This is a genomic window from Streptomyces sp. NPDC006365 (assembly GCF_042870755.1).
Classification (GTDB): domain Bacteria; phylum Actinomycetota; class Actinomycetes; order Streptomycetales; family Streptomycetaceae; genus Streptomyces; species Streptomyces xiangluensis.
The window spans coordinates 1-43,699 of the sequence record NZ_JBIAHS010000035.1 but is presented as its reverse complement, the minus strand read 5'-3'; the positions used below and the strand labels follow the sequence as shown (position 1 = coordinate 43,699).

The following is a 43,699-nucleotide window of genomic DNA, read 5'->3' as shown; positions in this document are numbered from 1 at the left end:
GGCGTATCTTCCGCAGGTCCCGGTGCAGCCCGAATCGAATGACGTCAATCGCCGCAGCCGTCCTCACCCTGGAGCGGCAACGCTGAAAGAGCTCATTGACTGAATTCCCCAAGTCTGCTTATCCGGGACGTTTTCTCTGCCCGTACAGCGATCCGTACGACCCTTGACGGTGCGGGAGCGCGGGGCGCGCCTACGGCAGCGGGGTTTGCATGTGCCGTAGCGGCATGTGGTCCAGTAGGCGGCGAGCACGACATTGAGAGGTTCCCGCGCATGCCCCTTCCTGCGATTCCCCGCCGGGTCAAGATCGGCGATGCCGCCGCGTTCGCCGGGACCACACCCCGCGCCATCCGCCACTACCACGCCATCGGGCTCCTCGCCGAACCGGAACGCGGCAGCGACGACCGCCGCCGCTACGTATACGACGACATGATCCGCTTGCTGTGGATCCGCAAGATGGCTGATGCGGGTATCTCCCTGGACGACATCCGGGCCGGCTTTGAGGGCGCCACCGGCATCGAGCAGTCCCTGGCCCGGCTGGAGGAGTCCCTCGTCTCCAAGGCGGCCGCCATCGAAGCCCAGCGGGCCGCCGTGCACCGCCTCCGCGAGGTGGGCAGCCCCCTGGGCCTGCTCTCACCGCTGGTCAGTGGCCGCCTGCATGATCTGCCGCCCGGGTCCCTGCGCCCGGCCGATCTCGATACCCTTCTGGTCACGGAGCGTATCTTCGGCTCCCTGGGCGCCGCCGTCCAGGCCAACCGGTTCATCGTCCTGGCCACCCACCCCGAGCTGCGGGCCGAAGAAGGCCGCCTGGCCGAGGCCGAGGCGGCCTTGGACGACACCATGTCCCCCGACGACCCCCGCATCGAAGACCTGGCTGCCCAGCGGTGCGCTCATGAGACCGCCTTGGGAGCCACCATCGACAGATCCGGCCTGGACGAGGCCCTCGACGGCCTCCTGGACCAGGAGGACGAGCACGCCGGCGAGGAGGAAGGCGAGGCGAGGACGAGCCCGATGGAGGCCATCGGCAAGATGCCGTACGACTTCTCCCCGGCCCGCCTCCGGTACGAGGAACGTGTCATCGAACTGCTTCACGCCGCCGATCAAGGCGGCGACACCCCACGGACCTGCTGACTGGAATCGGCGCTCGGGGCGAGCCCGACAAGAGCAGCCCGGAATAGTGCAACACGAACGTAACCACGGTGCCTCCGGCGGCCGTTGGGCACTGTATGAAGAGCGGCCATCGCCACGTGCATCGTTGCCGGCGGAGTTGCGCCTGATGCCTGTCTGATCAGGTCAGTGATTGAGTGCTTCTGATCGACTGTGGCTCACTGCCCAGACTGCTTTGATAGGTCAGGACTCGCAACGCGTCGGCAGAGGTCGAGTCGTTCGGGGTGTAGATCTCGAGCCGGTGGTCGGGGCTGTCGGGTTGGAGCCACACCTGGTAGTCCACGTTCACGGCACCGACGGTGGGGTGCTGCAGGTCCATGGCCCCGACGGTGCAGTCGGAGACATCACCGGTCGCCCACATCGTGGCGAAGTCATCGCTGCGCATGGCGAGTTCGCCGATCAGTCCCGCCAGGCGGGCGTCGGTGGGGTACCGGCCCGCGGTGAGTCGCAGGTAGGCGACGTGGACGCGAGCGAGTTCGTGCCAGTTGCGGTACATGTCGCGGGTGAGGGCATCGAGGAAGAACATCCGTGGGATCGACGGACGCCGCGCCGGGTCTTGCGGCGCGTCGAAGGCGATGTGCTCGGCAACGAGTGCGTGTCCGGTGCAGTTCCAGGCGAGCACGTCTCCGCGCCTGCCGAGAACAATCGCGGGTGTGGCCTCACCGAGTGACTCCAGGAGTGTGAGGACTCGCAGGTGAGGCTCCTCGGGATGCGGTTCGAAGAGGCCGGGTTTCGCGGATTGTCGAGCGAGATTGTGCAGGTGGACGGTTTCTACCTGGTCGAGCCGGAGCACACGAGCGAGCGCGTCGAGAACCTGCTCGGAAGCGGTCTCAGCCTGGCCTTGCTCCAAGCGCGTGTAGTACCCCGCACTCACTCCAGCGAGCTGGGCGAGCTCTTCCCGCCGGAGGCCGGGGACTCGGCGAGAGGTGCCGTAGGTGCGCAGGCCGATCTCAGCCGGAGTGACCCGATCACGGCGACTCTTCAGGAACGTTCCGAGGGTCTCCATGAGTCGAGCCTAAGTTGCCGGTCACGCCTGTGGGTGTACCTGTCGGGTATACCCACGGCAGGGGGATGGTTGTCGACCGCGTTGCGTCGAACCGTCGACGGCATGACTGAAGAGCGTGTGCACAACTCACCCGGTCTGCGGGCGTGGCTCGGACTGGTGGTGATCCTCGGACCGGTCCTCCTCGTCTCCATGGACGGATCGATCCTGTTCCTGGCGATGCCGCGGGTCAGCCAAGCCCTCTCACCGACCGCCGACCAGGCGTTGTGGATCTTGGACATCTACGGCTTCGCCGTCGGCTCCCTGCTGGTCGCCTTTGGCAGTATCGGCGACCGCTACGGACGGCTGAAGCTGCTGATGATCGGCGCGACGGTGTTCGGGATCGGGTCCGTCGGGGCAGCATTCGCGCCGAGCCCTGAGCTTCTCATCGCCTTCCGAGCACTCATGGGGGTGGCCGGCGCGACCCTCCTGCCCTCGGCGCTGGCTGTGCTGAGCGAGCTGCTCCCCGACTCCCGGCGCCGCGCCCAGGCCATCGGTATCTTCGCAGCCGCGTTCGCAGCCGGGTTCGCCGTCGGCCCGATCGTCGGCGGCACCCTGCTGGAGCGGTTCTGGTGGGGCTCAGTGTTCCTGGTCAATCTCCCCGTCATCGTCATGTTTCTGCTGTTCGCGCCAGTCCTTCTCCGCGAGGTCCGCGCGACTCGACCAGGTCGCATCGACACGCTCAGTGTCGCGATCTCCGCCGGAGGCCTCCTGCTCACGATGTACGGCCTCAAGCACATGGCCGCAGACGGAGTGTCAGTCCTGCCAGCCCTGACAACCCTCCTCGGCGTCGTGCTGCTGACGTTTTTCGCTCTCCGCCAGCGACACCTCGAGCACCCGTTGATCGACTTCTCCCTGTTCCGCGACCGCGTCTTCACCATCGCGATCATCACCGGCCTGCTGCCGCTGGCAGCGTGGTCGGCGGCGGCGTACCTGGCAGGCATCTACCTCCAGTCCGTCCTGAGCCTGAGCGTCCTGCACGCGGCACTCCTGGCGCTCCCCGGTGCGGTCGTCCTCACGGTCTCCTGCATCGTCACGCCGGCTGTCGTCGATCGCATCGGCAAGAGGACCGCGCTCATCATCTGCCACTTCTCCATCGCAGCCGGTCTGGGGCTCTTGCTCCTCACCACGACTACAGGCGGGATCGGTTGGTACATCGCTTCGACGGCGATCGCCGGCGTGGGGTACGGCATCTCCTTCAGCCTCGTCGCCGACACCGCAGTCGGGGCAGTGCCTACGGAACGAGCAGGGTCGGCCGGCGCGATCGCCGAGACCAGCAACGAGATCGGCAATGCCCTCGGTATCGCGATCCTCGGCTCGCTCGCCGCGCTTATCTTCCGGCTCCAGGGGCCGGCTCTCGCCCCCACCCTCGACGAGACCCTCCAGCTGCCCGACCTCGCACCCGCAGCACTCCAGGAGGCGAAGGCGGCCTTCGTCACCGGCCTGCACGCTGCTGCCGCGGTGGCCGGCCTGTTGCACGCCGCACTCGGGACCGTCGCGCTGCGCTGGCTCCCCAAGTCGGTGCCCGGCGAGCCTGGCCCCGACATGCCCGGCGAGCCCACGACGGACCGAGTGGAAAGCAAGGCCTGATGACTCACGCCAACACATCCCTGTCGGCCGAAGACCGACGACGATTGCTGGAGCGTGGCCAGAGCCGCCCGATCGCTCAAGTTGCCGCCGAGATGGATGCGCGCGGTGCAGACCAGCAGCAAGGGCGTCTATCGCAAGCGCGGCGGAAGCAACGCGGTCGGCTATGCGGCCGCAGCGGCGGTTGACCCCTTTGACCGAGCTGCTTCTTTCCTCACTTGTCTCATCGATTCCCTCTCCCGTCCCGAAGCTCTGCTCCTGCCCCATGAACGGGTGGAGGAAGACGCAGAGAACGGGGCAAGGGAGCTGGCCCGTCTCCTCCTCCAGGGCCACTTCGACCTGAGCGCCCGCCGGGAGGAAGCCGAACTGGCCGCCCTCGACACCGGCGGGCGGGCCCAACTCGCCGCGGGCCGGACCCGGCTGGAGAAGAAGCACCGGCGCCAACTGGCGACCGTGGTCGGGCCGGTGACCGTCACCCGGTGCGCGCTGCGCGGACCGGGCCTGCCCAACTGCTATCCGGCCGAGCAGGTGCTGGGGGTGCCGCGCGAGCACCACAGCCTGGGACTTCGGCGTCTGGTCGTGCGAAGCGGTCCGCGGCTCCTACGTCCACGCCCTGGAAGCGATCGAACGCCGCTGCGGGAATCCGGCGGTCGGCAAACGCCAGGCCGAACAGCTCGTGCGGGCAGCCGCGGTGGACATCGCCGCCTTCTATGCCGCCCGCACCCCTGCCCCGGCAGCGAGCACGACGCTGCTGGTGCTCAGCGTCGACGGCAAGGGATCGCGTTACCGTCAACGGAATTGGCCCGCTGCGGTTGGGCATGAGTCGCAGTGAGGCCGAGCACGCGATCGGAGCGCGCATCCCCGAAGGTCCGGGCGGCCCAGACTGCAAGGACCTGTCCATCGAAGGCGGTCCGGACGGACTACTGCTGCGTTTTAGCAACGACGACCGACTCGTCGCGGTCTATGTCCTCTCACCCGCGTCAATCTCGACCGCATCGGGAATCCATCGGGGCAGCACACAAGCCGAGGTACTGGCGACATACGCCGGTGAAGTCGAGGAGCCATCCACGGACGAACTCGTCTTCACCCCGAGCGGAGCACAGTTCCAAGGAAAGGTCATCACCTTCGCCATGGACGACAACGGTGACGTAGACCGCTTCATAGCCGGGGAAGAGGAGTTCGCTGTTCCCCTGCCCTGTGGCGGCGATTGAGACCGCTGTGTCAGCGCCTCCCCGAGTGTCCTGGCCCCGGGCCGCCCGCGTGCGTTTGACCAGAGAGAGTCACAGAAGCGTTGTCAGCCTCAGGCGGCGGCCCTCCAGGGCGCATACAGATCGCCGTTCGGGCTCGACATGCTGTCTCGCGCAATCGGCTGTCGCGTTTCCCTCGGTGTGTGAGGTCTCTTGACCACTGTCTGTGGTCGCGCTGGCGTTGGCGGACATGGGAGCGAGAGGCCGTCACCAGGGCGTAGCCGCTCCTGGAAGTTGGCCGTCACCAGGGCGTAGCCGCTCCTGGAAGTTGGCCGTCCCCAGGGCGTAGCCGCTCCTGGAAGTTGGCCGTCCCCAGGGCGGGACAGAACGCCGGGTGTGGCATCGGAGAAAGTCGCCGATTCTACAACCCTTTTTCACAGCTTCCAGTTATGGAACGTGCTGCTCAGTAATTATGAAGCTGTCGTTGTGCTGAGATGCAATTGGCAAGGCTGAAGAGCATCGTGGATAGAAAGACAGGTCTCTTCTGGAGGGCTCGATCATGCGACGTCAACTTACCGTTGCGGCCATAGTTGTCCCCCTCGCCCTTGCTGGCAGCGCGGCCGTCTCCGCATCATCAGGCAGTCTGCTGGCGACCACGGACACGCTCGCCATGGCACGGATCGAAGGCTCGTCGGCTATCCCCCACCAGCCACGACAGCAGGCAACGACGCTCGACGAACTCCTCGACCGCAGCGCCCTGCAGCGGGAGAGGGTCGCTACTGCCACTGGGCAGATCGACCGATGCGAGAGCCTTGCTGGAGCCCGCCAGAACCTCCTGGATGTAGCGGCCGACCGGGAGGACCTCGTAGACGAACTCAATCAAACAGATCTATCCGACCTGCCGAACAATGAAACTTTGAGGGTTGACCTGGAAGACGCATGGGACGCGTCAGCAAATTCCGACCGCAATTACGCGGACTGGGCACGAGAAGCACAGGACGAGGGGTGTCCGCGTGGCGGGCCAGCACCGCGTACCGAAGCTCACCGAGCCGCACAGTCCACTGACGAGTTGGCCACCGAGAGCAAGGAAGCATTTGTAGAGTTGTGGAACCCAATTGCTTCCAGCTACGGCCTTGCGGAACGTAGCGATCGGGAAATTTGAGGACGTCTACACGGCCGTCCATCCCGGACCACCTACGGGCGAAGCCCAACCTCCAACCTGCCAACCCTTTCGGGCCGGTCTATGGCGCCGTACGTCCACGCGGACGCGCAGTTCCTGGCGCTGGCTGTCCGCGAGGACTGACAATTCGGTCAGCGACGGGCCGCTCCCCGAGCCGGACGGGGCAGCCGCGTATGCCGCCGACCTGGCGGGTGCCCAGTTCCTCCAGCCGGTAGCCGTTCGGGCAGCCCTTGATCTCCAAGTCTGCCGCGCGTAGTGCGGGGCGCGCCGGGGCGGCATCAGACGGACGGCGCGTACACGCAGCCGTACCGCGCGGCGGACAGGAGTGCCCCGACCACGGAGTAGCTGACGCGGGCCAAGGATCAGTCCGCCCGGAGGGGCCTCCAGGCACTTGCACATCACGCCATGGCCCACGCGGCTGCTTTCCTCCCCTGAGATCACCCCATACAGGTCTTGGGCAGACGTGCCGACGCCATCACAACTAGCGAATCTCCACAGGTCACAGGGGATGCAGAACGACCAGCCCTTGGTTGCTACTTCGGCCCAGTGTGCTACTTCGGCCCAGGACTCGAACCTGCGGCCAAAGCGACGGTCTAACGATTCAGCCGGGCGACCGCCTGGATCACCAGCCGCCCGCCCCCGACCAGTGGCTTTCCCTGTCCCTATGTCCTGAGCGAGCACACTGCCGGGGGCACTCACCGGGCAGCCAGCGTGAATGAGCCGCTGACCAGGGCGAATGCCGATATGAGAGGGCGCGAGCCAGTCTCACTGGCTCCCGCCCTCTCTCGTTGTCTCTCGTTGTCTCTCGTTGTCTCTCACTGATCGCCACACACCTCCGACACATCCTCGGCTGTGTCCGTAGAAGCGAGGTTGGCGCGATCAAGGCAACCGACAGCAGGAGCGGGTGGCCTACGCAAGTCCGGAGGGACGTGTCCGTTTCGGTGAACTGCCAGTACTCCAGCCGCAGATCGTGATCTCGATGGTGAGGGGCGCCGAGGAGACAGATGGCCAGCGTCGATCGTCTGGACGAGATCGGCCACGCCATCGGGGGCGTCCGTTCCTTCTCGGCCTACGCGAGTCCGCCGAGACGGAGGGCGTCCCTCATCTCGCTGAGCTTCGCGGTCGTCGCCGGGGTCCACTCCTTCTCCTGTTCACCGAGTCGGAGGGCATCCTCGATCTCGCTGAGCTTCGCGGAGGACAGGGCGCCCGCCCGCTCGATCAGGTCGTCTCGGGACACGGTGGTCAGCCACGTGCAAGGGGTGAAGCCTGGACGCGGGAACGCGAACCGCAGCACGCCTTCAAAGGGCAGTCCTTCCATGGCGCCTACTACCACTTCGACGCCCAGACCGCTGATGTCGACGCCCGCCGGAGCGACGACCTGCATCGCCCGGATCCCGGACGCGTCGTCTCCCGACAGCAGTACGACCAGCCGCCGCTCGTCGAACTCGACCCACCAGACTTCGCCACGTTGCACATGTCCTCCTGACACGGGACGGCAGGCGGACGCTGCGCGACCCTGACGCGCTGTGGAGACGGTGCGGCCACCGTTGATCATCGGTGTGTGAAGACTGAAGATCATGCGGTGGCCGCAGGTCACAGCGTAGACCCTGCCCGCTGGCAGGAGGCGTTCGAGGGCCTGATGAGCCGGATAGCGGGGCGGTTTGCGCGGGTCGAACCCGGCGTCGAGCGAGGCAGTTGGTGCTCGGGCTGCTGTCGGACCTGCCGCGCAAGAACTGCTGGGTGCGCCACGAGGCGCCATGTGACCGAGTGGAGGTGGAAGACCTCTACCGCCGGGCCGTCGCAGCGGCCGGGTAGAAGCTGAGGGCAGTCCGAGCCGGGGAACGCCGGTGAGGACGGAAAGCAGCCCTGACAACGCCGGGACGGCGCGGTACTGCCAGACGTGTCGGGTTCGGCAAGCAAGGCCAGAAGGCGTACGAAGAGGAATCCGCGTAAAGCCCCGTAAGTCTTGCACCGGGCTCAAATCTGGCGGATATGGGCCCGGGGTGCAGTGCGTGACCGCTCGTTTCAAGGGGATGGTCAACTCCGAAGCCGGTCTCCAACTGCCGGTGGGGAGGTCACGCTGAAGGTCTGCGGCGTAGGCGTGGTGATGCTGCCGGGGTAGTAGCGGGACGCCGACCTGGCCGATCGGCACATGGTGAACGTGGGAACCGCCTGCGGTCGCCCCGCTTTCCGGGCATCCGGTCCGGAGATCGAGGGCAGGCCCGTTGCCGGCCGAGGTCCGCAGGTGGGGCGGAGGCCCCGTAGTAGTCCGAGCGGAGGAAAGCTCCGTGCATGGCGAAGGGGGCCGGCAAGTCGGCAGGGAGGATGCTGCAATGCCGGGAGGCCGCTGGTGAATACCGACGCGCTGGAGTTCGCGCTGCTCAAGGCCGAGCGCCGGGTACTGGAGATGCAGACCAAGCTGCACTGTTGGGCGACCGACGATCGTGATCGCCGGTTCGATGACCTGTTCAATCTCGTTGCCGATCCCGCGTTCTTGCTGGTCGCGTGGGTTCGGGCGGTTCCTGGACGCCGGCATCAGGCCGCATGGGTCGCGGGCGACGAGGTCTACGGCGGCAACCCCAAAGCTGCGAGACGCGCTGGAGAAACGCGGCACCGGCTACATCCTCGCGGTTGCCTGCTCGCACGAAGTCACCACCGGCGCGGGGAAGTTCCGTGCGAACACGCTGGCCAAGAAGGTGCCCAAACGGGCCTGGCAGAAGCTCTCCGCCGGGGCCGGAGCCAAGGGCCACCGCTCCTACGACTGGGCCGTCATCGACCTCGCCGACCAAAGGCCCGGCAGTCGCCAACTGCTGATCCGCCGCAACCGCAGCACCGGCGAACTCGCCTACTACCGCTGCTACTCGCCCACACCGGTGCCGCTGACCACGCTGGTGCGAGTCGCTGGATCAAGATGGCGAGTAGAGGAGTTCTTCCAATCCGGAAAGGGCCTGGCCGCCCTGGCCGAGCATCAGGTCCGCCGCTACGCGTCCTGGTCCCGCTGGGTCACCCTGGGCATGCTCGCGCACGCCTTCCTCGCCATCGTCCGAGCAGACGAGCACGCCCGCCGTCCTGCACGAGACGCCCTCATACCGCTCACCTGCAACGAGATCCAACGCCTTTTCATCGCCCTGGTCGTCCAACCCGTCCACGACGTTGCCCACCGGCTGGGCTGGTCCGCCTGGCGACGCCGCCACCAAGCCCGATCCCAGGCCAGCCACTACCAGCGACAAGCCGCCCAGGCATGAAGATCACGATCTACGGCTGGAGTACTAGGCGAGGTGATGGGTCATCTCGATCCAGGGCCTGCAAATTTCAGCTCAATCGCAGCTTCGATCCCGGCTTCCGCTACAAAGGCCAGCCCACCCTTAGCCGATATCCCCAGCCTCACGGTTATTTCACTTACCGCCCACCCACTTTGACGGGGCTCCTGTGTCCTCACCAGCGAGGCCACATGCTGCTCGATCCGCGCATAGGCCGCTTGGAGGTCTACAAGATCCACGTACTCTACTTTTGTGTTGCGCCTGGGCCACAATCGAGCCTGTTCCTCGTACCTGGACCCTCCGGCCCCAGCAGCATCGCCGTTATCCCACACCAGGATGGGAATGGCCTCTTGTTCTCCCGGCGAGTGTGCCCACCGACGTGGGAGAGGATCGGACAGCAGCGGTTCGGAGAGCGAGTACGCCCACTCAGTCAGTCCCATGGCGGCCAAAACTACGGCCGGACGGTGGGCGTCGGGAGAGCGCGCACGGTTCGCCCCTTGCCGTGCACCGTGGCGAGCAGGCCGTTTCCCTCCATCTGGGCAAGGACACGACGCACAGCGGTACGGGAGGCGCCGAACCGCTCGCAGAGTTTCGCCTCAGACGGGTACGTGTCTCCCACTGAGAGCGAGTCCTGTGCGATCACGTCGGTCATCCGTTCCGCGAGAGACCGGCGGTCGCCACCCCGAGCAACGCGCCATCCGATCCCGGGAGCAGACTCAACAACCCGTCGGCTTCGAGAGCCTTGAGGGCGCGACGGATGGTGTTGCGGGAGACCCTGTGCGAGCGCATCAGGTCGGCCTCTGAAGGCAGGGTATCCGTGCCCTCACTCTCTTCGATCTCGTTTTCGCAGCGCCTCCGCAATGATCAGATAGGTTCCGCGCGGACTGGCCTCCGGCACTTCAGCCACTCTCGCGTCTCCATCACTCGATGCCAAGGGTCCCACGACTGGACGGCGCGTGACCGACCTCATCTCCACACGCCTTCCTACACCAAGATGCGCCATTCGAGACCCTGTGCTGAGCTGGAAGCAAGTCCGTGAGACCACGTGGCATTGCGTTCCTTCAGCGGTCCATCCGAGCAGCCGTCTAATACAGGCAGTGGCGGAAGTGACGCCACGAGTCCTCCTGAAGGGCCTTCGAGCAACTCATTTCCATTCATAAGACGGCATGCGATCGCAAGTACGCCTGAAAGCCCGCCCATACCAGCACAAGGGGCGAAGAAAATGGAAACGGCTCTATGTTTCCCATTCATGAGGGCACCTCAGACACCATGGTTCACGCAGGTTCTCTTGTACTGGGATAAGGCAGCCACAAGTGTGCCCGCGAGCCTCCGTGAACGCGACGAAATATTTGACCCCTACATGTCCGACCTATCTCAGCACGCACTGTCCGAGCAGGTCAGCGCCACGCGCTTCCCTGGTCCGCTAGCTTCGCCAGGAGCTCCACGTCAACAAGTGATCGCCTTTGCCTCCTTGTGAACTACCCAAATGGCGGTCGCTGAGGACTGCTGCGCTGGTCAACGGTGGCCAGCAGGCCGGACGACGGTGGCTGTTGACCGGCGGCCAATGTGGTTGCCGGGTCGGGGAACGGTGAAGTCATGGTGCGAAGGCGTGAGCATCGCCGGGGCGCGACGGCAGTCGTCGGAGGCTTGGTGGGGGCGGCGCGGTCCATCACCAAGGAGCCCAGGGCGGCCAGGAAAGCAGTCGACTTCTACCGTGGCCTTGCCGAGACCGAGCCCGACCGCTACCGCCCCGCCCTCGCGGAGTCTCTGGGCACCCTCGGCGACCTGCTGGTGGAGCGGAACCTGCCGGCCAAGGCGCTGCCCCCCGCTCAGGAAGCCGTACACCTCTACCGTGGCCTCGTCGAGGCCGACCCCGGCGGCTACCGTCCTGCCCTTGCCGATGCCCTTGACACGCTCACCCACGTCCTCGGGATGCTGGACCGGCCGGCCGAGGCGCTGCCGCCCGCTCAGGAAGCCGTCGCCATCCACCGTGACCTGGCCGAGGGCAAGCTCGACACTCATCGCTTCGGCCTTTCCACCTCCCTGGGCATCCTCGGCGGCCTGCTGGCGAAGCTGGAGCGCCCAACCGAAGCACAGGCTGCACGGGACGAAGCCACAGCCCTGGAAGGGGAGCCCGGGGACGTCGTCGCCTACTACCGTGGCCAGGCCGAGGCCGACCCACGTGACCGCCCCGCGCTCGCCGCCTCCCTGCAGCTCCTCTGCTCCCGGCTGACGCAGCAGGACCGGCCGGCCGAGGCGCTGGGGCCCGCTCAGGAAGCCGTCGCCATCCGGCGTAACCTGGCCGAGGCCGACCCCCGCTACCGCCGCACTCTCGCCCAGTCCCTGAACACTCTCGGCCGCGTGCTGGCGAAGCTCGACCGGCCTGCCGAGGCGCTGGGGCCCGCTCAGGAAGTCGTCGCCATCTGCCGTGGCCTGGCCGAGGACAACGCTGCCTCCCACCGAGTCAACCTTGCCAAGTCCCTGTACACCCTCGGCGACCTGCTGGCGAAGCTGGACCGGCCGGCCGAGGCGCTGGGGCCCGCTCAGGAAGCCGTCCCCCTCTGGCGGGGCCTCGCGGAGGCCGATCCCGACGCGAATCCCCTTTACAGCGTCGGCCTCGCTGTCTCCCTGCACACCCTCAGCCACCTGCTGGCGAAGCTGGACCGGCCGGCAGAGGCTCTGCCGGCCGCTCAGGAGGCCGTCGACCTCTACCGTGAACTAGCCGGACCGGTCTACAGCGGCGTCTTCGCCACCTCTCTGGACACCCTCGGCGACCTGCTGGCGAAGCTAGACCGCCCGTCCGACGCACAAGCCGCACGGGACGAGGCAGCCGCCGTTAGAGGGGGGCAGCCTGAGACCTGATGGTTGGGGGTGCGACGAACCCTCGGTTCCCTCAACATGCCTTTGCAGCTATTGACGCGCACTTCGATGCAAGCATGCACGGCTGGCGCGCCTACGCCACCCCCGCCACATACACCATCGACTGGACCGAGGTATCCCGACCAGTTGGACTTCGATTGTCCGGTAAGCCCGGAGAGGCACGCCGCGAATACGAACGCAGCCGCTCGTTCCGACGGATGCGCAACTGGAGAGTTGGTATCGAGGCCCGCATCAGTCACCTCAAACGCACCTTCGGACTCCGCCGCACCCGCCTGCGCCGCCTGACGGGTGCGCAGACCTGGAGCGCACTCGGGATCTTCGTCTACAACCTGCAGCAGATGGCCGTCGTCAGCCGATGACACGGCCCCCTCCCACAGGAGACGCCACCACGATCCGACCCTGATACCACCTCTGGGCTGGGCAAACCCTTTTTCAGGAGCAAGTAGCTACCAAGATTGCTTCGGGACGAAGAGGTCGCCCGGCCGCGTATGAGCCGTCAAAGGAGACCCACTGCGGCCAGCTGCGTAATGATCTTGAGGCGCCTCCCCGCACGTCACGGGCCCATTTGCCACAGTCCTGGAAGCCCTGACGCAGTACGGAGTTGACCAAGCCGCATCGGTGTCGGGGCGCCGCATGGTGTTCTGTCCTCATGGATAGTGCCGTACCGGTTCTCATCGCAGTGCTGGGCACGCTGCTCGGTTCAGCAGCGACTTACCTCTTCCAACGCAAGTCATCCGAGCAAGCAGAGAATCTTGCTCATCAGCGGCAACTCCGATCGGAGCGCATGGCGATCTACAGCGAGTTCGCCGAAGCGGTGACGCAGCTGCGGCGATGCCAGTACAACCGCTGGCACAGCGATCAAGAGAACCCCGGCAACGACGCCACAGAAGCCGCCGTGGAGGCTCGTCGACTCAGGGGTGTCGCCCAGCATGCGGTATTCCGAGTCCAGCTCATAGCCAGCAACCCTGCACTGATCGAATCGGCCCGCAGCGCATTTGTCGCGGCTGCCGACATGCACCACGCCTCCAGCTCCCAACAACTACGTGCCAACGGCAACGACGCGGGAGACTCCTTGGAGCACTTCATCACTCTGGCCTCTGGAGACGTGCAGTGAAGCCGCCTCGCCTCGATTGCTCCGAAACACGGCAGAGCCCCGGATCTCTCCGGGGCTCGCGTCCATCGGTCCTGCGGACGTGTCACTCCTCGGTCTCGTCCTCCTCCGCCAAGCCCTTCAGGATTCGGTCGTTCATCTCCTGCTCCTGGACGTCGACGCACTTCGCGTAGATCTTCAGCAGCACGTCCACCGAGTGGCCTGCGCGAGCCGACCGGTGGACGGCGCACCACTGGGTTGACTTGGCCGTTGAGACTCCGCCGACCTCCGGTTCTCAGCTGTCGATCAATCGTGGGAAGCCAGAAACGATCACCCTCAATGCGATCCGTCGAGCAACAGCGCGGATGACGGCACAAGCGAGGATGACCACCGGCGCAAGCCAGACTGTTCGCCCCTCGAATCACTGACCGAGTGCCCATGCACGGCCCGCCCCCGCCTGACGCAAACGGGGTGCGTGGCCGCCAAGGGCCACCCGCCGACTGCCGCTAATCCGCGGATCGCCGCCCGAACAGGCCTTGTCTGCCTCTATGTTCACAGCGCACGTCGTCCCACGCCCACCCGACCTTGGAGGCCCTGCCCATGCGCACCTCGCTCCGCACCTCGATCGCCGGCGCGGTCGCCGCCGTCACCATCCTCGCCGGGGGAACCGCCCATGCGACCCCGCCCGGACCCGGAGTCACGGCCACACTGATCGCACAGAAGACGGTCGGCGACACCGACTACGTCCTCAGGGAGATCACCGTGCCGCCCGGCCAGTCCACCGGCTGGCACTACCACGACGGCCCGCTCTATGCCTACGTGAAGCAGGGCACGCTCAGCCACTTCGACTCCACGTGCGCTTCGGACGGCGTGTATCCGCAGGGCAGCGCCGTGCAGGAGCCGGCCGGGCCCGGCAACGTCCACATCGGCCGCAACCTAGGCGACGCGCCGCTCGTGCTCACCGTGCTCTACGTGCTGCCGCACGGCGCGCCGTTCTCCGAGGACGCCCCGAACCCCGGCTGCCCGTTCGAGTGACCACTGCGGCGGCAGCACCTGTTCCACTGCTCTGAATCGCCGGGCGCAGAGGGCCCAGCGCCAGCGTGCGCTCCCGCCACTGCGCCCCTTCCGCCCCCCACTCCACTACCGAATCATGGCAGTTGTGGTGCGCACGGGCCGCGACCATCCAGGATGTGACCGACGGGGATTCCGACGAACGCGGAGGTGGTCAGAGCAGTCGAGAAGACACCGAGCCTGAAGAACCCACCGGGCCACGTGGAACCAGCCGGGCACGGCTGAACCGAGCAACGGGAGATGTCCGATGACTGAGAACCCTTCCGATTTCTTCGCCTCTGTCAGCGCGCCCTTGCTCACCGAGCCCGGGGTCGCGACCGGCACGATGATGGGTTTCCCGTGTCTGCGCGTGGCGGGTGCGTTCTTCGCCTCCTGCGACCCTCGTACCGGCGACCTCGTCGTCAAACTCCCCCGCGAGCGTGTCGCGGAACTTATCTCCGCGGGCCGTGGCAAACCCTTCGCCCCCGCCGGGCGGACGTTCCGCGAATGGGTTCTGGTGGACGACCGCGACGAGGCCCATTGGACCGAGCTGATCGACGAGGCCCTGCGTTTCGTCTCCGGACGGCCGGCCACGGCGTGAGGCCGTCCGGCGCCGTTCAGCGCGTGGACCGGCCGCCGCGGCGCAGAAAGTCGCGTTCCCCGGCCGTCGGTGCCAGGGCGGCTGCCCGCTCGTAGGCGGCCGCGGCCTCCTTGTCCCTGCCCAGCCGGTGCAGCAGATCGGCCCGGGTGGCGTGGTAGGCGTAGTAGCCGTCCAGGTCCAGTTCGTCGATCAGCGCCAGGGCGGCGGCCGGACCCCGCACCTCCCCCACGGCGACGGCCCGGTTGAGGGCCACGACGGGCGTGGGTGCGAAGGCGAGCAACTGGTCGTACAGCGCCAGGATCTGTGGCCAGTCGGTCTGCTCGGGCGTGGCCGCGTCCGCGTGTACGGCGTTGATGGCGGCCTGGATCTGATAGGTGCCGGGCCGATCGCGGCGCAGGCATCGGCGGACGATTGCCTGTCCCTCCCCGATGAGGGCCCGGTCCCAGCAGTTGCGGTCCTGCTCGGCGAGCAGCACCAGGGAGCCGTCGGGCCGCGTCCGCGCGGTGCGCCGGGATTCGGTGAGGAGCAGCAGGGCCAGCAGGCCAGCCGCCTCCGGCTCGTCCGGCATGAGAGCGGCCAGGATGCGGGCCAGCCGGATCGCCTCCGCGCACAGGCCCCGTTCGGCCGTGTCGGCCGTGCCGGCGTTGTAGATCAGGTAGAGGACGGCCAGCACCGGGCGCAGCCGGTCGGGCAGCTGGTGTTCCTCCGGCACACGGTAGGGAATGCGGGCGGCCTTGATCTTGCGTTTGGCCCGCACCAGGCGCTGCGCCATCGTGGGCTCCGCCACCAGGAAGGCGTGGGCGATCTCGGCGGTCGACAGACCGCCGAGCAGTTTCAGGGTGAGCGCGACCTGGGCTTCGGTGGACAGGGCCGGATGGCAGCAGGTGAAGATCAGGCGCAGTCGGTCGTCCGGCACGGGTTCCCTCTCCTCCGGCAGGTCGGGATCGTCGTACTCGGGCCAGAGTGCCGCGACCTCGCCGAGGAGCTCTCGTTCGCGTGACGCGCGGCGCAGTCGGTCGATGGCGGCGTTGCGGGCGGTCGTCGTGATCCACCCGCCCGGGTTGGGCGGCCATCCGTCGAGGGGCCACTTGTGCAGAGCGACGGCGAAGGCGTCCTGCACCGCGTCCTCGGCGGCGTCGATGTCGCCGAGGACGCGGATCAGGGTGGCCAGGACCCGGCCGGACTCCTCGCGGAAGATCCGCCCGACGTCCGCCCGGTCGACGACCGGCAAGGTCAGGCCCCGAGCCCGGGGTCGGGCTCGTCCGCGAACGCCGCGAACGGGCGGACCTCGATCGGCGTGTGGATGGCGGCGGTGACCTTCGCCGCCCAGGCCAGCGCGGCGTCGAGGTCGTCGGCCTCGATGATGTAGAAGCCGCCCAGATGCTCCTTCGACTCCGCGAAGGGGCCGTCCGTGGTCAGCACCTCGCCGCCGGAGACCCGCACCACGGTGGCGGTGTCGGCGTCGTGCAGGCGACCGGAGAACACCCAGGCGCCGGACGAGGCCATGTTGCTCTCGATCGCCCTGAGCTGCCGGTGGGACTCCTGCATCTCCTCCTGGGTCATCGGCGCACGCCCCTCACCGGCGCCGCTGTGGACGGACAACAGGTATCGCGTCATGGTGGCACTCCTGGTCATCGGCGGTACTTCCCGCCTCTCACCCTTGCTACGAACGGCGTTCCCGCAAATCGACACGCTGCCCTGAACTCTGCACCGGATCATGCTCCCCCCGAGTCCGACGGCTCGCTCCTCACGGCGTGCGAAGCACTTGAGCGGGCTTGCTGGCGTTCCGTCGCCCCTCCGCAGGTCTGGCTACGCGCGCTCGATGAGCTTGCAGACGGTGACAGGTTGGTCTTCTGCCCGCGCGTCGGCTCGCTGACGAGTGTGGGTGAGGGTTTTGCGCGGCGCGAGGAGGTCGGCGACGGTGGCGTCGATCTCGGCGATCCGCGCGTCGAGCAGGGCGCGGACGGTGGCGCACGGCGGGGTGCCGCCGTCGCGGATGGCGAGGACGTCACGGATGCCGTCCAGGTGCAGGCCCAGGGCGCGGGCCCGCCGGATGAAGATCAGCCGTTCGACATCGCGGCCGGTGTAGAGCCGGTAGCCGGCCGTGGTTCGTTCGGTGGCGGGCAGCAATGCCCTGGCTTCGTACACGCGCACCGCCTTGCGTGTGACCCCGGCGGCTCGGGCGGCCTGCCCGATCGTCAGTCCCGAGCGTGCCATGGCCGCAACCTCCTTCTGCTTCCCATGACTGACCTTGCCCTTGGGGCCGGGTTCTGGCGTCGCGCGTACAGGGGAACGCGACGAGTGAGGTGATCGCCATGCCGTTCCGCGAGGGTGAGGTCTACCGCTGCCCGGATGCGGCCTGCGGGTGCGAGCTGACCTTGACCCAGGCGCCCCGCCGACCTGCAGGAGACAACAGAGCCCGACGTGCTGCTGCGGGAAGACCATGGTCAGGACGACCGAGTAGGTGTTCAACGAGGCAGCGCGCCCCTTACGATGCCGGGTAGCCCGCCCCGGTGGTTTCCCCCGTGCCACCGGGGCGCGGCTGTGTCTGGCCCGGTGGCACGCCGTGGTCGGGAGGCTTTCCTCCGCGCCATGGGGCTGTCCGGCCGCGTCGGGCAGGAGGCCGGTTCCATGATCGTGATGCGGCCGCGGGGCAGGCGCAGCACCAGGCGCTGGAGCGCGAGCCCAGCGCGCTGCCGCCCGACCAAGCAGTCCGGGCACAGCCCGGCGCCTCCGTGGCCGCCCCGACGCTCGCGGGATGACACACCCTGACTGACCGCGATTGAGTGGTGCCAACGGCACAAGGCGATCAGCGCAGCGTGACGGGAGGAGACCATGTCCGGCGACGGCGCCCAGGATCTGCGGGTCCTGGTCTTCGACGTAAATGAGACGCTCAGCGATCTCACCCCGCTGCGGGTCCGCTTCGAGGATGTCGGAGCGCCGGCGGATCTGATGCCCACCTGGTTCGCCGGGGTACTGCGGGACGGGTTCGCGCTGACGGCCGCCGGGGCGTACGCGGACTTCGCGTCCGTCGCCCTGGACGGGCTGCGGTCCCTGCTGCCGGGCGTCAAGGGGTGGGCCGGGGACGTCGAGGCTGCGGCCCGGCACGTCCTGGACGGCTTCGCCGAGCTGGTGGTGCACCCCGATGTCCCGGAGGGCGTACGGAAGTTGAGCGATGCCGGGTTCCGGCTGGTGACCATGACCAATGGCAGTGACACGCTGACCGAGCGGCTGCTCGCCAAGGCAGGGCTGGTGGACTTGTTCGAGGAACTGCTGGATGTGCGCGGGCCACGGTGCTGGAAGCCCGCAAGGGCCGCGTACCGGTACGCCGTTGATCAAGTAGAGGTGCGGCCGGAGCAGACCCTGCTGGTCGCGGTGCACCCCTGGGACGTCGACGGCGCGCTGCGGGCGGGTCTGCGCGGCGCGTGGCTACGGCGTGGCGCGACCGCCTATCCACAGTCGATGTCCCCGCCGACGCACAGCGCGCAGGACCTGCGGGAACTCGCCGACACCCTGATCGCCGACAGGACGTGAACTCCGTATCGGATCCGTGTCGGGCGGGTGCGGCGCCTGGTCGGCGGTCTCTGCGGACGCACGGCGGTGCCGACGCCGACCGTATGGCGCGTCGTCGCTACTGCCCCTTCCCGGGGATGCGGGGGGGGGCGGCAGTCCAGGGCGGCGACGTTGTCCACGGCCAGCGCACGGGCGAGGACGACCAGGTCCGCTACCCGAGGGTCGCCGACGGAGTAACGCAACTTCCTGCCGTCCCGGCGTGCTGTGACATAGCCGCAGTCGACGAGACAGGACAGGTGCACGGAGACCCGCGGCTGGGAGATGCCGGCGCGCTCCACACACTCGGCCGAGGTGCGCTCACCTCGCAGGATGAACTCCGGCAGCATCAGCCGTGTGGGGTCCGACAGGGCACGGAAGAACCGGGCCACGGTGTCGGTGTGCGAGCACTCGGCCCGCGCCGCATCCGCTCCTGCCATGGGGGTGGAGGTCGGTCTCATGAGCGATCCCACACGCGGATTCGCGCGATCGGGGATCACCCGGTCGAAGGTGGCTTGGTAGGGCTCCTGGGCCACTCGGCACCCTGGTTGACGACCGGCAGGATGGCGGCCCGCGCTCTGACGGTGAGCGCGCTCACCGATCACCGGGGTCGGCCGGCCGTATCGTCGGCCCTGAATGGCACAGGGCCGACGCGTGGAGAAGGAGTGGGACATGGCGTGGCCGACGAAACTGGCGGTGGTGGCGGCGGTGGGAGGCGGAGCCGCGGCCGGCTATCTGGGACTGGTCAGCGGGGCGCTGCCGTTGGACGTGGGCGTGGGCCGGCGCAGTCGCCCGCTGGGGCCGCAGACCATCGACATCGAGGCTTCTCGCGAGGTGGTCTTCGATGTGATCGCCCAGCCGTATCTGGGGCGGTCCACGCGGGCGATGCGGGAGAAGGTGCTGGTGCTGGAACGCGGCAGTGACATGGTGCTCGCGGCGCACCACACCCCGGTGGCGGGCGGGCGGCTGACGGCGACGACGGTGGAGACGGTGCGGTTCACGCGTCCGGAGCGGGTCGACTTCCGCCTGGTACGCGGCCCCGTCCCGGCCGTCGCGGAGTCCTTCGAGCTCAGCGAGCAGGGGCCGGGGACCCGGCTGACGTACGCCGGTGAGCTGGGCACGGACCTGTGGCGGGTCGGCCAGTGGTGGGGCGGCCTGGTAGCCCCCCGCTGGGAGGCGACCGTCGCGTCCTCCCTCGCGGCGGTCAAGGCGGAGGCGGAACGGCGCGCGGCCCTCACCTGACGAGGTCGGCGACCAACTCAGCCTGTTGTGTACGGCTCACCTGTCGCGTGCGACGGACGGCCGGTCAGCCTGCCGCGCGAGCCGGGCCGCACCCCACACCAGCGTGCCGAGCAGCATCACCAGCGTGAGCGGGTGGAAGACCGGCCGCAGGGGCATGTTCATTGCCGCACCTGGGTGTTGGGGTGGAACGCGTACCAGGCGAACCACATGGAGTCGAGGAAATCGGCGGCCTCCCACCGGTCGCCGGCGCGCTGCAGGACCCGGGCGGTGTCGAGTCTGTCGTCCCAGCGGGCTTCGAGCTGTGTGCCCGCGATCTCGGCGCGCACGGTCCCGGCGGTGCGGACGAGGTCCTCGTGGATCGCCAGCCTCTTGTCGCCGACGCGCACGCCGATCACGATGTCCTTGTCGCGGAAGCGGTCGCTGGTGGCCAGGACGGGGAAGAGGGTGCCCTGGTCGGCGTAGTAGCCGCCGCGGTCCGGATAGCGGTCGTAGGAGCCGTACGGGTCGCTGCCGTAGCCGCGCAGTGTGCCGGTGTCGGTGGACAGCACCTTGGTGTCGGGGTGCGCGGCACGCCATTGCTTCCACGTCGTCCACACCAGCGGGACGGTGTCCAGCCGGGTGCCCTTGAGCGGGCCGCTGACGGCGGTGCCGAGCAGCTGGGGCCACTCGGAGCCGGTCTGCCGGTCGTACATCAGCAGGTTGGAGTTGACCAGCCGACCGGTGGTGCCGAAGGTCAGCTCCTGCATGCCGGGCGGGGCGGAGAATCCGATGACCGTGCCGGTCAGCGGGCAGTAGGTGACGGCGAGGGGCTCGCCGCCCACGGTGTCGTTGACGATCTCGTGCCACACCAGCACCAGCTGCGGGTACGCCCTCACCTCACCGCCGTACTCCAGTCCGAACACCGGCTCGTTGTCGGCGAGGAATCCGGCCTCGGTCGCGGGGACGAAGCGAGGCTTGTCGACGGAGGGGATGCCGTCCTTGCCGGGCCCGCCGGAAACCGCCGCATCGGCGAGGGCTTCCAGGGACGGGTCCTGGCCGGGCTGCACGGCCGTCACGGGACGGTCCGGCCGGTCGGAGAGGGCCTGCCGGCCGGCGATGCTCCCGCCCACGAGCAGGATCGCGGCGGCCCCGATCACGCCCGCGCCCTTGAGGGCCTGCCGCTTCGGCGAGCGGGCCGACTGCTGACCGTTCACCTGGCACCTCCCGACACTCGCGGGGCCACCGGCGGGCGGTGAACGCCTCGCACTGATGAGCATGCCTCTGCGCCGTGGGCAGTTCGGTGAGCGCGCTTACAGTTCTCGTCCCTTCCGGGGGCCTACGGTTCGGATCATGGTGCTGAGGATCGTGCTGGGCGCGGTGTACACGGCGATGGCCATCGGCCAGCTCGCCTCCTTCGCGCACATGCCGGGCATCCTTTCCGCGTACGGGCTGGTGACCGGCGGCGCCGCGACCGTACCGGCCGTAGTGCTGATCACCGGGGAGCTGGTGTGCGGCCTCTGGTTCCTGGCCCGGCCACGGTCGAAGGCCCTGGCGCCGGTGTGGGCGTACACGGGCGTGTCGGTGGTGTGGACGCTGCTGGCCGTGCAGGCGTACGCACGGGGTCTGACGGTGGCCAACTGCGGCTGCTTCGGGATCTACCTCACCCAGCGTCTGAGCTGGTTCGTCCTGCTCCAGGACGCCCTGACCCTGCTCTACGCCGGCCTGCTGCTGCGTGCCGCCCGCAGGCCCCGGTCGCCGGCACCAGCCGATGGAGTGGAGGTGGGGCGTGATGTCCGCATCCCGTGAACGCTCCAGGGTGGGCGGGGCAGCCACGGTCATCGGGGCGGGGCTGGTCATGGTGGTGTGCTGCGCGGGTCCGCTGCTGGTGGCCGGAGGGGCGTTCAGCGCCGTCGGCGGCGCGCCGGCGAACCCCTGGCTGATCACCATGGGGGTGGTCGTGCTCCTCGTCGGTACCGCGTACGCCCTGCGGTGCCGGGTTCGACGCCGGCATGGTGCCGGGCCGGAGGACTGCCGCCCGAACGTCCCCGGTCCGCCTCCGCACCACCGTGACGAGGACGATCCGGGCCTTGCCGTCCACTGACCGGATGCGACCGCCCCCGTGGGAAAGGAGTTCTTCGATGACCCAGACGCCGGCGCCCCGCCGCAAGGTGGACCGGGACGAGGTGTTCGTGGAGTTCACCAAGTCGATCTGTCCGCTGTGCAAAACACCCGTCGACGCACAGGTCAACATCCGCGAGAACAAGGTCTTCTTGCGGAAACGATGCAAGGAGCACGGAGAGTTCGAAGCCCTGGTGTATGGCGACGCCGAGGAATACCTGTCCTCGGCCCGCTTCAACAAGCCCGGCACCATCCCGCTCACCTTCCAGACCGAGGTGAGGGACGGCTGCCCGTCCGACTGCGGGCTGTGCCCGGAGCACAAGCAGCACGCCTGCCTGGGCATCATCGAGGTCAACACCGGCTGCAACCTGGACTGCCCCATCTGCTTCGCCGACTCCGGCCACCAACCCGACGGCTACTCCATCACTCACGAGCAGTGCGGGCGGATGCTGGACGCCTTCGTCGCGAGCGAGGGCGAGGCGGAGGTGGTGATGTTCTCCGGCGGTGAACCCACCATCCACAAGCACATCCTGGACTTCATCGACCTCGCCCAGGCCCGCCCCATCAAGAACGTCAACCTCAACACCAACGGCATCCGCCTGGCCACCGACAAGAACTTCGTCACCGAACTCGGCAAACGCAACCAGGCGCCGGGCCGTTCGGTGAACATCTACCTGCAGTTCGACGGCTTCGAGGAACGCACCCATCTGGAGATCCGGGGCCGGGACCTGCGAACGTTCAAGCAGCGGGCACTGGACCACTGCGCCGAGGCCGGACTGACCGTCACCCTCGTCGCCGCCGTCGAGCGCGGCCTGAACGAGCACGAGCTCGGTGCGATCATCGAGTACGGCATCGACCACCCCGCCGTCCGCTCAGTGGCCTTCCAGCCGGTCACCCACTCCGGCCGGCACGTCGAGTTCGACCCACTGCAGCGGCTCACCAACCCCGACGTGATCAAGCTGATCAATGAGCAGCGGCCGGGCTGGTTCCAGAAGGGCGACTTCTTCCCCGTCCCCTGCTGCTTCCCCACCTGCCGCTCCATCACCTACCTCCTGGTCGACGGGGAGCCCGGCAACCGCACCGTGGTCCCCATCCCGCGCCTGCTGAACGTGGAGGACCACCTCGACTACGTCACCAACCGGGTCATGCCCGATGCCGGCATCCGCGAGGCCCTGGAGAAGCTCTGGTCGGCCTCGGCGTTCATGGGGACGGCCACGACCGAGGAGAAGCTGAGAGCCACCGCCGAGGCCCTGGACTGCGCTGGGGGTACCTCCCACGCGTTCAGCAGTGGGGGAGCCTGCGGCATCGATTTGCCCCAGGCCGTGAAGGACCTGAACGACAAGGCGTTCATGATCGTCGTGCAGGACTTCCAGGACCCCTACACCCTCAACGTCAAACAGCTGATGAAGTGCTGCGTGGAGGAGATCACCCCCGACGGACGCCTGATCCCGTTCTGCGCGTACAACTCCGTCGGCTACCGCGAACAGGTCCGCGCCCAGATGTCCGGCGTGCCCATCGCCCAGGTCGTGCCCAACGCCCTGCCGCTCGCCGACCGCCTCACCGCGACACCGTATGGATCGAAAACCGCGCACACCACCATCGAAGAGGGCGAGTCCCCGTCATGACGCACCCACCCACCGGGGAGGAGCTGAAGGCGTGCTGTGCCGCCGCGTACTCCTCCGACGTCGTCGCTCTGCTGCTGGGTGACTCCTACCACCCCGGCGGCACTGCCCTGACCCGCCGCCTCGCCGACGGCCTCGCTCTCACCCCCGGTGCACGGGTCCTCGACGTCGCCTCCGGGCGCGGCACCACCGCCCTGCTCCTTGCCGGGACTCACGGTGCGGAGGTGGACGGCGTGGACTACTCCCCCGCCAACACCGGCCTCGCCCAGGGAGCCGCCCAGGCCGCGGGACTCGCCGACAGAGCGCGCTTCACCACTGGCGACGCCGAGCAACTTCCCTACCCCGACGGCGTCTTCGACGCGGTGGTGTGCGAGTGCGCGCTGTGCACCTTCCCCGGCAAGGCGCGCGCCGCCGCCGAGTTCGCCCGCGTCCTGAAACCCGGCGGTCATCTCGGCATCACCGACGTCACCATCGACGCCGCACGGCTCCCGTCCGAACTCACCGGCCTGGGGGCCCGCATCGCCTGCATCGCCGACGCCCGCCCGTTGGACGAGTACGTCGAGATCCTGGCCGCCGCGGGCCTGCGCACCCTGCACACCGAGCGCCACGACCAGGCGATGTTGCGCATGATCGACCAGATCGAAGCGAGGCTGAATCTGCTGCGTATGACCGCGCCGACCAGGCTCACGGACGCCGGCGTCGACCTCGACGCCGCCCCCGGCGTCCTCGAAACGGCCCGCACGGCGGTGGCCGACGGCGCCCTGGGCTACGCGCTGCTGATCGGCGAGAAGTCCCGCGGGACAGCCTGATCCAAATGCCTGGTCACAGGTCTGGCAGGAGCGTCGTCTGTGTGTCGTAGTCGCGCAGAACCTGCCTGAGCTGGTCGAGCGCCTGCTCGGGGATGTCGGGTGGAGCGGACTCGGCCACGTACCGGGCGGCGGCCACCAGCGCCGCGAACTCGTAGGCGTGAGCGGTCACTCGAAGGATGCCCGGACGGGTCCGCTCCAGACGCATGATCAGCCCTTCGCTGCCAGGTAATCCTTGATCTGGTCGAGCTCTTGGACGAAGCCGTCGTAGTCCTCGCGGATGCCGTTGAGGTAGGCGCTCCAGCCGATGCTGGACTTCGCGTAGTGGAGGGCTTCCTGGATCTCCTCGTCCGAGGCCCCGAACATCTTCGCGGCCTCCATGTGGAAGAGCGTGCAGTAACGGCACTTCGTCTCGGAGTGCACCGCGAGCCCGATCAGCTCCTTGTACTTGTTCGGGATGAGCGTCTCGCCGAGCTCGAGCTTCCTGAAGATCTCCCACTCGTGATCCAGCAGATCATCGGGGATGCGGGCGAAGAAATGCGGTACGAGCCCCAAGGTCTCCTTGATCTCCGACTCGACGGCGCCTCGGCTACGGCCCGCCATGGCGACCACTCCTCTCAGCCAAGCGGAACAAGTGCCTCCATATCCACGCTAGAAAGCGTCGGCGCCCCCTGCCACCGTGCCCACTCCTCGCCCTGGCTGCCGGCGCGTAGGTAAGCGTGGTCACATACCTGCCCGTGCCATGCGATCTAGCGTCGGCACCGAAAGAGACAGAGGGAAACCCACCGGATGGGATGATCACCATGGTCACAGCAGCACACGTTTCCCCCACGACCGCCGCGATCCCGGTCCATGCCGTCTGGGGCGCCGCGGCCGGACTGGTCGGCGGCATCGGCTTCGGCATCTGGATGTCGGTCTCCCGGCCGGTCATGGACACCGCGATGATCACCATGGTGGCGGGGCTGCTCGGCTCGACCAACGCCGTCGTCGGCTGGCTGGTCCACCTCGCGATCGCCCTGTTCGCCGGCACCACCTTCGGCGTCGTGCTCGGCCACCTCGCGCAGCGGCTCGCGCCCGCCGTTGTCCTCGGCCTGGTCTACGGCGCGGTGTGGTGGTTCCTCGGCGCCCTGTGGATCATGCCCGCCAACATGGGCATGCCGGTCTTCGAATGGAACGACGTCACCGCCTCCAGTCTCGGCGGTCACCTCGTCTTCGGCCTCCTGGCCGGACTCACCTTCTCCTGCATCGCCCAACTGGCAGCCAAGCGAAACGACCGGACCGCGGCATGACACCGATACCGCCGGCGTCAACGCCTGGTCCCGGCTCACCGCTCCGGGGCGCTGAACCTCCCCTCGGTGCCCCGGACGGCTACTGTCTGGCCAGCAGCGCGGGCGCGCTGGCCAGCCCGGCGTGGGGAGCCGCACCCCCGCCGTGGGCACCGGGACGACGCGAGGAACCACACCACATGAACCACACCGGTGACGACGCCGAGAAGACCTGGTGCATCTCCGAGGTCGACATCTTCCGCGACCTGAGCGAAGCGGAGATGGACGCCATCGCCGCAGCGGCGCCCATGAAGACCTACAGCGCGGGCGAGATGCTGTACTCGCCGTCCCAGCCCTCCGAGGTGCTGTTCATCCTCAAAGGGGGCCGGGTGCGCGTCTTCCGGGTCTCCACCGACGGCCGCGCCCTGACCTGCGCGATCATCAGCCCCGGCACCATCTTCGGCGAGATGGTGCTGCTCGGACAGCGCATGTACGACAACTTCGCCGAAGCCCTCGACGACGTCACCGTCTGCGTCATGAGCCGCACCGACGTCCACCGCTTCCTGCTGTCCGACGCCCGCATCTCCGCACGCATCACCGAAATCCTCGGCCGACGCCTGGCCGACCTCGAACAGCGCCTGTCCGACAACGTGTTCAAGTCCGTGCCGCAGCGCATCGCCACGACCCTGCTCACTCTCGCGGCCGAGGCCCGGCCCCGGGTGCTCGGGGCGCGCAGCCCGCAGATCGCGCTCACGCACCAGCAGATCGCCGCCCTCGCGGGCACCTCCCGTGAAACCACCACCAAGGTGCTGCGGGACTTCGCCGACCAGAACCTGATCCGCCTCGCCCGGGGCCGCATCACCGTCCTCGCCCCGGATCGCCTCGCCGACCACGCGGGCTGACGTCACCGAACCGTAAGCACCGCGGCCCAGCCCGACCGCTCCCGGCTCGGCTTACAGTTCAGCCGACTGACGACCACCAGGAGTTGCCTTCATGCGTGCCCGCCTGCTGTTCCCGACTCTTCTGGCCGCCGCCGCGCTCAGCCTGGCCGGCTGCGGCACCCAGGACAACGACACGCCCAGCGGCGCCGCGGCGGCGGCCAGTCCGTCGGCCTCCGGCTCCCCGTCGGCGGGGCGGGACGGGTCCGGAAGTTCGGCGGTCCCCGAGGCGCTCCGGTTCACCGGCACGACCGTGGACGGCAAGCCCTTCGACGCGGCCACGCTGACGGGCAAGCCCACGGTGCTGTGGTTCTGGGCACCGTGGTGCCCCACCTGCAAGGCCCAGGGCCCCGAAACCGCCAGGGTCGCCGCCGAGTTCGAGGGCAAGGCGAACGTGATCGGGGTCGCCGGACTCGACAAGCCCCAGGCCATGAAGGACTTCGTCACCGACACCAAGGTGGACACCTTCCCGAACCTGTCCGACGAGGCCGGGGAGATCTGGAAGAAGTTCGAGATCACCCAGCAGAGCGTCTACGTGGTCCTCGACAAGGACGGCGGGACCGTCTTCACCGGCAGTCTCCCGGCCGGCAAGGGACTCGCCGACAAGCTCAGCCCGCTCGTCGGCTGAACCAGCATGTCCGACCTGCCCCTCGCCCTGGCCCTGACCGCGGGGATGCTCGCCGCCGTCAACCCCTGCGGCTTCGCCCTCCTGCCCGCCTACCTCTCCCTCCTCGTCCTCGGCGACGACACACCCACCCGCGCGGCTGCCGTCACCCGCGCGCTGATGGCGACGGCCGCAATGACCGCCGGATTCGCCGCCGTGTTCGCCCTGTTCGGCCTCGCCATCGCCCCGGTCGCAGGGCAGGTGCAACAACACCTGCCATGGTTCACCATCGGCTTCGGGCTCCTCCTCGCGCTCATCGGCGGCTGGCTCCTGGCCGGCCGCGACCTGCCCGCCCTGCTCCCCAAACTCCGCCGCGCCCCCACCGTCACCCGCTCCCTGCCGTCCATGGCCCTGTTCGGCGCCGCCTACGCCATCGCCTCCCTCGGCTGCACCATCGCCCCCTTCCTCGCCATCGTCGTCTCCGCCTTCCGCAGCGGCTCCACCCTCGAAGGCGTCACCCTGTTCACGGCGTACGCGGCCGGGATGGGCCTGATCGTCGGCACCGCGGCCCTCTCCGTAGCCCTCACCCGCACCGCCCGCGTCGCCCGGCTGCGCCGCCTGGGCTCCGTCGCCTCCCGAACCGGCGGCGGCCTGCTGCTCCTGGTCGGCGCCTACGTCGCCTACTACGGCTGGTACGAAATCCGCGTCCAACGCGCCCCCGCCACCCAGGACCCGGTCATCGACACCGCCGGCACCATCCAGCGCACCCTCGCCGACGCCCTGGACTCAACCGGCCCCGCAGCCATCGCCGTCCTCCTCGCCGCCCTGCTGATCGGGGGCATGGCCCTCCGCCGCCGGCACACACGCACGACAAACCCGGCCACCGAGCGCTGACGGGGCGCCCGGAGCGATCCCGTTACAGATCAACGTCCGTTGCTGTGCGTCGGGGCGGACAGCCGATGTCGAAGAGCAGCCCGGTGATCGTGCGTCCACCCCTTCCAGCTGAGCCTGGCGGACTTCTCCCATGCCGCTACAGCCTGGGCGAGGGAGCTACGCCTCGATCTGCTCGTCAGACTCAGGCGGCTGGTCGTAGGAGCTAAGAAGCCCTTCGATGCTCTGGGTTCGGCTTCTGTGGTTTCTGTGGGCGGGCTCAGGCGGTCGGATCGGCCGGCCGGGGGTGGACCGGGTAACGCGGGGAGGGCGGCCGGTCGCGGCCTCCGGTGCGGACGACGGGTTGGGCGCGCACGTAGCCGTGGTCTTCCAGCAGGCTCAGTGCCGGGTCCAGGTCACCACGTCCGCCACTCCTGCCGAAGCGCTCGTCGAGGTGGCCGACACCGGCCCGGGCATCCCCCGACGTACTGCCGCACGTCTTCGACCGTCTGCGGCGCGGGGCCCGCGCTCGCGCCGGAGGCGGCAGCGGCATCGGTCTCGCCGTCGTCAAAGAGCTGATCACCGCACACGGCGGAACGGTCTCCGCCGACTCCGGACCAGGGACTCCGGACCGGGCGGCGGGACGCGGACGACACTCCGGCTGACCAGAGCCGGGTCACGGGGATCACGGCTCCTTTCCGACCCTGGCGCCGAGCCGCGAGTTACCTGACGGGCAAATACCCGTGGGGGTATTTGACGGGCCCCTCACAGCGGCCGTACTCTCGCCAGAGAGATACCCCCGGGGGTAATTGAGGAGGCAACGACGTGGCTCGCGAAACAACACAGGAGGCGTTCGCGGCGGCCTGGACCGACGGTGCGCTCGTGGTCGACGTACGGGAGGCGGACGAGTACGCGGCCGGGCACGTGCCGGGCGCGCGACTGATGCCGCTGCGCTCCGTGCTCGCCCGGTGCGATGAACTGCCCGCCGACCGGCCGGTGTACGTGATCTGCGCCAGCGGCAACCGCAGCAGGACCGCCGCCGACTGGATGAACTCCCGCGGCATCGACGCCTACTCCGTCGCCGACGGCACCGGCGCCTGGGTCCGCAACGGAGGCCCCGTCGTGGCCGGTCCGCACGAGCACGCCGCCTGACCCCCGCACAGCGGCCAGTTGGAAAGGAGCACCGCCTTGGCCACCACGCCCTCGCCCTCCGACGCACCGATCGCCGGCCGCCACCGCGTCGCCGTCATCGGCGGCGGCAGCGCCGGCATCAGCGTCGCCGCCCGCCTGCGCCGCGCCGGCGTCAGCGACATCACACTGATCGAACCGTCCGACACCCACTGGTACCAGCCCCTGTGGACCCTCGTCGGCGGCGGCCAGGCGCCCCTGCGTACGAGTCGCCGTCCTGAAGGCTCCCTGATACCCGACGGCGTGCGCTGGATCCGCCGGCGCGCCGTGGCCGTCGACTCCAACGTCCGCACGGTGACCCTGTCCGGAGGCGACGAACTCACCTACGAGTACCTGGTCATGGCGCCCGGTCTGCAACTGGACTGGGACGGCGTGCCCGGCCTGGCCGAGGCGGTCGGCCACGACCGGGTGAGCAGCAACTACGCCCCCGAATGCGCCCCGCGCACCTGGGAGCTGATCAAGGGGATGCGGTCCGGCACGGCCGTCTTCACCCACCCCGCAACCCCGCTGAAGTGCGGCGGCGCCCCGCAGAAGATCGCCTACCTGGCCGCCGACCACTGGCGCAAGCAGAAGGTCCTCGACCGCATCCGGATCATCCTGGTGATCCCGGACCCGGCGATGTTCAAGGTGCCCGCCTGGTCGCAGGTCCTGGAGAAGGTCGCCGCCCGCTACGGCATCGAGGTGCGCCTGCGCTCCGAGATGACCGCCGTTGACGGCGACGCCCGCAAGATCACCGTCACCGACCACGCGAACGGCACCAAGGAGACCATTGGCTACGACCTCCTGCACGCCGTTCCGCCGCAGAGCGCGCCCGACTGGGTCAAGGCGAGTCCGCTCGCCGACCCCGCCAGCCCTCAGGGCTTCGTCGCCGCCGACAAGCACACCCTCCAACACCCCTCGCACGACACCGTCTTCGCGGTCGGCGACGTGGCGAACCTGCCCACCTCGAAGACCGGTGCCGCCGTACGCAAGCAGGCCCCGGTGGTGGCCGGCAACCTGCTCGACGCGATGGCCGACCGATCCCTGTCACACCGGTACGACGGCTACACGTCCTGCCCGCTGGTGACCGCCCGCGACCGCATGCTGCTCGCCGAGTTCGACTACGACCTGCGGCCCACCCCGTCGTTCCCGCTGCTCGACCCCTTCATGGAACGGCGCACGATGTGGCTGTTCAAGCGGTACGGGCTGCCGCCGGTGTACTGGCACGGCATGCTTACCGGCCGCCTCTGACCGGTCGGCCTGGTCATCCCCCGACCCGGGCCGACCATCCCGCCCTCGGACAAGGGCGGACCAGGCACTTCTATATACCCCCTGGGGTATTAATCCGCTTCGCTCTTCCGACCCCGCTTCGCTCTTCCGACATGGAGGTCACCCGACCATGTTCTTCGCCCAGTACTACCTCGACTGCCTCTCCCAGGCGTCATACATGATCGCCGACGAGACCACCGGCCGGGCCGTCGTCGTCGACCCCCGCCGTGACGTGTCCGAATACCTCACCGACGCCGCCGAGCACGGTTTCACCATCGAGGCCGTCGTCAACACTCACTTCCACGCCGACTTCCTCGCCGGCCACCTCGAGCTGGCAGACCGCACCGGCGCCTGGATCGGCTACGGACAGCGCGCCGAGGCCGAGTACCCCATCCGCAAGCTCACCGACGGCGAACGCATCAGCCTCGGCGACGTCCAGCTCCAGATCCTCGAAACCCCCGGCCACACCCCGGAGTCGATCAGCATCCTGGTCCATGAGCACGCCGACGACACTGTCCCCTACGGCGTCCTCACCGGAGACGCCCTGTTCATCGGCGACGTCGGCCGGCCCGACCTGCTCGCCTCGATCGGCGTGACCGCCTCCGAACTCGGCCGCATGCTCCACGACACCATCCAGAACAAGCTGATGGCCCTGCCCGACGCCGTCCGCGTCTTCCCCGCCCACGGCGCGGGCTCCGCCTGTGGCAAGAACCTCTCCACCCAGCGCCAGTCCACCATCGGCGAGCAGCGCGCCACCAACTACGCCTGCCGGCCCATGAGCGAGGAGAAGTTCGTCGAACTGGTCACCGCGGGCCAGCCCTCCGCCCCCGCCTACTTCGTCTACGACGCCATCCTCAACCGCAAGGAGCACGGCCTCTTCGACGCGGCCGCCACCCCCCGGCCGTTGTCGGTCGAGGAGTTCATGCGGCGGCGCGCGGCGGGTGCGGTCGTGGTCGACGCCCGCTCGCCGCAGGACTTCGCCCCGGGGTATCTGCGCGGCTCGGTCAACGTGCCCGCGGACGGCCGCTTCGCCGAACAGGCCGGCATGGTCGTCGCCCCCGAGCAGGACGTCGTCGTCATCGCGCCGCAGGACCGCGAGGAGGAGATCGTCACCCGGCTCGCCCGCATCGGATTCGACAAGGTCGGCGGCTACCTGCGTGAGCCCGAGGGCGCCTTCCCGGACCTGGCCGACGAGATGGAGCAGGCCAGCCGCCTGACCTCCGACGAACTGCGCCGACTGCTGGACGGTGAGGAACCGCCGCTGGTGCTCGACGTGCGCAACACCGCCGAGCGCGAAGAGGGCTTCATCGAGGGCTCGTTGCACATCCCGCTGGCCGAACTCGCCCGCCGCCTCGACGAGATCCCGGCCGACCGCTCGCTGGTCGTCCACTGTGCGGGCGGCCACCGCTCCTCCATCGCCGCCAGCCTGCTGCGCCACCAGGGCCGCACCGACGTCTCGGACCTGCTCGGCGGCTACGGCGCCTGGCTCGCCCAGCCCGCATCGGCCGACGTCTGATCCACTCCGCCCCCGGGCGGCGGCCGAAGCCGTCGGCCGCCGCCCGCCCCGTCAAGAGAAGGACGCTTCACAGACAGCAAGGAACCCCCGATGACCACCCATTCCGACAAACCACGACTCGATCCCGCCACCCTGCGCGACCTGACCCGGGACGGGGAGGGCCCGCGCCTGCTGGATGTGCGCACGCCCGGCGAGTTCCGCACCGCGCACATCCCCGGCTCCTACAACGTCCCCCTCGACACCCTGCGCGAACACCGCGCCGAACTGCTCCACCATCTCGACGAGGACGTCATACTCATCTGCCGCTCGGGCGCCCGCGCCGCCCAGGCCGAACAGGCCCTGGCCGAAGCCGGACTGCCCAACCTGCGCGTCCTCGACGGTGGCGTTGTCGCCTGGGAGACCGCCGGAGGCCCGCTCACCCGCGGCCCGGAGCGCTGGGACCTGGAACGCCAGGTGCGCCTGGTCGCCGGCACCCTCGTCCTGGTCACCGGCGTCGCGGGCCTGTTCCTGCCCGGACTGCACCTGATCGGCACGGCGGTCGGGGCCGGACTGGCCGTCGCCGCCCTGACCAACACCTGCGCGATGGGCATGCTGCTGTCGAGGCTGCCCTACAACCGCGGCCCGCGCACCGACGTCGACACCGTCGTCACCGCGCTGCGGAGCACCTCATGATCGCCGTCATGATCGCCGCGTCTCTGCTCATCGGGGTCAGCCTCGGCATCCTGGGCGGCGGTGGGTCCATCCTGACCGTGCCCATCCTGGTCTACCTGGCCGGAATGGAGACCAAGGAGGCCATCGCCACCTCGCTGTTCGTCGTCGGCGTCACCAGTGCCGCCGGGGTCGTCTCGCACGCCCGTGCCGGACGCGTCCGCTGGCGTACGGGGCTGCTGTTCGGTCTGGCCGGCATGGCCGGCGCCTACGCGGGCGGACGGCTGGCCGAGTTCGTTCCCGGCAGCGTCCTGCTCATCGCGTTCGCCCTCATGATGATCGCCACCGCCGTAGCCATGATCCGGGGGCGCCGGCAGCAGCCGAAGAGGGTCCACCACGAACTCCCCGTCCCCCACGTCCTGTTGGACGGCATCGTCGTCGGCCTGGTCACCGGACTGGTCGGCGCCGGAGGAGGCTTCCTCGTCGTGCCCGCGCTCGCCCTGCTCGGCGGGCTTCCGATGACCGTCGCGGTCGGCACCTCGCTGCTGGTCATCTCCATGAAGTCCTTCGCGGGCCTGGCCGGTTACCTCGCCAGCGTGCACATCGACTGGGGGTTCGCCGCCCTCGTCACGGCGAGTGCCGTCGTCGGCAGCCTCCTCGGCGGACTCCTCGCCGACCGCATCCCGCAGGACGCGCTGCGCAAGTCCTTCGGCTGGTTCGTCGCCGTCATGGGCATCTTCGTCCTCGGCCGGCAGACCGGCTCCGATCTGCGCCACACCTTGCTGACCAGCCCCTGGACGTGGGCCTCCGTGGCCGCGGCGGCGGGAGTCGGGGTCAGCTGGTACCTGCTGAAGCGCTCCGGACGAACGCCGGACCAGCCGAGCGACGCCCCGACCGTGCCGGACGACACAAGCGGGCCCGCGGTCTCGCTCGCCGTCCGCGCCGAGACCGTAGGCAGCAACGACCCCACCGCGTCGCCGCAGAACAGGTAGGGGCGCGGAGTGGCGGGCGGCATTCGCCAATGCCTCACCGAACGACAACGGGGACACATCCCTCCGCTCAGTGAGGCCGGACTGGAAAAGCTGTTCCTGACGCTCGCCTGACCGGGACCCCACCATTCAGGGGGTGCAGAAATGATCTCCCGCGCCATCATCGCCGACCGGGCCGTCCAGCCGGGCAGCCACTGCCCCGACACCCGGCCGGCCGGACTCCCGACACCGGCGGCGGAGCAACGCGCCCGCCAGGACGTCCGGGAACGGCTCATACGCCGATTCCCGGATCTCCCGTCCGAGACCCTGGAGACGGCAGCGGCGGAGGCGTTCGCGTTCTTCGCCGACGCGCGCGTACGGCACTACGTTCCCGTCCTGGCCTTCAGACGTGCCTCGGGGCAGTTGTCCGAACACTTCGCCGCCCCGGGCGAGAGAGGCGGCGAGGCGTGAAACCGACCCCCAAATGCGTCCTGGACCGATTCCGCCCCTGCAACGCCTGCATCGCACCGGACCCCAGCAGCTGCCCCTACCCCTATCTGCTCGCGGGGCACGACACAGTGGACCCGGACGACGACATCGACAGGGACGACGATTCCGCGCACGCGGAGGAATGAGGCGGAGGACATGGACGCGGCGAGCTGGGACGAACGCTACCGTGGCAGCGAACTGGTGTGGAAGGCCGAGCCCAACCGCTTCGTCGCCGAGGAGCTGGGCGGTCTGAAGCCGTCCGGACGGGCGGTGGACTGCGCCGCCGGCGAAGGCCGCAACGCGGTCTGGCTCGCGCAGCGGGGCTGGGAGGTGGACGCCGTCGACTTCTCCGCCGTAGCCCTGGAGAAGGCCGAGCGGCTGGCCGCCGACCAGGGAGTACGGCTGCGCACCATGCACACCGATCTCACCCTCTGGGCGCCTGAGGAGGCGGGCTACGACCTGGCGCTGATCGCGTATCTGCACCTGCCGTGGCCACAGATGGCCCAGGTGCTGCCCCGGGCCGCCGATGCCGTCCGCTCGGGCGGCACCCTGCTGCTCGTCGGCCATGACGCGGCCAATCCCGAGCGCGGGTACGGCGGCCCGCAGGATCCGCGTGTGCTGTACACGCCTGAACAGGTGGCCGACCTGTGGCGGCCGTACGCCGACATCCTGCGCGCCGAAACGGTCACCCGGCCGGTGACCGACGCCGAAGGCAACAGCCGCGCGGCTCTCGACGCGCTCGTGCGCGCCGTGCGGAGATGACACCGTCCCGCGAGGGCGCGCGCGTCAGGCCGCTGTACCGGGCTTGGTCGCCAGGTACCAGTCGGTGAGCTTGACGCTGTCGTCGGCCAACCGGGACTCCTGGCCCGCCTGCTCCTCCTGCACGCCGGCCTGGCCGAACACGGCTCCGAGCCCGTCGGGCCGACACGCAGGGGCTCCCCTCGCCCTGACTCGGGCGGGTCTTGCAGTCACTCCAGGACTCGCAAGTACTCCCGGTCGCCCAGCAGTTCTCAGGTGTAGATGATCTGGCCGCCGGCCGCGTGTTCGTAGAACTCGCCGACCGTGATGATGCCCTGGACCTGCTCGACCAGGTCGTCCTTGTCGAGTTCGAAGAGGTCGACGGACGCCTTGCAGGCGTAGATCCCGGCGCCGGTGTCGGAGATCATCTCGATGAACTCGGGGATCGGCGGGATGTCGAGCCTGTCCATCTTGCGTTCCATGTACCGGGTGATCAGATCCGGTACGCCGGGCATTCCGCCCAGCAGGGTCGGCAGGTGCAGGCCGGGGTTGCCGACGGTGGCCAGCTTGATGTGCTCCCAGTGCTTCTTCGTGATGGCGTCCAGGCCGAAGAAGGTGAAGAACAGGTCGGCCTCGATGCCTTCGGCGCGGGCGCCGTTGGCCATGATGAGGGCCGGGTAGATCCCTTCCAGGGATCCCTTGGAGACGATGATCGAGATCTTCTCGATCGTGGCGGTTTCGGCCATGACGGCACGCTCCTCGATGGCAGAGACGACGGCGGAGACGACGGCGGAGATGTCAGATGCAGCCGCGGGGCTTGGGGATTCCGGCGATCTTCGCGGCGGTCTTCGCCGGTCCCTTGGGGAACAACTGGTAGAGCTCCTTGACGCTCACGCCGGACGTCTTGCCAAGGACACGCACGGTCGGACCGGTGCCCTTCTCCGCGTACTGGGCGCGCATGAAACGGATCACCGTCCAGTGCCGATCGGTCAGCGTCTCGATGCCGGCCTCGCGGGCGATCTGGTCGGCCATCGGCTCGCTCCACCGACCGGGGTCTGTGAAGAAACCCTCCTCGTCGACCGGGACGGCGGTGTCTGCGTAGGTGGCGGTGGGCATGGCGGTTCTCCTCAGCTCAGACGTGGACGTGGTTCTTGCCGTGCTCGGGCATCGCCGAGCCGATGCCGGGCACGTCCCGGCCGGGCAGCAGGCTGTGCCAGTACAGCCACTCGAAGGCGAGCTTCCCGAGGTGGTTGGCGTGCGACTCCTTCAGCAGGGGCAGGCCGACCGAGGCGGGGAAGTGGCCGGGCAGCGGCTCGGTCTCGTAGTTGAAGTCGATGAGCAGGGCCTTGTGGAATCCGGTCTCCACGAAGCAGTTGGCGTGCCCGTCGAAGGAGGCGTCCAGTGCCTCTCCGGCCAGGAAGCGGCCGATGTTGTGCACCAGCACCTCGCCCTCGAAGTGGGCCACCGAGCCGGCCTTGGAGGCGGGCAGACCGGCCGCGTCACCGATCGCGAACACCTCCGGGCGGCCGGGGAGTTGCAGGGTGTGCGCATCCACGGGTACGAAGCCGAGTTCGTCACCCAGACCCTTGGAGCGCTCCACGTACTCGACGCCACCGTGCAGCGGGACGACGACCGCCAGGTCGAAGGGCACTTCGCGTGCGTCGTACGACACCAACCGGCCGCCGGCGCCGTCGACCTCGCCGAGCGTGAACTCGGTGACCAGCTCGACCCCCTTCTCCTTGAGCAGCCCGCCCAGGGCCTTCGCCGCGACCGGCTTGGTGAACGCGCCGTCCAACGGGGTGACGTATGTCAGCTCGACCCGGTCACGGATCCCGCACCGCTGGAAGTACCAGTCGGCCAGGAAGGCGAACTCCAGGGGTGCCACGGGGCACTTGACAGGCAGGTCGGCGACGTCGATGACGACCCTGCCGCCGTCGAAGCGCTCCAGCGCGTGGTGCAGGCCGACAGCGCCGGGCAGGTCGTAGAAGGTGAAGACCTTCTCGCCCCAGCCTGGACCGGTCAGTCCTTCGGTCTCCTCCGGCAGCAGCCGGGCGCCGGTGGCGACCACAAGGACGTCGTAGCCCAGCCGGATACCGCCGCCCAGGTGCACCGTCCGCGCGTCCAGGTCGACCCGCTCGATCCGCGAGTGCTTGTAGTCGATGCCGGCGTGCAGCTGTCGCGGACGGGACCGGACCAGGTGGTGCGGCTGGGCCAGCCCGAAGGGGACGAACAGCAGTCCGGGCTGGTAGACGTGGTCGTCGTCCTGGTCGACGACCGTGATGCGGTACTCGCTCTCGTCGTATGTGCGACGCAGGCGGTTGGCCGTCATGGTGCCGGCGGTTCCGCCGCCGAGAATCACGATGTGTGTGCCCATGGCCCCACTGTCGTGCGGGAGATGAGAGCGAGGCAGGGGCCACAGGTCCCCATCCGAGTACCCAACCGGGTACGCCTTCTTCCCGCTCCACCGCCCCCATGGCTCGCTCACCCGCCGCGAATGCCCTGGAAAAATACCCGGCATGGTATCTCATCACGCCGGTTCGCACGAGGGCCGAACGGCTCCCGGAGCACCCCTTCGGCCTCTCGATCCGCCGTGCCGTGCGCGGTCGACTGGGATGCGTCAGCAGTCGACACCGGCGAGAAGGGCCCGGCCATGACCGGCAGCACATCGCAGACCCTCCGCACGAACCAGCCGCAGAACTCCGACGTCCACGGTTTCGAGGTCACCCACGTCGAGGGGGACGCCTACGCCGTCGACGTCCGGGGCCACCAGCTCCTGGTCGACCAGCCCGCGGACGCGGGCGGCACGGATACCGCGCCCACCCCCACCGAGCTGTTCGCCGCCTCCCTGGCCACCTGTATCGCCTTCTACGCGGGCCGCTACCTTCACCGCCACGGCCTGCCCCGCACCGGCCTGCGGGTCCGCACGGAGTTCACCATGGCCACCGACCGCCCGGCCCGAGTCACCTCCCTGCGCGTCGTGGTCGTGCCGCCGCCGGAACTCCCCGAGCAACGCAGGGCAGCTCTGCTGGCCGTGGCCTCGCACTGCACCGTGCACAACACCCTCCAGCAGCCGCCCGAGATCGACATCGAGCTGGAGCCATGAGCACGTCCTTGGCGCCGGCCGTGTCGGCGTTGCTGGAGCGCATCCGGGGCGGGCTCATCGGGGACGATGAGGTGCTCGACGGCCCGTACGGCCCGAAGCGGATCGTCTACGCCGACTACACCGCCTCCGGTCGCTCACTGGACTTCATCGAGGACTTCATCCGTGAGCAGGTGCTGCCGCGCTACGGCAACACCCACACCGAAAGCTCGAGCACCGGCCTGCAGACGACCCGGCTGCGCGAGGACGCCCGCCGGATCATCCGCGACGCGGTCGGAGGCGCCGAGGACCAGCTCGTGATCTTCTGCGGCTCGGGCGCCACCGCGGCGGTGAACAAACTGGTCGGCATTCTGGAGCTGCGCCGTCCCAAGAAGCCGCCCTCTGCCGAGCGCCCGGTGGTGTTCGTCGGGCCGTACGAGCATCACTCCAACGAGTTGCCCTGGCGTGAGTCGATCGCCGACGTCGTGGTCATCGACGAGGACCCGGACGGCCACATCGACCTCGCCCGGCTCGAAGCCGGGCTGCGGCGGTACGCCGGCCGGCCCCTGCGCATCGGCAGCTTCTCCGCCGCCTCCAACGTCACCGGCATCCTCACCGACGCCGACCGCATCGCCCGGCTGCTGCACGCGCACGGCGCCCTCTCCTTCTGGGACTACGCGGCCGCCGCCCCGTACGTTCCCGTCCGGGCCGCGGAGAGCGCGCCCGGCGCGGGCGATCACAAGGACGCCCTCTTCCTGTCCCCGCACAAGTTCGTCGGCGGTCCGCAGACGCCGGGTGTCCTGGTCGTCCGCCGCGCACTGGTCCGCAACCGGGTGCCCACCGCGCCCGGCGGCGGCACCGTCGCCTTCGTCGACCCGCTCGGGCACCGCTACCTGGACGACCCGGTCACCCGCGAGGAGGGCGGCACCCCGGCCATCGTCGAGTCCATCCGCGCCGGGCTGGTCTTCGCCCTCAAACAGGCCATCGGCACCGACACGATCCAGGCCGCCGAGGAGCGCCACTGGCGGCAGGCGCTGTCCCGCTGGGACGGCAACCCGCGGATCGAGATCCTCGGCAACCACCACGCCCGGCGGCTGTCCATCATCTCCTTCCGCATCCGCCACGGCGACCACGTCTATCTGCACCACAACTACGTCGTCGCCCTGCTCAACGACCTGTTCGGCATCCAGGCCCGCGGCGGCTGCTCGTGCGCCGGACCGTACGGCCACCGCCTGCTCGCCATCGACCCCGCCACCTCCCACGCCCTGCGCGACGAGGTCGCCCGCGGCTGCGACGGCATCAAACCCGGCTGGACCCGCCTCAACTTCAACTACTTCATCAGCGACACCGTCCGCGACTACCTCATCGACGCCGTCGACCTGATCGCCACCCACGGCCACCGGCTCCTGCCCGACTACCGCTTCGACCCGCACACCGGGCAGTGGCACCACCCCACCGGTGCCACCGATCCCCCGCCGCGGCTGACCGACGTGCGCTTCTCCGCCGACGGAGGAATCAGCACCCCGGCCGTCCTCCACCGCCGGCTGGGAGAGGAGGCGCTGGTCGGTCAACTCGACCGCGCCCGCGAGGTGTTCGCCTGTCGTTCCGACCGTCTGGACCACGGCCACACCGGGCTGCCGGCGGACTTCGAGCACATGCGCTGGTTCCCGCTGCCGCCCGTCTGCCTGGAGGCGTCTGCCTGGAACAAACCCGGGCGGGCACCGGTTGAACCAGATACCCCGACGGGTATATGAGAGGAGACCGGACACCATGCCGACCGTTGAACTGACCAAGGACAACTTCGAGGAGACCGTCACCGGTTCCGAGATCGTGCTGATCGATTTCTGGGCCGCATGGTGCGGACCGTGCCGCATGTTCGGCCCCGTCTACGACAAGGCGGCCCAGCGCCACCCGGACATCGTCTTCGGCAAGGTCGATACCGAGGCACAGCCCGAACTGGCGGCGACCTTCCAGATCTCTTCCATCCCGACACTGATGGCCGTCCGTGACCGGACCGTGCTGTACGCCCAGCCGGGCGCACTGCCGCCGCAGGCGCTGGAGGATCTCATCGGCAAGATCCGGGTCGTCGACATGGAGGACGTGCGCCGACAGGCCGTGGACTCGACCGAGCGCAACTGACACCCGGCACACGCCCAGAGCACCCATGGCATCGTCGCGAGCGCTCTGGAACGGGAGGCTCAGCAGGGCTCAGCGGCTGCGCAGATCCGTCAGCGCTGCGTCGAGATCGACGGCGCGGACGGTTGTGGGGCAGCTTGCCGAGGACGACCGCCATGCCGCAGGTGTCGGTGAGCGCGGAGAAGGCGAGGCCGCCCGCGATGCCCGCCGACAGCAACTGGAAGGCGGTGAGTTCGTGGAGCCGGGTGCGGGCCGGATCGGTGCCGAGGGTGACGGGGCTCGCCGTGGCAGGTGTGATCCTTAATGGTCGACGCAGGCCCGAACCGGGACGTACAGTACCCCCAGGGGTATTTTTCGAGGAGTGATCGTGGAACTCGAGCTCGAGGGTGCGGACCTGAAGGCCGTGCTGAACCGCCTGCGCCGCGCGCAGGGTCAGATCTCCGGGGTGATCCGGATGATCGAGGAGGGGCGCGACTGCGAGGACGTCGTCACGCAGCTCGCCGCCGCCTCCCGCGCGCTCGACCGGGCCGGTTTCGCGATCATCGCGACCGGCTTGCAGCAGTGCGTGTCGGACATCGACTCCGGCCGCAAGAACGGCGAGGACGTCGAGCAGATGCGCGCCCGCCTGGAGAAGCTGTTCCTGTCCTTGGCGTAGGGCTCACCCGGCTGCGTGGGCGTTGGCGCATCACACCACCGCGTCGATCAGCATGACCGCGGCCACGAACGGCGGCACCAGGGCGAAGATCCGCCGAAAGACCGGCTCGCCCCACCGGATCAGCCAGATCAGATATGTGGCGAGCTGCCCTCGGCCTCGAAGTTGAAGGAGCGGGAGACATGCCCGGCGGCGAACGCGACCCGGTTGCGCAGGACCACCACCACTGCCCCGCGGCCGCCGGGCGGCGACCTCCTCGGCGCCACCGACGGCCGACGCAGTCGGTTCGACGGGCGCGGCCCCGCGGCGTTGGCCGGACCCACACACGCGTAACAGGCGGGGATGCCGTCCAGGTCGGTCAGCAGCTCCGGTTGCCCGCTCCGACGCCTCGATCGTATTGACGAAAAACACGAGGTACTCCCCCTGTCAGCGAGCTATTACCCGAGGGGGCATGTCTCCGGCGGTAGCATGAGTACCCTAGGGGGTATTTTCAAGTGCGAGGAAAGCCCTGGAAAACACCTCCCCGATACCTGGCACGGGGCCGGACACCCGTCCTGCCCTCGCGATCCGACAAGAAGGGCCGACGACATGCGCTACGACCGCACCGTGCACCTCGACACCGACTTCGCCACCGCCGTCGCCCGCACCCGCGACGCCCTCGCGAAGCAGGGCTTCGGCATCCTCACCGAGATCGACGTCACCGCCACCCTCAAGGCCAAGCTCGACCACGACATGGAGGACTACGTCATCCTCGGCGCCTGCAACCCGCCCCTCGCCCACCGCGCCCTGGAGACCGACCGCACCATCGGCCTGCTGCTGCCCTGCAACGTCGTCGTTCGCCGTGACGGCGACCGCACCGCCGTACAGGCCCTCGACCCGAACACGATGGTCACGCTCACCGAGATCGAAGCGCTGCGCCCGGTGGCGGAGGAGGCGACGCGTCGCCTCGACGCGGCGCTCTCCTCCCTCACGACGCACGACACAGGCGTCTGACGCCACCGCACACGGCCCGACGGCGCGCTGGTGGCCGCCCATCGGGGAGCCGGCCGGGCCGCGGACGGTCGGGCTCCGGTCGCAGCGTGATCCGGGGCTCGAGTCCGCGCACCCGGGCGGCAAGCGCCAGGTTCCAGCGCTCATCCCAGTCCGACGTGGGTCTCGCACGCGTAGGGATCCACGCTGCCGATGCGCCCGGTCATGTCGGCGTGGATCTCGAACCCCGTACGCAAAGAACAGCGGACCGCGATCATCCCGTCCCTGCGCTTCTACCTCTTCCTCACCCACATTCCGCATCATGTCGTCATCGAATTGGTGTCGGACCTGTACAGGAGCTGGCGGAAGCGGAGCCGCCTCCACACCCCCGCTGCCGGACGGGACCGCACCGGGTCCGAGGCCACAGCCCTCGCGTTGGACGTCGATGACGGTCGCGGTGTCGAACCTCAGTTACTTCCCTGCGAGGCGCTCGCCGATCTGGATCACGAGGGTGTCCTGGATTCCTGTCCCAGGCGGGCCGTTCGGCCCTGGCCACGGACAGGGCGGGCCGGAAGGCTGACAGGTAGCCGGACGTGGGAGGCACCGCCGTGACCACTTCGATCGCGCCTTCGCCGGAGCAGACCCGGGAGGCACTGCACCGGCGCCTGGTCCGGGAGGTCCAGGCTGCCGGACTGTCCACCGAACCGGCCGCCCCGTCGCCCGTCACGCAGGACGAGGTGGCCGGACTGCCTTCGGTCGTGCGGCGCTACCTGCGGTTCATGGGCGTCGTCGGCCAACCACGGGATTGGTCGCTGCGCGCCCGGATCACCGGCCGATTCCGGCTACGCCCCCGACTGGGCTGGATGCCCGCCCAAGCCTGGCAGTACAACACCAACCATGACATCGCCCGCGTCTTCGTCATGCGCGTGCGTCTGGCCGGCGTCGTACCGATGGTGGGCCGCGACACCTACCTGCACGGCCGCGGCCACATGCTGGGCCGGCTGCTGGACCGGGTGACCGTCGTCGACGGCCACGGCGACGAGTTCGACATCGGCGAGCTCACCACGTACCTCAACGACGCGATCCTCATGGCGCCGTCGATGCTGCTCACCGCTGCCACCGCCTGGAACCCGGTGGACGATCACACCTTCGAAGTGTCTCTCACCGACGCCGGACACACCGTCCGCGCCCGGGTGTTCGTCGACCGGCGCGGCGCCCCCTACGACTTCAGCACCACCGACCGGTACGCCGCTCTGCCTGGTGGCCTGGTCCGGGCGGAATGGCACACGCCGGTGGCGGACTGGAACACCGTCGACGGGCGGGCCGCGCCGGGCACGGTCGCCGCCGTCTGGCACCTGCCCAGCGGACCTCTGCCCTACTTCACCGGCCGGCTGACCCATTTCACCCACAACGTGTCGCTGCAGCCCCCGACGGGCACGGGCTCGACGCCCAGCCGCTGATCGCCCCAAGCGCCGCGCCGACGGACGGCACCCACACGAGTAGGGGCCGAACAACGGGAGGGTTGGGCAAGGTCATTTAACCGTTGCTCTTTTTGAGCCACAGGGGCATGTCCTCGACCAGGGTGCGGTCGTCGGCTGTGCCATCTCCTCATCGCCGGCCCCTCTGCCTTCCCACTCCCTCGCGACCCGGCGCAGCGTTCAGTACTGCTCGGTCTCCACGAAACCCGCGTCCGCGTCGTTGTCCGCACCGAAGGCGTCGGCGGCGGCGGTGGGGTCGAATCCGGGCGGGCTGTCCTTGAGGCCCAGGCCCATGCCGGCCAGCTTCGCCTTGACCTCGTCGATGGACTTCGCACCGAAGTTGCGGATGTCGAGGAGGTCGGCCTCGGAGCGGGCGACGAGCTCGCCCACGGAGTGGACGCCCTCGCGCTTGAGGCAGTTGTACGAGCGGACGGTGAGGTCGAGGTCCTCGATCGGCAGTACCAGGTCGGCGGCGAGGGCGGCGTCCGTGGGGGACGGGCCCATGTCGATGCCCTCGGCGTCGATGTTGAGCTCGCGGGCCAGACCGAACAGCTCC

48 protein-coding genes and 7 pseudogenes are annotated in these 43,699 nt (G+C 69.0%); 36 read left to right on the top strand and 19 right to left on the bottom strand.

Going from position 1 to position 43,699, the window contains the following annotated elements:
* A pseudogene (locus ACFYO0_RS45825) lies at nucleotides 1-86 on the top strand (IS5/IS1182 family transposase); the annotation flags it as partial.
* 184 nt (nucleotides 87-270) lie between these two features.
* The gene (locus ACFYO0_RS45820) at nucleotides 271-1,128 is read left to right on the top strand and encodes a MerR family transcriptional regulator (RefSeq protein WP_388688234.1); all 858 of its coding nucleotides are present in this window, start codon (nucleotides 271-273) and stop codon (nucleotides 1,126-1,128) included.
* Nucleotides 1,129-1,285: 157 nt separating this feature from the next.
* Here ACFYO0_RS45820 and ACFYO0_RS45815 read toward each other — a convergent pair whose 3' ends face one another.
* The gene (locus ACFYO0_RS45815; protein ID WP_388688232.1) at nucleotides 1,286-2,170 is read right to left on the bottom strand and encodes a helix-turn-helix transcriptional regulator; all 885 of its coding nucleotides are present in this window, start codon (nucleotides 2,168-2,170) and stop codon (nucleotides 1,286-1,288) included.
* Between the two features lie 102 nt (nucleotides 2,171-2,272).
* Here ACFYO0_RS45815 and ACFYO0_RS45810 point away from each other — a divergent pair, with 102 nt between their 5' ends.
* The 3 genes from ACFYO0_RS45810 (at nucleotide 2,273) to ACFYO0_RS45800 (ending at nucleotide 6,142) form a co-directional block, all read left to right on the top strand.
* Entirely contained in the window at nucleotides 2,273-3,796 is a 1,524-nt protein-coding gene (locus ACFYO0_RS45810; RefSeq protein ID WP_388688229.1) for an MFS transporter, read from the top strand.
* A gap of 815 nt (nucleotides 3,797-4,611) precedes the next feature.
* Nucleotides 4,612-5,004 (top strand): hypothetical protein, encoded by a 393-nt coding sequence (locus ACFYO0_RS45805; RefSeq protein ID WP_388688226.1) that lies wholly within the window; start codon nucleotides 4,612-4,614, stop codon nucleotides 5,002-5,004.
* A gap of 646 nt (nucleotides 5,005-5,650) precedes the next feature.
* Nucleotides 5,651-6,142 (top strand): hypothetical protein, encoded by a 492-nt coding sequence (locus tag ACFYO0_RS45800; protein WP_388688224.1) that lies wholly within the window; start codon nucleotides 5,651-5,653, stop codon nucleotides 6,140-6,142.
* A 79-nt stretch (nucleotides 6,143-6,221) separates the two neighbouring features.
* Here ACFYO0_RS45800 and ACFYO0_RS45795 read toward each other — a convergent pair.
* A pseudogene (locus ACFYO0_RS45795) lies at nucleotides 6,222-6,481 on the bottom strand (hypothetical protein); the annotation flags it as partial.
* Between the two features lie 748 nt (nucleotides 6,482-7,229).
* Nucleotides 7,230-7,634: a type II toxin-antitoxin system PemK/MazF family toxin gene (locus tag ACFYO0_RS45790; RefSeq protein ID WP_388688222.1), complete on the bottom strand. Its 405-nt coding sequence runs from the start codon at nucleotides 7,632-7,634 to the stop codon at nucleotides 7,230-7,232.
* A gap of 1,027 nt (nucleotides 7,635-8,661) precedes the next feature.
* Here ACFYO0_RS45790 and ACFYO0_RS45785 point away from each other — a divergent pair.
* A pseudogene (locus tag ACFYO0_RS45785) lies at nucleotides 8,662-9,405 on the top strand (transposase); the annotation flags it as partial.
* A gap of 371 nt (nucleotides 9,406-9,776) precedes the next feature.
* Here ACFYO0_RS45785 and ACFYO0_RS45780 read toward each other — a convergent pair.
* Nucleotides 9,777-9,860 (bottom strand): annotated as a pseudogene (locus ACFYO0_RS45780) (phosphohydrolase); the annotation flags it as partial.
* An 11-nt stretch (nucleotides 9,861-9,871) separates the two neighbouring features.
* Nucleotides 9,872-10,318: pseudogene (locus ACFYO0_RS45775) on the bottom strand (GntR family transcriptional regulator).
* Between the two features lie 698 nt (nucleotides 10,319-11,016).
* Between ACFYO0_RS45775 and ACFYO0_RS45770 the strand changes: the two are divergent.
* From ACFYO0_RS45770 to ACFYO0_RS45750, 5 genes and pseudogenes are all read left to right on the top strand, one after another.
* The gene (locus ACFYO0_RS45770; protein ID WP_388688220.1) at nucleotides 11,017-12,282 is read left to right on the top strand and encodes a tetratricopeptide repeat protein; all 1,266 of its coding nucleotides are present in this window, start codon (nucleotides 11,017-11,019) and stop codon (nucleotides 12,280-12,282) included.
* 143 nt (nucleotides 12,283-12,425) lie between these two features.
* Nucleotides 12,426-12,659 (top strand): annotated as a pseudogene (locus ACFYO0_RS45765) (transposase); the annotation flags it as partial.
* A 290-nt stretch (nucleotides 12,660-12,949) separates the two neighbouring features.
* Nucleotides 12,950-13,414, top strand: coding sequence for a hypothetical protein (locus ACFYO0_RS45760; protein ID WP_388688217.1), 465 nt, complete (start codon nucleotides 12,950-12,952; stop codon nucleotides 13,412-13,414).
* A gap of 576 nt (nucleotides 13,415-13,990) precedes the next feature.
* Nucleotides 13,991-14,425, top strand: coding sequence for a cupin domain-containing protein (locus tag ACFYO0_RS45755; RefSeq protein ID WP_388688215.1), 435 nt, complete (start codon nucleotides 13,991-13,993; stop codon nucleotides 14,423-14,425).
* Between the two features lie 283 nt (nucleotides 14,426-14,708).
* Entirely contained in the window at nucleotides 14,709-15,041 is a 333-nt protein-coding gene (locus ACFYO0_RS45750; protein ID WP_388688212.1) for an MmcQ/YjbR family DNA-binding protein, read from the top strand.
* A gap of 16 nt (nucleotides 15,042-15,057) precedes the next feature.
* On the opposite strand, the gene ACFYO0_RS45745 is transcribed toward ACFYO0_RS45750, so the two are convergent.
* The 3 genes from ACFYO0_RS45745 to ACFYO0_RS45735 form a co-directional block, all read right to left on the bottom strand.
* Nucleotides 15,058-16,272, bottom strand: a complete 1,215-nt coding sequence (locus tag ACFYO0_RS45745; RefSeq protein WP_388688210.1) for an RNA polymerase sigma factor — start codon at nucleotides 16,270-16,272, stop codon at nucleotides 15,058-15,060.
* Nucleotides 16,273-16,274: 2 nt separating this feature from the next.
* The gene (locus ACFYO0_RS45740; protein WP_388688208.1) at nucleotides 16,275-16,658 is read right to left on the bottom strand and encodes a YciI family protein; all 384 of its coding nucleotides are present in this window, start codon (nucleotides 16,656-16,658) and stop codon (nucleotides 16,275-16,277) included.
* Nucleotides 16,659-16,850: 192 nt separating this feature from the next.
* A complete protein-coding gene (locus tag ACFYO0_RS45735) occupies nucleotides 16,851-17,258 on the bottom strand; it encodes a MerR family DNA-binding protein (protein ID WP_388688205.1) in 408 nt (135 codons plus the stop codon).
* 618 nt (nucleotides 17,259-17,876) lie between these two features.
* Here ACFYO0_RS45735 and ACFYO0_RS45730 point away from each other — a divergent pair.
* Nucleotides 17,877-18,575, top strand: coding sequence for a haloacid dehalogenase type II (locus ACFYO0_RS45730; protein WP_388688202.1), 699 nt, complete (start codon nucleotides 17,877-17,879; stop codon nucleotides 18,573-18,575).
* Here ACFYO0_RS45730 and ACFYO0_RS45725 read toward each other — a convergent pair.
* Nucleotides 18,491-19,051 (bottom strand): ArsR/SmtB family transcription factor, encoded by a 561-nt coding sequence (locus tag ACFYO0_RS45725; RefSeq protein ID WP_388688199.1) that lies wholly within the window; start codon nucleotides 19,049-19,051, stop codon nucleotides 18,491-18,493. The two genes, ACFYO0_RS45730 and ACFYO0_RS45725, sit on opposite strands and share 85 nt — an antisense overlap.
* 211 nt (nucleotides 19,052-19,262) lie before the next feature.
* Between ACFYO0_RS45725 and ACFYO0_RS45720 the strand changes: the two genes are divergently transcribed.
* The gene (locus ACFYO0_RS45720) at nucleotides 19,263-19,832 is read left to right on the top strand and encodes an SRPBCC family protein (RefSeq protein WP_388688196.1); all 570 of its coding nucleotides are present in this window, start codon (nucleotides 19,263-19,265) and stop codon (nucleotides 19,830-19,832) included.
* Nucleotides 19,833-19,868: 36 nt separating this feature from the next.
* Here ACFYO0_RS45720 and ACFYO0_RS45715 read toward each other — a convergent pair whose 3' ends face one another.
* The gene (locus ACFYO0_RS45715) at nucleotides 19,869-19,994 is read right to left on the bottom strand and encodes a hypothetical protein (RefSeq protein ID WP_388688194.1); all 126 of its coding nucleotides are present in this window, start codon (nucleotides 19,992-19,994) and stop codon (nucleotides 19,869-19,871) included.
* Nucleotides 19,991-21,025 (bottom strand): DUF3179 domain-containing protein, encoded by a 1,035-nt coding sequence (locus tag ACFYO0_RS45710; protein WP_388688192.1) that lies wholly within the window; start codon nucleotides 21,023-21,025, stop codon nucleotides 19,991-19,993. The genes ACFYO0_RS45715 and ACFYO0_RS45710 overlap by 4 nt, the downstream gene beginning before the upstream one ends.
* 136 nt (nucleotides 21,026-21,161) lie before the next feature.
* Between ACFYO0_RS45710 and ACFYO0_RS45705 the strand changes: the two genes are divergently transcribed.
* From ACFYO0_RS45705 to ACFYO0_RS45690, 4 genes are read left to right on the top strand one after another with little or no spacing between them, the layout of a single operon-like run.
* Nucleotides 21,162-21,617, top strand: a complete 456-nt coding sequence (locus tag ACFYO0_RS45705; RefSeq protein ID WP_388688190.1) for a MauE/DoxX family redox-associated membrane protein — start codon at nucleotides 21,162-21,164, stop codon at nucleotides 21,615-21,617.
* The gene (locus tag ACFYO0_RS45700) at nucleotides 21,601-21,912 is read left to right on the top strand and encodes a mercury transporter (RefSeq protein ID WP_388688187.1); all 312 of its coding nucleotides are present in this window, start codon (nucleotides 21,601-21,603) and stop codon (nucleotides 21,910-21,912) included. The genes ACFYO0_RS45705 and ACFYO0_RS45700 overlap by 17 nt, the downstream gene beginning before the upstream one ends.
* 37 nt (nucleotides 21,913-21,949) lie before the next feature.
* A complete protein-coding gene (locus ACFYO0_RS45695; RefSeq protein WP_388688184.1) occupies nucleotides 21,950-23,554 on the top strand; it encodes a radical SAM protein in 1,605 nt (534 codons plus the stop codon).
* Nucleotides 23,551-24,360 (top strand): class I SAM-dependent methyltransferase, encoded by an 810-nt coding sequence (locus ACFYO0_RS45690; protein ID WP_388688181.1) that lies wholly within the window; start codon nucleotides 23,551-23,553, stop codon nucleotides 24,358-24,360. Before ACFYO0_RS45695 ends, ACFYO0_RS45690 begins: the two co-directional genes overlap by 4 nt.
* A 13-nt stretch (nucleotides 24,361-24,373) precedes the next feature.
* On the opposite strand, the gene ACFYO0_RS45685 is transcribed toward ACFYO0_RS45690, so the two are convergent.
* Together ACFYO0_RS45685 and ACFYO0_RS45680 are read right to left on the bottom strand one after the other, a co-directional pair.
* On the bottom strand, nucleotides 24,374-24,565 hold the full coding sequence (locus ACFYO0_RS45685; RefSeq protein WP_388688179.1) for a hypothetical protein: 192 nt from the start codon (nucleotides 24,563-24,565) through the stop codon (nucleotides 24,374-24,376).
* A gap of 2 nt (nucleotides 24,566-24,567) precedes the next feature.
* Complete coding sequence (locus ACFYO0_RS45680) at nucleotides 24,568-24,960, bottom strand: carboxymuconolactone decarboxylase family protein (protein WP_388688176.1); 393 nt, start codon at nucleotides 24,958-24,960, stop codon at nucleotides 24,568-24,570.
* Between the two features lie 200 nt (nucleotides 24,961-25,160).
* On the opposite strand from ACFYO0_RS45680, the gene ACFYO0_RS45675 reads away from it, so the two are divergent.
* The 4 genes from ACFYO0_RS45675 to ACFYO0_RS45660 all read left to right on the top strand — a co-directional run bounded on the left by ACFYO0_RS45675 (nucleotide 25,161) and on the right by ACFYO0_RS45660 (nucleotide 28,058).
* The gene (locus tag ACFYO0_RS45675) at nucleotides 25,161-25,646 is read left to right on the top strand and encodes a hypothetical protein (RefSeq protein ID WP_388688173.1); all 486 of its coding nucleotides are present in this window, start codon (nucleotides 25,161-25,163) and stop codon (nucleotides 25,644-25,646) included.
* A gap of 176 nt (nucleotides 25,647-25,822) precedes the next feature.
* A complete protein-coding gene (locus ACFYO0_RS45670) occupies nucleotides 25,823-26,524 on the top strand; it encodes a Crp/Fnr family transcriptional regulator (RefSeq protein WP_388688171.1) in 702 nt (233 codons plus the stop codon).
* A 91-nt stretch (nucleotides 26,525-26,615) separates the two neighbouring features.
* A complete protein-coding gene (locus ACFYO0_RS45665) occupies nucleotides 26,616-27,188 on the top strand; it encodes a redoxin domain-containing protein (protein WP_388688169.1) in 573 nt (190 codons plus the stop codon).
* Between the two features lie 6 nt (nucleotides 27,189-27,194).
* Nucleotides 27,195-28,058, top strand: coding sequence for a cytochrome c biogenesis CcdA family protein (locus ACFYO0_RS45660; RefSeq protein WP_388688166.1), 864 nt, complete (start codon nucleotides 27,195-27,197; stop codon nucleotides 28,056-28,058).
* A 256-nt stretch (nucleotides 28,059-28,314) separates the two neighbouring features.
* Here the strand turns inward: ACFYO0_RS45660 and ACFYO0_RS45655 are convergent, their stop codons facing one another.
* Nucleotides 28,315-28,587 carry a hypothetical protein gene (locus tag ACFYO0_RS45655; RefSeq protein WP_388688164.1) on the bottom strand — a complete coding sequence of 91 codons (273 nt, stop codon included), beginning with the start codon at nucleotides 28,585-28,587 and terminating at the stop codon, nucleotides 28,315-28,317.
* Here ACFYO0_RS45655 and ACFYO0_RS45650 point away from each other — a divergent pair.
* From ACFYO0_RS45650 to ACFYO0_RS45610, 9 genes are all read left to right on the top strand, one after another.
* Complete coding sequence (locus tag ACFYO0_RS45650) at nucleotides 28,523-28,699, top strand: ATP-binding protein (protein ID WP_388688237.1); 177 nt, start codon at nucleotides 28,523-28,525, stop codon at nucleotides 28,697-28,699. The two genes, ACFYO0_RS45655 and ACFYO0_RS45650, sit on opposite strands and share 65 nt — an antisense overlap.
* A 160-nt stretch (nucleotides 28,700-28,859) precedes the next feature.
* Complete coding sequence (locus tag ACFYO0_RS45645) at nucleotides 28,860-29,186, top strand: rhodanese-like domain-containing protein (RefSeq protein WP_388688161.1); 327 nt, start codon at nucleotides 28,860-28,862, stop codon at nucleotides 29,184-29,186.
* Nucleotides 29,187-29,222: 36 nt separating this feature from the next.
* On the top strand, nucleotides 29,223-30,452 hold the full coding sequence (locus ACFYO0_RS45640; protein ID WP_388688159.1) for an FAD-dependent oxidoreductase: 1,230 nt from the start codon (nucleotides 29,223-29,225) through the stop codon (nucleotides 30,450-30,452).
* Nucleotides 30,453-30,600: 148 nt separating this feature from the next.
* Complete coding sequence (locus ACFYO0_RS45635; RefSeq protein ID WP_388688157.1) at nucleotides 30,601-31,986, top strand: rhodanese-like domain-containing protein; 1,386 nt, start codon at nucleotides 30,601-30,603, stop codon at nucleotides 31,984-31,986.
* A gap of 90 nt (nucleotides 31,987-32,076) precedes the next feature.
* A complete protein-coding gene (locus ACFYO0_RS45630) occupies nucleotides 32,077-32,658 on the top strand; it encodes a rhodanese-like domain-containing protein (RefSeq protein WP_388688155.1) in 582 nt (193 codons plus the stop codon).
* Nucleotides 32,655-33,626, top strand: a complete 972-nt coding sequence (locus ACFYO0_RS45625; RefSeq protein WP_388688152.1) for a sulfite exporter TauE/SafE family protein — start codon at nucleotides 32,655-32,657, stop codon at nucleotides 33,624-33,626. The genes ACFYO0_RS45630 and ACFYO0_RS45625 overlap by 4 nt, the downstream gene beginning before the upstream one ends.
* 141 nt (nucleotides 33,627-33,767) lie before the next feature.
* A complete protein-coding gene (locus ACFYO0_RS45620; protein WP_388688149.1) occupies nucleotides 33,768-34,073 on the top strand; it encodes a three-helix bundle dimerization domain-containing protein in 306 nt (101 codons plus the stop codon).
* Nucleotides 34,070-34,237, top strand: coding sequence for a hypothetical protein (locus ACFYO0_RS45615; protein WP_388688147.1), 168 nt, complete (start codon nucleotides 34,070-34,072; stop codon nucleotides 34,235-34,237). Before ACFYO0_RS45620 ends, ACFYO0_RS45615 begins: the two co-directional genes overlap by 4 nt.
* Before the next feature lie 10 nt (nucleotides 34,238-34,247).
* Nucleotides 34,248-34,853: a class I SAM-dependent methyltransferase gene (locus tag ACFYO0_RS45610; RefSeq protein WP_388688145.1), complete on the top strand. Its 606-nt coding sequence runs from the start codon at nucleotides 34,248-34,250 to the stop codon at nucleotides 34,851-34,853.
* Between the two features lie 248 nt (nucleotides 34,854-35,101).
* On the opposite strand, the gene ACFYO0_RS45605 is transcribed toward ACFYO0_RS45610, so the two are convergent.
* The 3 genes from ACFYO0_RS45605 to ACFYO0_RS45595 are packed head-to-tail and all read right to left on the bottom strand — an operon-like array spanning nucleotide 35,102 to nucleotide 37,203.
* Entirely contained in the window at nucleotides 35,102-35,575 is a 474-nt protein-coding gene (locus ACFYO0_RS45605) for a DsrE/DsrF/DrsH-like family protein (protein ID WP_388688142.1), read from the bottom strand.
* A gap of 52 nt (nucleotides 35,576-35,627) precedes the next feature.
* A complete protein-coding gene (locus ACFYO0_RS45600; RefSeq protein ID WP_388688139.1) occupies nucleotides 35,628-35,945 on the bottom strand; it encodes a TusE/DsrC/DsvC family sulfur relay protein in 318 nt (105 codons plus the stop codon).
* Nucleotides 35,946-35,961: 16 nt separating this feature from the next.
* Complete coding sequence (locus tag ACFYO0_RS45595) at nucleotides 35,962-37,203, bottom strand: NAD(P)/FAD-dependent oxidoreductase (RefSeq protein ID WP_388688136.1); 1,242 nt, start codon at nucleotides 37,201-37,203, stop codon at nucleotides 35,962-35,964.
* A 276-nt stretch (nucleotides 37,204-37,479) separates the two neighbouring features.
* Here ACFYO0_RS45595 and ACFYO0_RS45590 point away from each other — a divergent pair, with 276 nt between their 5' ends.
* Genes ACFYO0_RS45590 through trxA form a run of 3 tightly spaced genes read left to right on the top strand, consistent with a single transcriptional unit; the run spans nucleotide 37,480 to nucleotide 40,047 of the window.
* Nucleotides 37,480-37,932: an OsmC family protein gene (locus ACFYO0_RS45590; protein WP_388688132.1), complete on the top strand. Its 453-nt coding sequence runs from the start codon at nucleotides 37,480-37,482 to the stop codon at nucleotides 37,930-37,932.
* On the top strand, nucleotides 37,929-39,662 hold the full coding sequence (locus ACFYO0_RS45585; protein WP_388688129.1) for an aminotransferase class V-fold PLP-dependent enzyme: 1,734 nt from the start codon (nucleotides 37,929-37,931) through the stop codon (nucleotides 39,660-39,662). The genes ACFYO0_RS45590 and ACFYO0_RS45585 overlap by 4 nt, the downstream gene beginning before the upstream one ends.
* A 16-nt stretch (nucleotides 39,663-39,678) precedes the next feature.
* Nucleotides 39,679-40,047 (top strand): thioredoxin, encoded by a 369-nt coding sequence (trxA, locus tag ACFYO0_RS45580; protein WP_388688126.1) that lies wholly within the window; start codon nucleotides 39,679-39,681, stop codon nucleotides 40,045-40,047.
* Nucleotides 40,048-40,116: 69 nt separating this feature from the next.
* Here trxA and ACFYO0_RS45575 read toward each other — a convergent pair.
* Nucleotides 40,117-40,276: pseudogene (locus tag ACFYO0_RS45575) on the bottom strand (transporter); the annotation flags it as partial.
* Between the two features lie 135 nt (nucleotides 40,277-40,411).
* Between ACFYO0_RS45575 and ACFYO0_RS45570 the strand changes: the two are divergent.
* From ACFYO0_RS45570 to ACFYO0_RS45560, 3 genes are all read left to right on the top strand, one after another.
* Nucleotides 40,412-40,699, top strand: a complete 288-nt coding sequence (locus ACFYO0_RS45570) for a metal-sensitive transcriptional regulator (protein ID WP_388688123.1) — start codon at nucleotides 40,412-40,414, stop codon at nucleotides 40,697-40,699.
* A gap of 585 nt (nucleotides 40,700-41,284) precedes the next feature.
* The gene (locus tag ACFYO0_RS45565; RefSeq protein ID WP_388688120.1) at nucleotides 41,285-41,689 is read left to right on the top strand and encodes a DUF302 domain-containing protein; all 405 of its coding nucleotides are present in this window, start codon (nucleotides 41,285-41,287) and stop codon (nucleotides 41,687-41,689) included.
* A gap of 584 nt (nucleotides 41,690-42,273) precedes the next feature.
* Nucleotides 42,274-43,125 carry a DUF6544 family protein gene (locus ACFYO0_RS45560; RefSeq protein ID WP_388688117.1) on the top strand — a complete coding sequence of 284 codons (852 nt, stop codon included), beginning with the start codon at nucleotides 42,274-42,276 and terminating at the stop codon, nucleotides 43,123-43,125.
* Between the two features lie 198 nt (nucleotides 43,126-43,323).
* On the opposite strand, the gene ACFYO0_RS45555 is transcribed toward ACFYO0_RS45560, so the two are convergent.
* Nucleotides 43,324-43,699: DNA-directed RNA polymerase subunit alpha C-terminal domain-containing protein (locus tag ACFYO0_RS45555; protein WP_388688114.1), on the bottom strand; the 376-nt coding region annotated here is incomplete at its 5' end.

Bases quoted from the DNA above. Each gene is read 5' to 3' on its own strand.
- ACFYO0_RS45820 (WP_388688234.1), top strand. From the start codon at position 271: ATGCCCCTTCCTGCGATTCCCCGCCGGGTCAAGATCGGCGATGCCGCC.
- ACFYO0_RS45815 (WP_388688232.1), bottom strand. From the start codon at position 2,170: ATGGAGACCCTCGGAACGTTCCTGAAGAGTCGCCGTGATCGGGTCACT.
- ACFYO0_RS45810 (WP_388688229.1), top strand. From the start codon at position 2,273: ATGACTGAAGAGCGTGTGCACAACTCACCCGGTCTGCGGGCGTGGCTC.
- ACFYO0_RS45805 (WP_388688226.1), top strand. From the start codon at position 4,612: ATGAGTCGCAGTGAGGCCGAGCACGCGATCGGAGCGCGCATCCCCGAA.
- ACFYO0_RS45800 (WP_388688224.1), top strand. From the start codon at position 5,651: ATGGCACGGATCGAAGGCTCGTCGGCTATCCCCCACCAGCCACGACAG.
- ACFYO0_RS45770 (WP_388688220.1), top strand. From the start codon at position 11,017: ATGGTGCGAAGGCGTGAGCATCGCCGGGGCGCGACGGCAGTCGTCGGA.
- ACFYO0_RS45760 (WP_388688217.1), top strand. From the start codon at position 12,950: ATGGATAGTGCCGTACCGGTTCTCATCGCAGTGCTGGGCACGCTGCTC.
- ACFYO0_RS45755 (WP_388688215.1), top strand. From the start codon at position 13,991: ATGCGCACCTCGCTCCGCACCTCGATCGCCGGCGCGGTCGCCGCCGTC.
- ACFYO0_RS45750 (WP_388688212.1), top strand. From the start codon at position 14,709: ATGACTGAGAACCCTTCCGATTTCTTCGCCTCTGTCAGCGCGCCCTTG.
- ACFYO0_RS45740 (WP_388688208.1), bottom strand. From the start codon at position 16,658: ATGACGCGATACCTGTTGTCCGTCCACAGCGGCGCCGGTGAGGGGCGT.
- ACFYO0_RS45735 (WP_388688205.1), bottom strand. From the start codon at position 17,258: ATGGCACGCTCGGGACTGACGATCGGGCAGGCCGCCCGAGCCGCCGGG.
- ACFYO0_RS45730 (WP_388688202.1), top strand. From the start codon at position 17,877: ATGTCCGGCGACGGCGCCCAGGATCTGCGGGTCCTGGTCTTCGACGTA.
- ACFYO0_RS45725 (WP_388688199.1), bottom strand. From the start codon at position 19,051: ATGAGACCGACCTCCACCCCCATGGCAGGAGCGGATGCGGCGCGGGCC.
- ACFYO0_RS45720 (WP_388688196.1), top strand. From the start codon at position 19,263: ATGGCGTGGCCGACGAAACTGGCGGTGGTGGCGGCGGTGGGAGGCGGA.
- ACFYO0_RS45715 (WP_388688194.1), bottom strand. From the start codon at position 19,994: ATGAACATGCCCCTGCGGCCGGTCTTCCACCCGCTCACGCTGGTGATG.
- ACFYO0_RS45705 (WP_388688190.1), top strand. From the start codon at position 21,162: ATGGTGCTGAGGATCGTGCTGGGCGCGGTGTACACGGCGATGGCCATC.
- ACFYO0_RS45700 (WP_388688187.1), top strand. From the start codon at position 21,601: ATGTCCGCATCCCGTGAACGCTCCAGGGTGGGCGGGGCAGCCACGGTC.
- ACFYO0_RS45695 (WP_388688184.1), top strand. From the start codon at position 21,950: ATGACCCAGACGCCGGCGCCCCGCCGCAAGGTGGACCGGGACGAGGTG.
- ACFYO0_RS45690 (WP_388688181.1), top strand. From the start codon at position 23,551: ATGACGCACCCACCCACCGGGGAGGAGCTGAAGGCGTGCTGTGCCGCC.
- ACFYO0_RS45685 (WP_388688179.1), bottom strand. From the start codon at position 24,565: ATGCGTCTGGAGCGGACCCGTCCGGGCATCCTTCGAGTGACCGCTCAC.
- ACFYO0_RS45680 (WP_388688176.1), bottom strand. From the start codon at position 24,960: ATGGCGGGCCGTAGCCGAGGCGCCGTCGAGTCGGAGATCAAGGAGACC.
- ACFYO0_RS45675 (WP_388688173.1), top strand. From the start codon at position 25,161: ATGGTCACAGCAGCACACGTTTCCCCCACGACCGCCGCGATCCCGGTC.
- ACFYO0_RS45670 (WP_388688171.1), top strand. From the start codon at position 25,823: ATGAACCACACCGGTGACGACGCCGAGAAGACCTGGTGCATCTCCGAG.
- ACFYO0_RS45665 (WP_388688169.1), top strand. From the start codon at position 26,616: ATGCGTGCCCGCCTGCTGTTCCCGACTCTTCTGGCCGCCGCCGCGCTC.
- ACFYO0_RS45660 (WP_388688166.1), top strand. From the start codon at position 27,195: ATGTCCGACCTGCCCCTCGCCCTGGCCCTGACCGCGGGGATGCTCGCC.
- ACFYO0_RS45655 (WP_388688164.1), bottom strand. From the start codon at position 28,587: ATGCCGCTGCCGCCTCCGGCGCGAGCGCGGGCCCCGCGCCGCAGACGG.
- ACFYO0_RS45635 (WP_388688157.1), top strand. From the start codon at position 30,601: ATGTTCTTCGCCCAGTACTACCTCGACTGCCTCTCCCAGGCGTCATAC.
- ACFYO0_RS45630 (WP_388688155.1), top strand. From the start codon at position 32,077: ATGACCACCCATTCCGACAAACCACGACTCGATCCCGCCACCCTGCGC.
- ACFYO0_RS45625 (WP_388688152.1), top strand. From the start codon at position 32,655: ATGATCGCCGTCATGATCGCCGCGTCTCTGCTCATCGGGGTCAGCCTC.
- ACFYO0_RS45620 (WP_388688149.1), top strand. From the start codon at position 33,768: ATGATCTCCCGCGCCATCATCGCCGACCGGGCCGTCCAGCCGGGCAGC.
- ACFYO0_RS45610 (WP_388688145.1), top strand. From the start codon at position 34,248: ATGGACGCGGCGAGCTGGGACGAACGCTACCGTGGCAGCGAACTGGTG.
- ACFYO0_RS45605 (WP_388688142.1), bottom strand. From the start codon at position 35,575: ATGGCCGAAACCGCCACGATCGAGAAGATCTCGATCATCGTCTCCAAG.
- ACFYO0_RS45600 (WP_388688139.1), bottom strand. From the start codon at position 35,945: ATGCCCACCGCCACCTACGCAGACACCGCCGTCCCGGTCGACGAGGAG.
- ACFYO0_RS45595 (WP_388688136.1), bottom strand. From the start codon at position 37,203: ATGGGCACACACATCGTGATTCTCGGCGGCGGAACCGCCGGCACCATG.
- ACFYO0_RS45590 (WP_388688132.1), top strand. From the start codon at position 37,480: ATGACCGGCAGCACATCGCAGACCCTCCGCACGAACCAGCCGCAGAAC.
- ACFYO0_RS45585 (WP_388688129.1), top strand. From the start codon at position 37,929: ATGAGCACGTCCTTGGCGCCGGCCGTGTCGGCGTTGCTGGAGCGCATC.
- trxA (WP_388688126.1), top strand. From the start codon at position 39,679: ATGCCGACCGTTGAACTGACCAAGGACAACTTCGAGGAGACCGTCACC.
- ACFYO0_RS45565 (WP_388688120.1), top strand. From the start codon at position 41,285: ATGCGCTACGACCGCACCGTGCACCTCGACACCGACTTCGCCACCGCC.